Origin of the sequence: Flavobacterium pectinovorum (assembly GCF_022802975.1) — a bacterium.
GTDB classification, from domain to species: domain Bacteria; phylum Bacteroidota; class Bacteroidia; order Flavobacteriales; family Flavobacteriaceae; genus Flavobacterium; species Flavobacterium pectinovorum_B.
On the sequence record NZ_JAFEVZ010000015.1, the window covers coordinates 57672 to 112648 of the forward strand.

The window sequence follows — 54977 nt, forward strand, 5'->3', positions numbered from 1 at the left end:
TGACAATCAATCGTAATACTGTCTGCTCCTTCCCAGCCTTTTACAAAATGTTTGTATTTATCTGAAACAGCTGCAAAACCACCAAAAGCAGCATCAATATGCCACCAGAAATTGTATTTTTCTTTTAGTTTTGAAATAGCTTCAAAATCATCAAAATCGGCAGTATTAACGGTTGCTGCACTTGAAATTAAGATGAATGGCTGTCCTTTTAAACTTTTGATATTTCTTTCTAAATCTTCAATATCAATTGCTTCACGATTTCCTTCAATGGTTTTAATCGCAGTATAATTCTGGCTTCCGATACCCAGCATTGATAATGCTTTTATCGAAGAAGAATGTGGCGTAGCGGAGAAAATATTTATGGTTTCTGAAATTCCGTTTTTAGCAAAATCTTTCCCGGATTGTTTCCCAAACCATTGTCTGGCAACTCCAAGACTGGTAAAATTTGACATTGTGGCACCTGTTACAAATCCTCCCAAAAATGATTTTGGAAGTTCTAATAATTGTAAAAGCAGATTAATTGTTTCAAATTCGATTAAGGCCGAATTCCCACCCTGTGCTGTAACAGCCTGTGTATTTTGATCATAAATTGAAGCCAGCCAGTCACCTGCAATTGAAGCCGGGGTTGAACCTCCTGTTACAAATCCCCAGTATCTTGGTCCCGGAGAAGCTACCATTAGAGGCGCCAGCCTATTATTAAATTCTTCTAAAGCTGCCAAAGACCCCAAACCCGACTGGTTTAATTCACGGTTGGCATCAATTGTTTCTTTTTTGGAAGTGGGAACATTTTCAAGATCATTCAAAAACCCAATTGCCTGCTGTTTTGCTTTTTCAAGTATATTTTCAAAATCGTTTAAATCATGTTGTAAAGCTGAATTCATTATATCTTAATTAAAAAAAATGAAGAATTAAAGTATTAAGTAACAAAATAGAAGGAATTATTAACACAATTAAAATTGGATAAAATTTTACTTCTCTAAAACAAAAGTGGTAAAAGCCCTATCGACAAGTTCGCCTGTTTTGCTTTTTACTTTTTCTGTCTGTGTTTCGGTATAAATAATTTTAAAAGCGGTTTTCTTAATTAATTCCTGCGCTTTTTCTGTACTGTAAAGCTCAAATTCAAATTGTGTAAACGGAAGCGTTTTCATAAAACTTTCCTCTGCAAATGTCAGACAGAAATTTCCGTTTGGTTTTAAAACTCTGTAGATTTCTGAAAGTAATTCTTCAGGCTTCTGCCAAAAATAAATGGTATTTACTGTGAAAATTTTATCGAAAGATGCTGCTTCGAACGGAATAGTATTTCCATCATAAACCGAAAAGAAAGCTTGTTTTTGAGAAACAAAATTTCGGTTGATCTGGCGTGCTTCCCGAAACATTAACTCAGACATTTCGAGTCCGTAGTATTTTAGGTTTTCTGCCTGTTCGAAAATAAATGCTGCGTGTCCGGCATTTCCGTGACCTAATTCAAGAATAGCATTTCCTGCTGAAATATTGAGATTGTGAACTGAATGGCGGGTCATGTTGATGTTGGTTTCATGCATCATGTTGGCCATTTCGATTCCTTTTTCTCCTGTTGGATGTTTTAATTGGGAGGCGATGGCTTGTAATTCTTCTTGTTTCATGATCGTTAAAGTTAAATTCCAATATTTAAAATCCAAATTCCATATTTCCAATCATCTTCCACATTCTTGTCATTTCGACGAAGGAGAAATCTCCACAAGTAACTCCGTTCCTAACATCCGATCTTTGTCGAGCTTCTGGCGGAGATTTCTCCTTCGTCGAAATGACAAACGCGCATTATATTAGTCAAAAAACTAAAAAACCTGACTGGCAATCTGACGAATATTCTCAGATTTACCCATTGAATAATAGTGCAAAAACGGAACTCCGGCTGCTTTTAATTCTTTTGACTGCTGAATCGCCCACTCGACTCCGACTTGTTTGATTTCAGCGTTGTTTTTGCATTTATCAACTTCATGGATCAAATCTTCCGGTAAATCGATACGGAAAATCTGTGGTAAAATTTGCATGTGTTTTTGAACGGCAATTGGCTTAATTCCCGGAATAATTGGCACTGTAATACCCATTTCCCTTGCTTTTTCTACGAAAGCAAAATATTTAGCATTGTCAAAAAACATTTGTGTTACCACATAATCGGCTCCGGCATCAACTTTTTCTTTTAGTCTTCGTAAATCAGACTGCAAAGAAGGCGACTCAAGATGTTTCTCCGGATAGCCGGCAACACCGATACAAAAATCGGCTCTGTTGTCGATATCCATCACTTCGTGAAGATATTTACCACAATTTAAATCATTGATTTGTCTAACCAGATCAACAGCGTAATGATTACCGCCATCTTTAGGAACGAAAGACTGCTCATGTTTCATCGCGTCACCACGAAGCGCCATAACGTTGTTGATTCCCAAATATTGACAATCAACCAACATATATTCGGTTTCTTCCTGTGTGAATCCACCGCAAAGCAGGTGAGGGACAGTATCCACATTGTATTTATGTTTTATAGAAGCACAGATTCCAAGCGTTCCAGGACGCATACGTGTTAGTTTTTTATCCAAAAGTCCGTTTCCTTTGTCGATATAAATAAACTCTTCGCGAGAAGTTGTTACATCAATAAACGGCGGTTTAAACTCCATCAACGGATCGATATTGTCGTATAATTCCTGAATGCTTTTCCCCTTTTGAGGCGGAATAATTTCAAATGAGAATAATGTTTTTCCTTTGGCGTTTTCTATATGTTCTGTTACTTTCATTATTTGTTTTTTGTTTCAAGTTTTAGGTTTCAGGTTTCAAGTTGCTGCAGAGAACTTGAAACCTGAAACCTGAAACCAAAATAACTTTTATTAATCTGCTATATTAGGATTTAACCATTTCATTGCGTAATCGAGCGGTACATTTCGGCGTTTGGCGTAGTCTGTTACCTGATCTTCTTTTATTTTTCCTAGTCCGAAATATTTACTTTTCGGGTTTCCAAAATAGTATCCTGAAACCGAAGAAGCCGGCCACATCGCCATGCTTTCTGTTAAGGTTACTCCAATCTGTTTTTCAACATCTAAAAGTTTCCAGATCGTTGGTTTCTCCAAATGATCCGGACAAGCTGGATAACCTGGCGCAGGACGGATTCCTTTGTAACTTTCTTTAATCAATTCTTCGTTGGTTAAAGATTCTTCCGAATCATAACCCCAGAAATCTTTACGCACTCTCTCATGAAGATATTCGGCGAAAGCCTCTGCAAAACGATCCGCAAGTGCTTTAACCATAATCGAATTATAATCGTCTAAATTCTTCTCGTATTCTGCAGCCCATTCGTCTACCCCAAAACCGGTTGTTACACAGAAAGCGCCCATATAATCCTCAATACCGCTTTCTTTTGGCGCAATAAAATCGGCTAAAGCAATATTTGGAGCGCCTTTTGTTTTTTGACCCTGCACACGTAAAGTCAAAAACTTCTCTAATACTTTTCCGTTTTCATCACGTAATTCGATATCGTCGTCATCCACCTGATTACAAGGAAAAATTCCGAAAATACCTTTTGCTTTTAGTTTTTTCTCCTCCAAAATTACTTTCAGCATCGCCTGAGCATCTGCAAAAACAGAAGTCGCTTGTTCACCCACAACCTCATCCGTTAAAATCGCCGGATATTTTCCGTGCAATTCCCAAGTTTGAAAAAACGGTGTCCAGTCGATATACGGAACCAAAACGTCCAATTCTACTTCGACAATTTGTGCGCCAATTTTTTTAGGTTTGGTCGGAGTATATTCGCTCCAATCCAATTGTAATTTATTTTTACGGGCCTCTTCAATCGTCAGGAAGTTTTTATCTCTGGAACGATTTAAGAACGTTTCTCTAAAAGCATCATATTCTGCACGAATATCTGCTGCATATATTTTTCGGTTATGATCTAACAGATTTCCGGCAACCGTTACGGCTCTCGAAGCATCGTTTACGTGAATGACGGTTTCTCTGTACTGAGGCGCAATTTTCACGGCTGTATGCGCGCGTGAAGTTGTTGCTCCCCCAATCATAATCGGGATTTTAATGTTTTGTTTGTCTAGTTCTTTAGCCAAATAAACCATTTCGTCAAGCGAAGGTGTGATCAGTCCGCTTAAGCCGATAATGTCTACTTCGTGTTCGATAGCTGCTGCGATGATTTTTTCGGGAGGAACCATTACACCCAAATCTACAATCTCATAATTATTACAAGCCAAAACTACCGAAACGATGTTTTTTCCAATATCGTGAACGTCGCCTTTTACAGTTGCCATCAGGATTTTTCCGTTTCCTTGTTTATCTCCGGCTTGTTTGCTCGCTTCGATAAACGGCAATAAATACGCCACCGCTTTTTTCATTACACGAGCCGATTTTACAACCTGAGGCAGGAACATTTTTCCGCTTCCGAATAAATCCCCAACCACATTCATTCCTGTCATCAAATTGATTTCGATAACTTCAATAGGTTTTGTTGCAGCCAAACGCGCTTCTTCTACGTCTTCTTCGATAAAAGCGTCAATTCCTTTTACCAACGAATGCGTAATACGTTCCTGAACGGTTCCAAAACGCCATTCCTGAACCGCTTTTTCATCGCTTTTTACTTCTCCTTTTACATTTTCAGCAAAATCCAAAAGTCGTTCTGTAGCATCGTCGCGTCTGTTTAATATTACGTCTTCAACGTGTTCTAATAAGTCTTTCGGAATATCATCGTAAATCGTCAACATCTCCGGGTTTACGATCCCCATCGTCATTCCGTCCTTAATTGCATGGTATAAAAACACCGAGTGCATCGCTTCACGAACCGTATCATTTCCTCTAAATGAGAATGAAACGTTACTTACACCACCACTGATATGTGCATGGGGCAAGTTTTCACGAACCCATTTTGTTCCTCTAAAAAAGTCAATGGCATTCAGGCGGTGTTCCTCCATTCCTGTTGCCACCGGAAAAATGTTCAAATCGAAAATAATATCCTGTGGAGGAAAACCAACTTTGTTGACCAAAATATCATACGAACGCTGGCAAATTTCCACACGACGCTCGTAATTATCCGCCTGACCTACTTCGTCAAAAGCCATAATAATGGCCGCAGCTCCGTAGCGTTTGATTAATTTAGCGTGATGAATAAAAGCTTCTTCCCCTTCTTTTAACGAAATCGAGTTGACAACACTTTTTCCTTGTACTACTTTCAGACCTGCTTCGATAATTTCCCATTTTGAACTGTCGATCATAATCGGCACTCTCGAAATGTCGGGTTCTGCAGCAATCAAATTCAGGAATTTTGTCATTGCCTGAACACCATCAAGCATTCCTTCATCCATATTAATATCGATGATCTGTGCTCCTCCTTCTACTTGTTGTCTTGCAATATCAAGCGCCTCGTCATATTTCTCTTCCTTGATTAAGCGAAGGAATTTTCTCGAACCTGTTACATTTGTACGTTCTCCGATGTTTACAAAAACACTTTCCGGCGTAATAATCAAAGGTTCTAATCCTGCTAATAAAAGGTCTCTTCTTTTTTCTGTCATTTTCTTTTTAAGTTTCTACCCCGATAGCTATCGGGGCTAAGATGCTTAGATTCTGAGTTTTTTATTCTATTTTTTTCCTGCAAGGTTTGAAACTTGTAGGTATTTATGTTTATTATTTTGGGCGTGTCCCAAGGGCCGGGCTATGCGTTACAAGTCCTCGACCAATTTCGTTATCACTACATTGGTCTGTGGGCTTTTCACTTCTATCCCTCACGCAATCTCGGTTTCATAATAAATTTATGTTTTCCCTAGACTTATTCTTTCTTATTCTAACAATTTATCCAATTGATTTTGAAGCGTTTTTTTATCCGGCAGATACAATTGATATTTACTCAACAAAACTTTATTTGTAATGCTATCTGTTGCATATTCAACCAAAATATGATTTTTATGAGCTCCTAAAACAATTCCAATCGGTTCATTATCTCCTTCTGTTGCTTCTTCCTTTTTGAAATAATTCAGATACAAATTCATCTGACCAATATCCTGATGATCAATTTCGCCTCTTTTCAAATCAACCAAAACGAAACATTTTAATATTCGGTGGTAAAAAAGCAAATCCTTTGCCCATTTCCATGATGAATTGCTATAAATTCGAAATAATTTTCTCCTCCAATTCATTTTCAAAATATTGATATTGCTCCGGAATATTCAAAAAATCCAATACAAAAGGATCTTTAATCAAATCTTCTGGATTCTCTACAATATGTCCTTCTTTGGCTAATTTTAAAACGCCTTCTTTGTCTTTACTCAAAGCCAGTCTTTCGAACAAAGAACTTTTCATTTGACGTTTTAGCTCCCGAACACTCCAACGTTCATGCTGGCATTGTTTAGCATAAAAACTAATTTCTAAGTCCGAGTTAGCTTTTAAAATTTCAAAATAATGACTCCAAGTCAATAAGTGAGACAGTGTCTCACTTATTGGAAACGATAGATAAAACTTACGCATGTATAAAAGATTAGATCGACTGAACCCTTTTCCATGAGCTTGTGCCAAATCCTTTGAAAGCCTTTCAAACAATTGACTCCCATACTCCGCCTTTTCACTTCCTTTTTGTTCGAACTCTACAATATGCTGCCCAATGTACCAATACGTTTGCACCAAAATAGTATTTACCGATTGCGCCGCCTGCTGCCTACCTTGCTGCAACAAACTGCCAATTTTATCGATAAGTTCGCTATATGGATGCTTTTCTAAGTTCATATTTGCTATTCTGTGTTTTGCAAAGTTTTATTATTTTTAAACTTTTACACTTCTATTTTGGGCGTGTCCCAAGGGCCGGGCTATCCGTTACAAGTCCTCGACCAATTTCGTTAGCACTGCATTGGTCTGCGGGCTTTTCACTTCTATCCCTCACGCGAATCCGGTTTCATAAGATTATTCAATCTATTCATAGACCTTCTCATCTAAATATTTTCTACGAGCCGTAATCTCTTCTTGTTCATATTCTACATTTGGGTAGAACGATTTTATTTTATATTTAGCTAGAACTGATTTCGAAACATTTCTAATTAAATCATATTTTGTGATAAATTGCTCATTTTCATCTTCTTTATCAGAACCTATATTTTTCAATTCCCAATCTCTTCCTAAAATTGAGATACTATTTAAAAAAAACAATTCTTGCTCATGGTTTGATAATTGTGTTCTTAATAATTTAGAATAGTTCCACTTTTCAAGATAACTTAATTTGTTTTGTCCATTTATATACTTCACTATCATAAATAAGTGTCGATAGTAATGCCCTAAATTACTTTGATGACCATTATAAAACTTATCAAATTTTTCATTATTTGGAAAATTAAAATTTTCAAAATCTAACATAATTTTTTTCCAATTTTCTATCGCATCTTCATTGTTTCGATATTCAACCGGTTTATTAGACAGATAATTTAGCAACTGAATTAAATAATCATCATTATAATTTCCACTTAATAGTGATTTTATATTTTTTCTGCCAGTTACTCCAACTCCATAGAAAAAAATAACATATGATAGTTCTAAAACTATCCAAGATGAAATTTTTATACCCTCTTTATATTTTACAAGTTTTTTTCGGTAATCTAAATTTGTTATACTTTCAACTTTATATTGCTTCGATTCATTAAACTGTATAATTTCCTTTTTTAATGTATTATAATTATTTATCAAATGAGAAAAAACTCGTTTCCCTTCAAAAAGATTTCCACTTTTTCTTCCAATAAACTTTAAATCGCTGACATTTAAATTATAACTATCAAGCATTTTATATAATCGAGATTCGAAAACTTGTATCTCAAATTGCTTTTGAATTAATTTATTTGCCTTTACTTGCTCTCGTAATGCCTTATATACTAAAATAGAGCCGAAAAACCCCAAAGCAGTGCCAAGAGTTCCACTTATGGTTGTTGCAATATCTTGGGATGATTTATTTATTAAAACATACTTAAAAAAATACAAGAAAAAAAATGAAAATAAAGTACAGGTAATGAATGAATTAAACAAAAACTGTTTTCCATTTCTAAGTAATTTAAATTTCTTTCTTTTATCTACTTTCATTATTCAAAAACTGGTGCCACACGTGGCTTATAATCCTTCGCAACCTCAGCCATTAATCGAATATGATCCGGAGTTGTTCCGCAACAACCGCCGATGATATTAATCAAATTATCCTCTAAATATTCTTTAATGAATGCCTGAGTCTGTTCTGGTGTTTCATCATATTGTCCGAATGCGTTTGGCAATCCTGCGTTTGGATGTGCCGAAACATTAAAGCTTGTGTTATGCGCTAATGTTTTTAAATACGGTTTCAGCAAATCGGCTCCTAATGCGCAATTGAAACCAACACTCAATAACGGAATATGTGAAACTGAAATCAGAAATGCTTCAACCGTTTGTCCGGAAAGCGTTCTTCCTGAAGCATCGGTAATCGTTCCTGAAACCATGATCGGAATATCCAGATTACGTTCGTCTTTTACTTCTTCGATGGCAAAAAGTGCTGCTTTTGCGTTTAGTGTGTCGAAAATCGTTTCTACCAAAAGTAAATCGCAGCCTCCGTCCATTAAAGCTTCTACCTGTTGTTTGTATGCAATCCGTAAATCATCAAAAGTTACGGCTCTGTAACCCGGATCGTTTACGTCTGGTGACATACTTGCGGTACGGTTCGTCGGTCCGATTGAACCGGCTACAAAACGTGGTTTTTCAGGATTTTTAGCTGTGAATTCATCCGCAACTTGTCTTGCAATTTTTGCCGATTCGTAGTTTAATTCGTAAACCAGATCTTCCATGAAATAATCGGCCATACCGATTGTAGTTCCGGAAAAAGTATTGGTTTCTACGATATCCGCGCCTGCTTCGTAATACGCAGCGTGTACATCACGAATTGCCTTTGGCTGTGTTAGGGATAATAAATCGTTGTTTCCTTTTAACGGATGCGGGAAATCTTTGAAACGCTGGCCACGAAAATCTTCTTCTGAGAAGTTGTAGCGTTGTAACATGGTTCCCATTGCTCCGTCAAGGATTAGGATATTTTTTTTAATCGCTTCCTGAATTGTTATTGACATATCTTTTTCTTTTAGGCACTAAGACGCTAAGGTTCTAAGATGCTAAGTTTTTATTTATTATTAATTCCAAAAGTTCACTATTGCCGGCTCATTAGCCCCGATGGAAGCAAATATCCTTTTATTCTGGGGTTCAGAATAAAAGATATTTGTGTACAGCGGGAACTGTTGACGGCAAAAATGCGCCAATGATTCGCTCGAAATACTGAATCTGTTTCAGTAATATTGTAGTTGTCAGGAAAAGTTTAAGAAATACTTTATGTATTTGTGTTATCTATCTTAAATACTGTGTTTGTAGTGTTTAAGTAGAATGTAGCACCTTCTTTATGGCAAAGGGTTGCTAAGGTTTCATTGGGTCTTTCCCTCCGCCTTTCGTGATAACTTTCAATAAAATTAGGAACGGCGCAAAGGTACAAAATAGCCTTTCGACTTGCAAGTTTTTTTTTAGATTCTAAAACACTAAGGTTCTGAGGTTTTAAGCTTATATTTTCCGAAATAAAAAAGCTCAAACCATCTAATAGTTTGAGCTTTTGATTTTAAATTCTTAGTCTATAAGGCCTAAAGTCTCAGGCTTATTAATGTCATCAAAATGGGTAGTTTAAAAACTTCTGTCCCATTTTAGAAATGTATCCATGACTTCCTGATGATCTGTTAATTCATTATCTGTCATTTTCATTTCACTGCTAATTTTTGAATTTTCTTCCAGTAGTTGTTCGTCATTGTTCATAATAGATAATTTGTTTAATACTTTCTTAAAGTTAGTATTTTATATTTGTTATTCAAAATTTATTTTTAGATTACAAAGTTAATAAGCTTCTTATGGACAAAGATTAAGTTAACATCAACAAAAAGCCCAAACTAAAAAAGTTTGGGCTTTACTATCTAAAATCTTAGAAACTTAGTTGCTCAGCAACTTAGAAACTCAGACTAAACTATCGCTTTCACAACTGCTTTTGGAGCTTCTTTACGAGTTCCGTCGAAACCATCAACACCAGAAACTGTCGTATATTTTAATACGTATTTTTTACCTGGATTGATGATTGCGTATGCTGCCTGACACATTAAAGTCGCTTCGTGGAAACCACAAAGGATTAGCTTTAATTTTCCAGGGTATGTATTTACGTCTCCAATAGCGAAAATTCCCGGAATATTAGTCTGGTAATCTAATGCATTGTTTACTTTAATTGCATTTTTCTCGATTTCTAATCCCCAGTCAGCAATTGGTCCTAATTTTGGCGTTAACCCGAAAAGTGGAATAAAGAAATCTGTTTCGATTTTACGGTGTGCTCCGTTTTCTTCGATATCCAAAGATTCTACGTGCTCAGCACCGTTTATTCCAATTACCTCAGCTGGCGTGATCAATTTGATTTTTCCGGCTGATTTTAGTTCCTGTACTTTTTCTACAGAATCCAAAGCGCCTCTAAATTCGTTTCTACGGTGAATCAAAGTTACTTCTGAAGCTACATTGGCAAGGAAAATACTCCAGTCTAATGCTGAATCTCCTCCTCCTGCAATCACTACTCTTTTATCTCTGAATTTTTCAGGATTTTTGATGAAGTATTTTACACCTTTATCTTCATAAAATTCGATATCTTCAATAAGAGGTTTTCTTGGTTCAAAACTTCCTAAACCTCCTGCAATGGCAATTACAGGTGCGTGGAATTTCTTTCCTTTATTTGACGTTACGATAAAACTTCCGTCTTCTTGCTTTTCGATAGTTTCTGCACGCTCACCTAAAGTGAAACCTGGCTCAAACTGCTTAATCTGCTCCATTAAACCATCCACTAAATCTCCTGCCAAAACTTCCGGAAAACCAGGAATATCATAAATAGGCTTTTTTGGATACAACTCCGAAAGCTGTCCGCCCGGTTGTGGCAAAGCATCCAAAATATGGCATTTTAATTTTAATAATCCTGCCTCGAATACGGCAAATAAACCTGTTGGTCCTGCTCCAATTATAAGTATATCTGTTTTAATCATTATGGTGTTGTTTATAATCATTCTTAATAATACAAAGAAACGAATAATTTATTCTAATTTCAATGATTTTTATCATTCATTTCTTTGCGAAATTTTTTACTCTTTATTTTTTAATGAAGCCGTAATTTCGTTCATTCTTTGTACATCGGGTTGAAACCCGACGCTATAATATGATTCGTTCCTCCGGAACTTTTTTGTTATTCTTTATTCTTCAAAGAAGCTGTTATTTCATTCATCTTCTTTACTTTATCTTCAAAATCGCCTTTCAAAGTTTTTCTGTATTCATTGAGATTTTCGACCATTTTGTTGATGTCCTCCGGAATCACTTCTTCAAAAAACTCACGAAGCCTTTTGGCTGTTGTTGGTGATTTTCCGTTGGTCGAAATGGCAATTTTTACATTTCCTTTTGTTACGATTCCGCCCAGATAATAATCACATAAATCAGGCGTATCAGCAATATTGCAAATCAAATAACGCTTTCTGGACAAATCGTAAACCCTTTTATTCACCGCTAAATCATCCGTGCAGGCAATTACCATGTGGCGTTTTTTGAGCATTTTCTTCTTGAACTTTGCTTCCGTCAGTTTAATTGAAGGATGCTTTTCTGCTAAAACTTTAATTTCTAAATGAAAGTCAGGTGCAACCACTTCAACATTGGCATTTGGACTCGACTTTAATAAAAAAGAAAGCTTTTCCAATCCAACATTTCCTCCGCCTACAATCAGCACATTTAGATTGTGAAGTTTTAAGAATACCGGATATAATTCGTTTTGTTCCATTTTAATTTTTTGTTTCGCCGAAAATACTAAAATCTGACGTTACAATTTTTATTTTATCATCGGGAAATATCCGACGTAACACCATTTTTCGTTCTTTTCATCGGGTTAAAACCCGACGCTACAATATGTTTCACTCCTACGGAACTTATCTCGAGATTTCTTTTGAAAGAAATTCTTCGTAAAATCCTTTCAACTTATTGCTTTCGCTTTCATCGGATTAAAATCCGACGCTACAATATGTTTCACTCCTACGGAGTTTTTTATTTTATCTAACGCTTTCTTCTGAAAAAAACTCTTCATAAAATCCTTTCAACTTATTGCTTTCACGGACTACTTCTCCGAGTACAATAATTGCCGGTGAGCTTAATTTTTTCTGCTTTACAATTTCCAAAATCGAATCTACTGTTCCAACACCCACTTTTTCTTCTGCTCTTGTTCCATTTTGAATAATCGCTACGGGCAAATTACCTTTGTTTCCCTGCTGAAACAATTCAACAATTTGAGGCAATTTGTGCATTCCCATCAAAATCACAACTGTTGCTGATGATTGTGCTGCCAAAGCTACATCTGCTGACAATCTCCTGTCTGAAGTTGTTCCTGTAATGGCCCAAAAGCTTTCTGAAACTCCTCTCTTTGTAATCGAAATTCCCTTACTTGCCGGAACAGCTACTACAGAAGAAATTCCCGGAATTACAACTGTCTCGATTCCGAAACTTTCTGCGAATTCTATTTCTTCACTTCCTCTTCCAAAAATAAACGGATCTCCACCTTTTAACCTGACTACGTTTCCATACGTCAGTGCATTATCCACAATCAACTGATTGATCTGATCCTGCGAATAAACATGGTCTCCAATTCTTTTTCCAACAAAAATTCTGATCGCATTTTTAGGAGCGTGGCCTAAAATTTCATCATTTGCCAAGGCATCATACAAAACCACATTCGCTTCAGCCAGTGCTTTTACACCTTTCAGCGTAAGCAATTCCGGATCGCCGGGACCTGCACCGACTAAAGTTACTTTTGGTTTGATATTAAGCATTCGCTAATTCTTGTGCTCTGTATTTTTCAATAGTATCAAAAAACTGAATTCCTTCCTGAATGTATTGTTTTGCAAAAGCTTCTGAAGGAGCAACAGTATTTATTTGATATACCAATTCTCTAAATGTTGTTGCTAATTGAATTTTTCCACTTTCAACAAAAACTTTATCAAACAAATCAATAATTCCAGCATGATTGTTTGTTTTTTCATTTTCAGAAAGCAGCAATGCTTTAGCACCATTTACAAATCCTGCGTAAGCATGATAAATAGCATCTGACCATTTATTTTCGTCAAATGATTCCTGAGCAAAAGTCAGTTTATCTTTTGCTTCCAATAATAAGGTAGCCACTAAATCAATTACAACTCCGGCACATTCTCCAACTCCAACCGCTTTTACGTAGTTATCTGCGTTACCCCAGTCAATAAAATCAGCTTCAGTTAAATTGGTTACATCTGCAAAAGGTTTTAAAATTTCATAGAAATATTTTTCTCCTTTGGCATCATAATAATTTAGGAATTTCTGTCCGCTTCCATTCGCATCAAAATCATTTAAAATAGTTCTTAATGCATCTGGTCCTCTACGGCTTGGAATTTTGATTACTTTATCAGCAAAACGTCCTTCACCGTTTCCTAAACGTCCGCCTCCTAATAAAACCTGTAAAGCCGGAGCTACCAGTTTTCCTGAATTGATAGACATTCCCTGAAATCCAATAGCAGACATATTGTGCTGACCACAAGCATTCATACAACCAGAAATTTTAATTTCAATTTCGCTGTTATTGCTGTATTGTGGATATTCTGCTTTAATCACTTTTTCTAATTCTTCTGCAATTCCGGTACTGCTCGCAATCCCCAAATTACAAGTATCAGTACCCGGGCACGCAGTGATATCACCTATAGTATTGTAACCTAAAGCCACCATATCTAATTTTGCTAATTCCTGATAAAAGAATGGTAAATTTTCTTCTTTTATATGACGAATTACAATATTTTGACGCAATGAAAAACGCAATTCATTCGCTCCATAATTTTTAATCAGGTCAGCTAATAATCTGGCTTTATCGGTATAAAAATCTCCTAATAAAATTTTGATTCCGATAGCATAATAACCTGCCTGTTTTTGAGCGATTACGTTTGATGCTTTCCATGCTTCATAAGCAGCAGTATCATCAATAGCTACCTGTGGAACTTCCAATAAAGGTTCCGGAATTGGTCCGTCAAAAGCAGTGGTGTCAATTTCGTATGTTTCAAAAGCGATTGCTTTTTTCTCTTTTTCAACTAAATCAAGAAAAACATCTTTTCCGATTTCTTTGATTAAGAATTTCATACGTGCTTTCATTCTTTTTGCACGTTCACCGTATCTGTCGAAAATACGAATGATTCCTTCTGCTGTTGGGATAATTTCATTAACCGGAATAAACTCAGAAAGCAATTCGGCATGCGCTGGCTGAGATCCTAAACCTCCTCCAAAAACTACTTTGAATCCTTTTTGTCCGTCTTTAATTTTTGGAATAAATCCTAAATCGTGTAAATAACTCAAGGCAGTATCTTCATCTGAAGAAGAGAACGAAATTTTGAATTTACGTCCCATTTCCTGACAGATTGGGTTTCTTAATAAGTACTGGAACATTCCGTGTGCATAAGGTGTTACATCAAACGGTTCGTTTACGTCTACACCGGCTAATTCACTTCCTGTAATATTTCTAACTGTGTTTCCACAAGCTTCTCTTAATGTAATATCGTCTTTAGCTAAATTAGCCCAAAGTTCAGGCGTTCTGTCTAAACTTACGTAGTGAATCTGAATATCCTGACGTGTTGTAATGTGCAAACGTCCTGTAGAATATTCATCAGAAACTTTCGTAATACGCACTAATTGCTCGCTCGTTACTTTACCGTAAGGCAATTTGATACGAATCATTTGAACGCCTTCCTGACGCTGACCGTAAATTCCACGTGCTAAACGAAGGCTACGAAAACGCTCATCATCAATTTTTCCTCCTCGGAATAAATGAATCTTTTTTTCTAAATCGATAATCTCTTTCTGAACTACCGGATTTTCTATTTCTGTTCTAAAACTTTCCATTTTATTTTTGGCTTTAGGCTTTAAGCTGTACGCTTTAGGCTTTTTTAACTTTGTATTTTTTGCTTAAAGCCTATTGCTTAAAGCTTACAGCAGCGAAACTATCTAATGAATCCTACTCCTGCTGTTGTGTTGGTTACGGCATCAATTAAAATAAAAGCACCGTTTGATTTATTTTCGTTATAAGAGTCAAAATACAACGCTTTGCTTAATTTGATACTTACTTCTCCAATTTCATTAATTGCTAATTGTGAAGCCGGAGTAGTTCCTGAATAATCAGTCGCAATTGTATTTGTAACACTTTCAATTTTCGCTAAAACTCTATTCGTATTGTGCTGTACAAAATACTTCGCTCCAGCAACTAATTTTTTGCTGTCCATCCAGCATACAGTAGTCACAATGTCTTTTTCAATTTTTGGAAGCTCTGATGATTTTACAATCATATCGCCTCTTGTTACATTGATATCATTTTCTAATTCGATTGTAATAGAAGAACCTGCAACAGCTTCATCAAATTGTTTATCAAAAAAGTGAATATTTGTAACCTTTGATTCTGTTAATGATGGAAGAACTGTAACGGCATCACCTATTTTAATAGAATTTCCGTATAATTTTCCGGCATATCCTCTAAAATCATGGTATTCCTCTGTTTTAGGACGAATTACAGTCTGAACCGGAAAACGTGCTTTTCCACTTTCAAAAACATCAGAAGAATGTAATCCTTCCAAATGTTCTAAAATAGTCTGTCCCTGATACCAAGGCATTCCATCTAATTTATCCACAACATTATCTCCTGTCAAAGCACTTAACGGAATATAACTTACGTTTTGCTCTTTGAAAGTACTTTTCGCATTTAATGCCTGAAAATCGGCTTTGATTTTATTGAAAACTTCTTCTGAGTAATCAACCAAATCCATTTTGTTGATGGCAACGATTACCTCTTTTACTCTCAATAAATTATTGATAAAAAAGTGACGGTATGTTTGCTCTATAACTCCTTTTCTGGCATCAATCAAAATGATAGAAACCTGAGAAGTTGAAGCTCCTGTAACCATGTTTCTTGTATATTCTACGTGGCCCGGAGTATCGGCAATAATGTAACTTTTCTTTGCAGTCGAAAAATAAATATGAGCAACGTCAATAGTGATTCCCTGTTCTCTTTCGGCTACCAATCCGTCTGTTGCCAATGAAAAATCCAGATAATCGTATCCTTTTTGTTTACTGCTTTTTTCGATTGCTTCAATTTTATCTGTAGTCAATGATTTTGTATCGTACAATAATCTTCCGATTAAAGTACTTTTCCCGTCATCTACACTTCCTGCTGTTGCTATTTTTAAAACGTCCATTCTGTAATATTTTGTTTCAGGTTTAAAGTTTCAGGTTTTATGCTCTCTCGAAACTTATAAATCTGTATGTTTTTGTTTTCTTGATTTTTGTTGTTGATATCTTACAATCAATTTCTAACATCTAACTTTTAACTTCTTACCAAAAATTAAAAGTATCCTTGTTGTTTTCTTTTCTCCATTGCAGCTTCAGAACGTTTGTCATCTATTCTGGCTCCTCTTTCAGAAATGGTAGATTCTCTGATTTCTCCCACAACTTCCTGAATTGTTGCTGCATAAGATTCAACTGCTGCTGTACAGCTCATATCCCCAACGGTTCTGAAGCGAACAATTCGCTCTTCGATTTGTTCGTCTTCTTCCTGATACACAAAAGGAGAATGTGACCAGATTAAACCGTCTCTCAAAAAAACTTTTCTTTTATGTGAAAAATAGATGGATGGAATTTCGATGTGCTCTTTTTCGATATAACTCCAAACATCTAATTCTGTCCAGTTCGAAATTGGGAAAACACGAACGTTTTGTCCATTTTCTATTTTTCCGTTCAAAATATCAAATAATTCAGGTCTTTGATTTTTTTCGTCCCATTGTCCGAAATCGTCACGAACTGAGAAAATACGTTCTTTAGCTCTTGCTTTTTCTTCATCACGACGTGCTCCTCCAATACAAGCATCAAATTTGAACTCTTCAATTGCATCTAAAAGTGTTGTAGTTTGCAAGCTGTTACGGCTTGAATATTTTCCTGTTTCTTCAACCACTTTTCCTTCATCAATAGCATCCTGAACATTACGAACGATTAATTCCAAACCTAATTCTTCCACCAATTTATCTCTGAAAGCAATTGTTTCAGGAAAATTATGTCCCGTATCAACATGCAATAGAGGAAACGGAATTTTTGCAGGAAAAAATGCTTTTTGTGCCAAACGTACTAATGTTATAGAATCTTTCCCGCCTGAAAAAAGTAAAACCGGTTTGTCAAACTGAGAAACAACTTCTCTAAAGATGTATATCGCTTCACTTTCTAAAGCATTTGTTTTTAATACTGAACTCATTTTTGATATTTTATTTGATATTTTATTTGTGAAAACTTTAGTTTCAAGTTTTTTCGCCTGATCTAAATCTCCACTCTTTATTCTATAATCTATATTCTATTCTCTGCAGAAGTCTTGCCTCTTACTTCTTTCTCTTACTCTTTCTTAGCGCTATGCAAACCACATTCTTTATGACTGGATTCCCAATACCATCTTCCGGCTCTGATGTCTTCTCCGGGAAAAATGGCTCTGGTACAAGGCGCACAACCGATACTTACAAAGCCTTTTTTGTGTAAGGCGTTTTGAGGTACATTATTTTTCCGTAAATAATCTTCAACTTCCTGCAAAGACCATTTTAATAAAGGATTGAATTTGACAATGTCAAAACCTCCATCATATTCGAACAAACTCAAATCTTGTCTGTTCTCGGATTGTTCTGCTCTTAAACCTGTAATCCAGACTGCATTTCCTGCCAAAGCTTTTCGCAACGGAACTACTTTTCGAATAAAACAGCACTCTTTTCTGTTTTCAACCGAATCGTAGAAGCTATTTGGTCCTTTTTCTTTCAGTAAATTTTCAACCGATGCAGTTTCAGGAAAGAAAACCTCAATAGGTTTCTTATATTTTTTTAATGTTTTATGAAAAACATCGTACGTTTCCTGAAACAATCTTCCGGTATCTAATGTAAAAATGGTAATATCCAAATTGCTTTTGGCAATGTAATCTGTAATCACTTGATCTTCCTGACCGAAGGAAGTTGAAAAAATTACTTTTCCCGGATATTCTTCAGCCAGAAAAGCAAAAGTTTCTTCAATTGAAAAATCTTTCGTTTTATCTAACAGTGATGGTATAATTGTCGCACTCATATTTTTCTTTCCTTACTAAAATATTTATTACAATAATTTAGATAATGTTTTTAAACTCAATAAAATAATTAAAATTCCTACTGCAATCATCATTGGCTTTCTTCTAATTTTATTAACCAGATAAGCTGCTAATGGTGCCGAAATAACGCCTCCTAAAATTAACCCGATGATTACCTGCCAGCCGTGAATACCTCCAAAAAGCATAAACGTTATCCCGCTTGCAAATGAAATCGCAAATTCTGCAGCATTTACAGAACCAATTGTATATCTCGGATTTCTTCCTCTTCCTAATAATGTTGAAGTCACAATAGGTCCCCAGCCTCCACCGCCAACAGAATCCATGAAACCTCCAAAAACAGCTAAAGCACTCAATTTTGTAGTTTTCTTTTTTACGATGCTCTTTTTTAATGCTTTCTTAATAATAACAACTGCCAAAACGATCATATAAACTGCAATAAATGGTTTAATCAAATCGCCGTCAATTACATCAGATAACAAATAAGCCCCCGTAATCGATCCTAATACTCCCGGAATCAATAAATGTTTTACGAGTTTTTTATTGATATTTCCAAACTTATGATGCGATATTGCGGATGCTCCCGTTGTAAACATCTCTGCCACGTGAACTCCTGTACTGCTAACTACCGGAGGAACTCCGTAAGCCAGTAGAAATGAAGTTGAAGTTGCCCCATAACCCATTCCCAAAGTACCATCTACTAATTGTGCAAAAACACCAATTCCGAAAAAAATCAAAAACTCCTGATTAAATCCTCCAACAAATCCATCCCAGGAAAACTCGGCATGGTGATTATAAATCAGCGTACTTAACAAACCTATTAATAAAACAACAGGTATCCCTATCCATAATTTTTCTTTTATTGACGCATAAAAGGTAACATCAACACTATTTATTTTTAATTCTTTCTCCATAATTACTGGGCTTCCTTACCTAAAATCCATTACCCCATCGGCTTAGTAGATTGAAAGGCAAAATTACTACTTATTTCTAAATATCAAAACAATTCTTCAACTTTTTACACTTCTAAACTTCTTAAAATCAAATTTTAAGGATATTTTAAAAGACTAATAAATAAATTCAACAAATCTAAAATCATATTTCGCTGTTTTTAAGACACATATCCTTAAAATTATTCTATGTTCCAAAGATACAATTTTAAAGCCTACCATTTCCATAGGATAATTGTAAAATTGTTTTTATTTTTGCGCCAAACTTTTTTTTATGGATTTTCAAATAGGTTTGGTAATTGCAGGTTTAGCCGTTGGCTTTATAGTTGGACTCACAGGTGTTGGCGGTGGTTCATTAATGACACCCATTTTATTGTATTTTGGTATTCCGCCAACAAAAGCTGTAGGTACCGATTTACTCTATGCCGCTTTTACCAAAATGGGCGGTGTTTTTGTACATCATAAAAAAAACAATGTAAACTGGTCTATAACAGGCTGGTTAACATTAGGAAGTGTTCCTGCGGCAATGCTAACTTTATGGATATTAAATAGTATTAAAACCGATATAGAAACCGTGAATCAGGTCATTAAGCAAAGTTTAGGCTGGGCATTACTTTTCACCTCTGTAGCTATTATATTTAAACAAAAAATACTAAAATTTTCTCAAAAGCACGCCGGAGATAAATTTCACAGTGAAAGCACAACTCAAAATATGCTAACCATAGGAATTGGTATTTTATTAGGCGCAACAGTAACTTTAACTTCTATTGGTGCCGGTGCATTGGGAACCGTTACTTTATTCTTTCTTTATCCTTTATTACCAACGCCTCGTTTAGTGGGAACTGAAATTGCACATGCTGTTCCATTAACATTAGTTGCCGGGGTTGGACATGCCTCAATGGGAAATCTGGATCTTATATTATTGGGACAGTTATTATTAGGATCTCTTCCGGGAATTTTTATAGGAAGTATGCTGAGTGGAAAAGTTCCGGATCAATTACTTAGAAATGCAATCGCAGTAATGCTTTTTTTAGCCGGATATAAATTGATTTTTTAGACAAAATATAACCCTAAAAAAATGACCATTTCAAATTTAGAAATGGTCATTTTTTTTTATTTATAACTTGAATAGTCTTTAATTAAAAAGCTATATCTGCCAAAGAATTACTTTCAAGTATTTTAAGCGTATTATCACGAACCTCAGTCATTAAACGTCTTGCTGCACAGGTTGCTTCATCATCACAATCATCGCATTTTTCATAGAAATTATGACTGGCACAAGGCAACAGTGCTATTGGTCCTTCAAGAATACGATATACTTTGGCCATGCTGATATCTTTAGGCTCTTTAATCAGATAATAACCTCCTCCTTTACCTTTTTTGGCTCCCAGAAAACCTGAGTTTCTAAGCAGCAATAAAATACTCTCCAGAAATTTAATCGAAATGTGTTCACTTTTGGCAATTTCAGCAATTTGTACGGGCTCATTATTTTCACGTCGGGCCAAATAGGTTAAAGCTTTAATTCCGTATTTTGTTTTCTTTGAAAGCATTTTTAAATTTTAGATTGTAAATTTAGTTCAGAAGCCATCAATGAGTTAAACAATCAGCTTCTTATTATTCCGCAGCAAAAATAAGCTTTTTGAACGAGATTACTAACAGTAAGAAAAGTTAATTCTACTAAATTAGTATAGTTTTATAAATCTTCTTCCTAAACTTAAATTGAATTTATTGTCAGTTTTTAATTCCCGATGTTAACAAAAATATACTTTTTGAACAAAAACCTACAAAAAATTATTACACATAACCAAAGCGTTCTGTTTTTGCAAATAAAATTGATGCCCTTGGATTTCAAAACACAATCTTGTTAATGAAACTGCAATTAAATGAGAAACTTTTAATCCGTTTAAAGTAGCTTTTCAGGCAATTGTTCCTCCAATGCTGAAACCTAAAACAGTGGTTTCCTTTTTTTCAAGTTTCAATAAATTCTCGACTGCCTTTTCAATTCCTCCATTTAAAAATTGATTATGAATATTCAATTCACTTACACTTTCTGAACTGATATCTGCCAAAGCACAAACATCATAATACTGAACATCAAATTTAGATTGCAATATTTCAGTATATAATTTTTCCCAATCGGAATTTTTCCCTCCAAACAAATCTGACAAAATGAGTAATCTTAGTTTCATTGTACAGAAAAGTTCTTTTTTATTACTCTTGCTCTGGAATCCCAATTAACTTAAATTCATAAAACATTTTCTTTTCTTCTGCTAATGCTTTTTTATCCACTACATAAGTATCTGACAAAGAATCATGCCAACCTCTTGAACCTCCTAAAAAAGTAAAAGCATCAAATGGTATACAACGGCAAAAGCTTCTTTTTATAATTGTTTTAAAACTTGGTTTTTCTCCATTTTCATCAACAACAATGGTTCCTGTTACTAATTTTCCTAAAGATATTCCAAAAAAACCTTCAACTAAAATATAATAAACTACCGTCAACATTATCCCAATGATAATCCATTCTATTTGTCCTAAATTATAAATCCAGAATCCAAATGCTGTAATTCCAAATGATTCTAAAACATCAGCAATTAATACCAAAAAAAGCCCGAATACATAACCGAAACCATAATTAAAAGCATAATCTATCAAATAATTCACAAAGCGTTTTCCGCTGGAAGCTAACAATATTTCATCAAGAATATAAGTCGAATCGTTCATGTAAAAATTAGTTTTAAATTAAAAATTTTGGCTATGTCCTAAAACAAAAATATACTTTTTCCCTTAAACAATTATAAAAAAATAACGATTTTTAACAGTAATAAATTTACAGTCAAAAATCGTTATTGATATTATTTTTAGATTTTTCGAAATCTAAATTATTTTAAGAAAGCGCCTGCTCTAAATCAGCAATTACATCTTTTACAGTTTCCAAACCTACAGAAACACGTACCAAACCTTCAGTGATTCCAACCGCTAATTTTTCTTCAACAGACAGTTTACTATGTGTTGTTGATGCCGGATGTGTTACAATCGTTTTAACATCGCCAATATTGGCTGAAAGTGAACACAATTTAATTTTATCCAAAAATTTGCGTCCTGCTTCAATTCCGCCTTTAATTTCGAATGCAATGATGTTACCACCTAAAAGCATTTGCTTTTTAGCAATTTCATACTTTGGATGTGATTTTAAGAAAGGATATTTCACACTATTTACATTTGGGTGACTTTCTAAAAACTCGGCAACTTTCAAAGCATTTTCGCAATGTCTGTCCACACGAACTGCCAAAGTCTCTAAACTTTTTGATAATACCCATGCATTAAATGGAGACATTGCAGGCCCGGTATTTCTTGAAAACAAGTATATTTTGCGAATTAATTCTGCCTCACCAACTGCAACTCCACCCAATACACGTCCTTGCCCATCCATTAATTTTGTAGCCGAATGAATAACAATATGTGCACCGTATTTAATTGGCTGTTGAATATATGGTGTTGCAAAACAGTTGTCAATGATTAAAATCAAATTGTGTTTCTTCGCAATCTGACCTAACAATTCTAAATCAACTACATCTACACCCGGATTTGTAGGTGTTTCTGCGTATAGAATTTTAGTGTTTGGTTTGATAAAACTCTCAATGGTTTCCGGCTGATTAATATCAAAATATGTGGTTTCAATATTCCATTTTGGAAAATATGTCATAAACAATGCATGAGTAGACCCAAAAACACTTCCGGCAGAAACAATATGGTCACCTGATTCCAGTAATGCAGCCAAAGTAGAATATATTGCAGCCATTCCGGTTGCAAAAGCATATCCGGTCTCAGCTCCTTCCATTGCACAAACTTTATCCACAAACTCTGTAGTGTTTGGATTACTGAAACGGGAGTAAATATTACGTACTTTTTCTTCTGTAAAAGAAGCCCTCATATCCTCTGCATCTTCAAATACAAAACTTGATGATAAATATAAAGGAGTGGAATGTTCCTGAAATTGTGACTTTTCTAAATGCGTTCTGATGGCTTGTGTTTCAAAACCAAATTCTTGTTCGTTCATTTTATTTGTTTTTCATGTTTCAGGTTTTAAGTTTCAAGTTTTTTTGCAATCGGCAATAACCAGGACTTAAAACTCAAACTGTTTAGAATTGTTATTCAATATCACTTTGAAATTATCTAATTCTCTAATTGACTAATTTTCTAATTATTTTATTTTTCTAATTCTACTCCATTCAAAATTACTTTATAATGAATAGTCGCAGTTGGCTCTACAGTTTTAGAAACTGAACAGTATTTTTCGAAAGACAATTGTGCTGCTTTTGCTGCTTTATCTTCTTTAATATTTCCTTCCAAATAAAAAACTACATAAATATCTTTAAATGGCTTTGCTTCGCCTACCTGTACGCGCTCGCCTTCAACCTCAGCTTTAAAAGAAGTAATTTCCTGACGCTGTTTTTTTAGAATCGAAATCATATCAATTCCACTGCAGCCTGCTACTCCCATCAAAACCAATTCCATTGGGCTTGGTCCCATGTCATTGCCTCCAAAATCAGGACGCGCATCAACATTTACAATATGTCCACGTTCATTTTTTAATTCAAAGTGGAAATTTTCGTTTACTCTGTTTAAGCTTACTTTCATTTTTTCTGTTTTTTATTTTTTTGTTATTCACAATCTTGTCATTTCGACGAAGGAGAAATCACACTTGTGAATCGACAAAGATTGGTGATTTTCTTTACAGAGTTTCTAGTGTGATTTCTCCCTTCGGTCGAAATGACAAACTAAATTATCCTTTGTCGGATAATCGCAAAATATCTCCAAAAACACCTCTCGCAGTTACCGCTGAACCTGCTCCGGCTCCCTGAATTACGATTGGTCGGTCTCCATAAGATTCTGTGTAAATTTCGAAGAAAGAATCAGAACCTTTTAATCCGCCAAGAGCTGTATCTGATGGCACTGAAACTAATTTAACTTCAAGATTTCCTTTGTCATTCTGCAAATCTCCTGACAATTCACCAATATATCTCAACACGTGATTTGGTTTTTGATCTGCTTTTATTTTGTCGTAAATCGGATCGAACTCTTTTAACTTGGTTAAGAAATCGGCAACATTTCCTTCACGTAAATGCTCCGGAATTAAATTCTGAATGGAGATTTCTTCAAATTCATTCTGCAAATCTAATTCTCTTGCTAAAATCAATAATTTTCTTCCCACATCATTCCCGCATAAATCCTCTCTCGGATCTGGTTCCGTATAACCATTATCAATTGCCTCTTGTAAAATTTCACTGAAAGGAACATTTTTTGCAGAGAAATTATTGAACAAATAACTTAAGGTTCCAGAGAAAACTCCTTTTATTTTAGTAATGTTTTCGCCAGAAAGATGCAGTAATTTTATCGTATCAATTAATGGCAAACCTGCACCAACATTGGTTTCGTACAAGTAATTCTTTTGATTTTCAGCCAGAACTTTTCTTAGTTCTTTATAAAAACCATAGCTCAGCGTGTTGGCAACTTTGTTCGAAGAAATCAAATCAAAACTGCTTTCTGCAAGTTTTATATAGTTCTCAACGAAAGCAGCGCTTGCTGTATTGTCAATCGCAATTAAATTTTCTAAATGGTATTTGTCTGCGTAGTCAATAATATCCTGAATCGTGTAATCAAGTCCTTTGCTCTGAATTTCATTTTTCCAGTCAGAAGTTACACCGTTTTTGTTTAAAATCAGTTTTTTAGAATTAGCAATTGCAAAAACATTCAGCTTAATATCTTTACGTTTTTCGATAGCATCAGCCGATTCTAAAATTTGGTTAATCAAAGTTCCTCCCACTAATCCGTGTCCAAAAACAGCGATATTGATTTTTTTAGAAACTCCAAAAATTTCTCCGTGAATTACGTTTAACGCTTTGTTCAGCTCCGATTTTTTAACCACCAAACTCACGTTTTTACCCGTAACCGTATTGTTGAATAATATCGGAACAATTTTATTTTTAATTAATGCTGTGTATGGTTTATGAAAAGTACTCAAATCCTGACCAATGATTGAAATAACCGAAACATTATCTGTAACCGTAATTTGATTTACATCTTTCGAATAAAAATCATTTTCGAATTCTTTCTCCAATTCTACCATTGCTGTTGTCGCCTTATCAGTAGCAACCACAAGCCCAATTCCTCTTTCTGAAGAACCCTGCGAAATAATACTTACACTGATATTGTGATCACCCATTACCTTAAAAATTCTGGCGTCAACTCCAGATTTCCCAAGTAATCCACGGCCTTCAAGATTCAAAAGTGAAACGTTTTCAAGAACCGAAAGTGTTTTGATTCCTTCTTTTGCAGCATCTGAAGTGATTAAAGTACCACGATTTTCATGGTTGAATGTATTTAAAATTCGAAGTGGAATATTTTTTTCCAACAAAGGAATAATAGTTTTGGCATGCAAAATTGTTGCTCCAAAATTAGCTAATTCATTTGCTTCGTTAAAAGATAAATATTCAATTTTTTTAGCATCCGCAACTAAATCCGGATTTGCTGTGTAAATTCCGTCAACGTGAGTAAAGTTTTGTAATTCTTCTGCATTTAAATAATTAGCAATTAAAGAAGCAGTATAATTACTACCGTTTCTTCCTAAAGTCGTTGTGTCATTATTGTTATTTGAACCGATAAAACCCGTTACCACATTAACAGTTGAACCATTATGTTCTTTAAAATAATTGACAACGTTTTTCTTAGAAAGCTGTTCCAAAGGCTGAGCATCACCAAATTTAGAATCCGTTTTCAGCAAATCTCTAGTATCGGTAAAATTAGCCGGAATCCCTTTTTCAATTAAAATGGCAGTCAATAATTTCGCCGAAAGCAATTCGCCTTTAGACAAAATCTGATCTTTAATTTTATTGCTGTAATCCCCAATAAGGCTTACTCCTTCGTAAAGCTTATCCAGAATAGTAAATTCTTCAGATAAATCAACCTGAGGATAATCTGAGATTTGGTACGTTTTAAAATTTTCTAATAATCGTTTGTAATCACCGTTTTTAGCGGCAATTTTTAAAATATATTCTAATTCATCTGTAGCATTTCCTCTTGCAGAAACAACTACGGCAATTTTTTCGCCCTGATTTACTTTCTCGGCAATGATCGAAACCACTTTGTTAAGTCCTTCTCCGTTTGATAATGATTTACCTCCAAATTTTAATATTTTCATTTTATCTTTTTATTATTTCTGCTAAAAAATAGCAGCTAGTAAATTATCTAATTGTTTGTACTCGATTAAAAAAGCGTCATGTCCGTGTACCGAATTTATTTCGCTGTAAAAAACATTGTCTTTGAACTTTTTTAACTCCTGAAACGTTTCCCGATTTTCTTTTGGTGTAAAAAACAAATCCGAATCGATTCCGATAATATGGATATCTGCTTTTGTTTTTGACATTAAAGTTTGAAAATCTTCCCCGTTTCTGGTAATATCTATTGTTTTGAGCAACTGGTTCATCAATTTATAAGAAGCCAATTGATATCTCTTTTGTAATTTATCTCCGTGGTGTGCCAGCCAGCTTTCTATATTAAAAATTAAAAGATCCTGATTAATGGTTCTTTGAAATTTTTCCTTGAATGATTCCGGCGAACGGTAACATAACATGGCATGAATTCGGGCATCTTCAATTGGTTTTGACGAATTGTTCAGGATTTGTTCCTGTAAAAAACAATTGGCAATCATCCAGTCTGTCGATTTCCAGTCAGTCGCAATCGGAATTAAATGTTTGGTGATGTTTGGCTCTAATGCCAGCATTTCCCAGGCAATCCCTCCGCCTACCGAACCACCTATAATAGCATAAAGCTGTTCGATTTTTAAAATTTCTATTCCTTTTAAAAAAATACGGGCAATATCCCTTGCCGTGAAATCCTTATAGTTTTCGATACTAAAAGAATCGTTTCCATTACCGGGAACATTAAAGGCTAATACGGAATATTTATTGGTGTCGATTGTTTTTCCTTCACCAATCAAATCATTCCACCAGCCGTTTTCACCGGTAACCTGTGCATTTCCTGTTAAGGCATGATTGACCAAAACAATTGGCGCAGTATGAAGAGACAAACCAAAAAGTGCAAAACTTAAGGGTAATGAATTATATAAAGCACCACTTTCGGTAGTGAAATTTTGTAATATGATAGGGTTTGGTAAACTTTCCAATTTCAAATCTTTTATTTTTTTGATTTGTATATGGAAATATTAGAAAGAAAGTCTAGAGTGAAACTAGAAAAACTCTTTTTGTTATCTTTCCACGTTGGGCGTGGTAGAATGCAGCACCTTCTTCGCTTTACCGAAGGGTTGCTAAGGATTCATCGGGTCTAATCCCTCGTCCTTTCTTTATAACATTTCAATACGTTTCTGAACTTAACGGTGCAAATTAACTACTATTTTCTTAAACAAACAAATTTATCTGAAGAGAATCTTTTATTTATTAATTATATCACAAACAAAAACTATTGTACGCAAAAAATTACCGAACAAAAATGCCCAGTAAAATTAAGCAGGTAATTACCTATTTGAAAAACTTTTTAGTTTAGATAAAAAGCGTTTCATTTTCTTTAGAATACATTAAAAATAATAAAGAGTCAGGATTTTTCTTTTCTGTTTTATTATCCGTTTCAGTGATTCCAAATCTTGGATGAGTCAATTCATTTTTCGGAGGCGGATTTCTTTTTGCCCTTATATTTTTTAATGTAGTGAATGTTTTTGCTAAGTAATTTAAAGTGCTCATAATATTCAGTGTTAGTTTGTTATTTGTTTTTCTTTATTATTGTTTTATTATTTTGTCAAGTCGCCTGACGAAATAAAAAAACCCTTTTGGATTTAGATACCAAAAGGGTCAAGTCATTTTTAACTTATTATACTTTTGGAATCAACAGACGCATACGCCAATAGATGCGACATTGAACATCTTGTTCATCTGAAGGGACTTATTCATCTGTGATTTATTTGTTATTTTTAAAAATTCTGACATTTCTTGTATAAATTTAAAAAGCCTCCCAAAATATTTCGGGAGGCTTTGCTATAATGATATTGTTCTTACAATTTTAAGCAATAGACCACCCAACGGTTTCTTTCGAAAGGACGCAAAACATTTGATTTTGATTAAACATAATTAGTAGCTTTTGGGTTTAACAAATATGCAACCTTTTTTTTGATTTACCAAATATAGTCTCCTAAAATCAATATAAAAAACGATAAAAAATACAATTTGACGTTAAAAAACATCTTACAAAAATTACAACGTTTGAAAAATAAATAAAATCTTACAATAATAAATAAAAACTTAATTTCTCACTCACTTTTAAATCATTATTTCAAAGAACTTATTTCAAAAAACATTTCCCTTCATATTGGATTAGAAGTTTAATCCAAAAAAAATTACCTTTAGCAAAGTTCACTTTACCAAAGGCAATTTTTCAAACAAAAAAACAAAAAACTTTAATTTTTATTAAAGACCGTATTATGTGATTTCGCAACACTTGCAAAAACTGTTTTCAGATCATTAATTAAATCTTCAATATCTTCAATTCCAACTGAAAGGCGAATCAGATCTTTAGAAACTCCTGTTTCTAATTGTTCATCATCTGTCAATTGCTGATGCGTTGTACTTGCGGGATGAATGATAAGCGATTTGGTATCGCCAATATTAGCCAAAAGCGAGAACAGCCTGGTTTCGTCGACAACCTGTTTAGCGGCTTCATAACCACCCTGCAAACCAAAAGTAATCACTCCGCTTTGCCCTTCTGGTAAATATTCCTGAGCTAAATCATAATATTTATTGGATTTCAAGCCTGGATAATTTACCCAAACTACCTGATCTTGTTTTTCAAGCCATTCGGCAAGAACCAAAGCATTTTCACTGTGTTTTTTAATTCGGATTGGTAGCGTCTCCAGTCCCTGAATGATCTGAAAAGCATTAAAAGGACTCAAAGCTGAACCAAAGTCACGTAAACCCTCAATTCTTGCTTTTGCAATAAAGGCAGCATTTCCAAGAGCTTCGTGATATACTAATCCATGATATCCGGCAGAAGGCTCAGTAAATTCAGGAAATTTACCGTTAGCCCAGTCAAAAGTTCCGGCATCAATAATTACACCTCCCAATGAAGTCCCGTTTCCTGAAATATATTTTGTTAATGAATGAATCACAATATTAGCACCGTACTCAATTGGCTTTAATAAATAAGGAGTAGCGACCGTATTGTCTACAATAAAGGGAACCTTGAAATTTTTAGCTTCCTCCGAAATTGCTTTCAGATCTAAAACATCTAATTTCGGATTTCCTAAAGATTCTACGAAGAAAGCTCTGGTATTTTCTTTTGCCGCTTTTGTAAAGTTTTCTGCATTTGACGGATCAACAAAAGTGGTTGTAATTCCTAAACGAGGCAAAGTCACTTTTAAAAGATTGTATGTTCCTCCATACAAACTATTTGAAGCGACGATATGATCATCTGCTTTTAACAAAGTTAATAATGCAGTAGCTATAGCCGATGCTCCGGAAGCTGTAACAACAGCTGCAATTCCGCCTTCAAGCGCTGCCAGTCGTTGTTCTAAAATATCATTTGTTGGGTTGTTTAATCTTGTGTAAATAAATCCGGATTCGGCCAAACCAAATAAATTGGCTGCGTGATCTGCGTTGTTAAAAACATACGATGATGTCTGGTAAATAGGAACTGCTCTTGTTCCTGCATTTTTAGTTACGTCGTGTCCTGCGTGTAGTGCGTTTGTTGCAAATTTTGGTGTGCTCATGATTTCTTAGTTTTTAAATATTATTAATATTGAAATTGATTTTTAAAATTGTTTCGTTTAAATGAAAAGGTTTTCATTTTCTGCAGAATACATATAGGCAAGCAATGAGTTTTTTTCATCAGCATATAATTTACCTTTTTGCAAACTGAGATTAGATTTTTGATTTTGAATTAATGCAAAAAATGTTTTTGGATTAATTGCTTTTAATATTTTATATATGGTTTTCATGATTTTTAATTTTAAATAATGGAAATAAAAAAAGCCCTTTCGGATGGCTACCAAAAGGGCTTATAGTAAGGAACTATAACAAAGATTTTATCTTTCAATTTTGGCAGCAGCAATTTGAGATACACATCGGCATCTTACAACACATCATCATTTTACTTACTACTGAATTATTCATTTTTTTGTTTTTTTATCATATCATAAATACAAGTTCATTTTAGCCTCTCTTTAAAAGCATTACTTATATTTTATATATCTCTTGTATGATTAAATTTTATTCTTTCAATTTTCAAAAAAAAACCTCCGCAAATCGCAGAGGTCTTATTGTTATTTTAGCTTTAGATACTAAACAATATTTTGCTCTGCGGAAGTTTCCGACATCATACAGCACATATTTTTAATAACTAAATTCATTTTTCTTATTGTTTTGTCTGGCAAATTTGAGGACTTTTTTTGGAACTACCAAACAAAAAGTAAATTAATTTCTATTATCCTATCAAAATAGTATATTATGTTAAATTTATGTTTATAAAAATAAAAAAACCAGAACTTTAATTTGCAAATCAAAATGGTTTTGTACTTTTGCACCCGAATACAGAGGAAAAATTTGAACTGATTGCAACCTCTTCATAATGAAATGGTTCGTTATGAATACTGAAAAATTGATTTCAGTAGTAAAAAATGCTAAAGCAGAAACTCTCCTTTAGCCTTTTTCAGCAATTATTTTCCTCGCTTAATTTTAATTTAATACATTATTATGGCTTATTTATTTACGTCAGAATCTGTTAGTGAAGGGCATCCAGACAAAGTTGCAGATCAAATTTCGGATGCATTAATTGATAACTTCTTAGCATTTGATGCTGACTCAAAAGTAGCATGTGAAACTTTAGTTACAACAGGTCAGGTAATTTTGGCCGGAGAAGTAAAATCGAATACCTATCTTGATGTGCAGCAAATCGCCCGTGAAGTAATCCGTAAAATTGGATATACAAAAAGCGAATATATGTTTGAGGCAAATTCTTGTGGAATTTTATCAGCAATTCACGAACAATCTGCTGATATCAATCAGGGTGTTGACAGAGCTAAGCCAGAAGAGCAAGGTGCCGGAGACCAGGGAATGATGTTTGGTTACGCTACAAACGAAACTGAAAACTTCATGCCATTAGCACTTGATTTATCTCATAAATTATTACAGGAGTTAGCTATTTTAAGACGTGAAAATAATGAGATTACTTATTTACGTCCGGATGCTAAATCTCAGGTAACTTTAGAATACAGCGACGATAATAAACCAACTCGTATTGATGCAATTGTTATCTCTACTCAACATGATGATTTTGATGAAGAAGCTGCAATGCTGGCTAAAATCAAAAAAGATATTATCGAAATTTTGATTCCGAGAATTATCGCTAAAAACCCGGAGCACGCTCATTTATTCAATGATAAAATCAACTACCATATTAACCCAACTGGAAAATTCGTTATTGGAGGACCTCACGGAGATACTGGTTTAACAGGAAGAAAAATCATTGTGGATACTTACGGTGGAAAAGGTGCTCACGGTGGTGGTGCATTCTCAGGAAAAGATCCAAGTAAAGTGGACAGAAGTGCTGCTTATGCAACGCGTCATATCGCTAAAAACTTAGTGGCTGCAGGTGTTGCTGACGAAATCTTAGTTCAGGTTTCTTATGCAATTGGAGTTGCTGAACCAATGGGAATTTTCATTGAAACTTACGGAACTTCTAAAGTAAACTTAACTAACGGTGAAATCGCTAAAAAAGTAGAAGCTATCTTTGATATGCGTCCTTACTTTATCGAACAACGTTTAAAATTAAGAAACCCAATCTACAGCGAAACTGCTGCTTACGGACACATGGGACGTAAACCGGAAACTGTAACCAAAACTTTCTCTGCTCCCGGCGGAAACGAAAAAACAGTTACTGTTGAATTGTTTACATGGGAAAAACTTGATTTTGTTGACCAGGTAAAAACTGCATTTGGATTGTAAAATCAGATTAGTTTTATAATCTTAAAATATCAAACCCCGATTTCTAAATTTTTAGATTTCGGGGTTTTGTTTTTTATTTCAGAATCCGTTAAAATGCAAAATTTCTGTTAACCCGTTTTTAGCCCTGATGGGAACGGCATCCTTTTTCTGGCTCCTTTAGCCAGGAAAAGATATAGTGGACAGCAGGATTAGCTACTCATTAAACTACAAATTATATTTCATCGAAAAAATAATGTAACGTGGCTGAACGGTATATTGCGAAACTCTTGTTGAAAACTGCGAAAAGTTGTCGTCATTGAGGTATTTAGTATTCAGCAGATTGGTTGCAGCAATTTTATACTCCATTTTGCTGTTTTTCTTTTGGTAAATTAAACTGGCACTCAAAAAATCATATTCGTTATCGACCGATTTATCAGTGTTGTAATAATGATAGAATTCGTATTCTGAAACAAATGAAAAACTGTCTAAGAAATAATAATCTAATCTTGCAAACGGTTTATCTGTATAAAAAGTCGAGCCGCTATATTTATTGATTAGCATATTATAACCAAATTCAATATTAGGCAGGTTTTTATAATTTGTTGAGGCTTTTACGGTATAACTTTGGGTAAAACTCTCTGTGGTCGTTGGTTCTTCATTTCGAATATTATTAAATTTTGACCAATTTAAACTTGCATTCACAGAAGCTTTATAATTCTTTAAAAACGAACGCCCGTAACTTCCCATTCCGGAAAGGGTTTCATCGGCCAAATTGGAATTATAAGGTACCGATGACTGGTTGATTCCTTCAAAATCGGCTTTGGTTTTAATGGCATCTACTTTTCTGGTATAGGTCGCATTGGCAAAAATGTTCTCAAAATTGAACATGTTGTATTTGAAATATCGCAATGAGTGCACTTGTGAAGTCGCATTTTCCAGTGTACGGTCTCCTCTAAACAAACTACTGTAATCTGACAAAACATAGCCGGCAGCCAATTGATTAATATCTGTAAAATCATTCGTCAAAGAAAAATTATAGGTTAGCGTTTCAGATTTTTTGATTTGGTAAAGCGCAAAGAAATCCGGTAATACTTTGGTAAAATTCTGCGAATAATCTGTTCCTGATTGTGTGTTTGTCATTTTATAGGAATGCAGGCTAACTCCGGGCGTCAATGTAAATTTTCCGGCTAAAATCTTGTAATGAAACCCTAGGAAAGTATCATTAAAATTATAATTTACATCATTATTATTTGAAGGATCATTCAGGTCATTTTTATCTCCGTTATCCAGCATTTGAAAAATATATGAATTGAAATTTTGGTACGAATATGTATTTCCTAATGTTATATTGATGTTGCTTTTTGGCGTTACCATATAATAGTAATCCAGCTTGGCATCTATTTTATTGGTTTTTACAAATCGGTCCTGATTCAGGTCATTTCTTTGCTGACCTGAAGTGTAACCCAATAAATCAAAAGGCTGCGTGCGTAGATTAGCATTATAAAAAGGATTTTCATCCTGATATAAATGCTGCATTTCAAAGGCAAAGATGTTTTTGTCACTTTGGGTATAGTACAAACTTAAATTCTGATTAATCGAGGTTGGGTCTTGTTTTTTATTGGTAAAGATTGTCTCAATTGTGGTAACATTCTTCTCAACGGCTTCACGCAACAAATCTGTATTCTCTTCTTGTTTTGTCAGCTTGGTCAGAATATCATAATCGAATTGAAATTTATCATTTGGTTTATAAGTAGAACTGAGTTTAAAAAGTCCCAAATTATTTTTTTGATGTGTTTGTTCCTCTCTTTTTTGCTGATCTCCGGAATCTAAAATTGTAGTTTGGGATTTAGTTTCAAGATCTGTTTTTGAAGCCGAAAGAATTCCAAAACCGCTAATATTCCATTCTTTTGTAACCGAATAGGCAAAATTGGTTGCACCAAATTTCGTTTCAATTTCCTTGGCACGGTTATTCCTTAAAAGCGAAATTCCGATATCATTCGAAGAAACATTAAAATTGCTTCCACCCTTTTTCATCATATTTCTAAATCCGCCTGTGAATTTGAAATAATCCTGCGCCGTAATTGGCAATTCTCCAATATTATTAAAATTCGTGATTAGATTTATACTGTATTTCGGACTGTAATAAAAGAGTTTCGGATTGATAACATAGCGACTGTCCAGCTCAGCAACACCTATTCCGGCTGTTACATCACCAAACCAGAAGTTCTTTTTTCCTTCTTTCAGTTTAATGTTCATTGCTACATTATCCTGATCGTTTTCCAGACCTTTTAAAGCTCCGATTTCATTATAATTTCGCAAAACCTGAATTTTATCAATTGCATCAGCTGGAATATTTTTGACTCCTAATTTGGTGTCTCCGTCAAAAAAGTCTTTGCCTTCAACCATTAATTTGCTGACTTTCTTCCCTTCTACTTCGATTTCCCCGTCGGCATTTACCTCAACTCCGGGTAATTTTTTCAGAACGTCTTCCAGCTTTCTTTCTGTTCCGGATTTGAATGAATCGGCATTATAAACAATGGTATCTCCTTTTATAGAAACCGGCATTTCACGAACAATTTCAACACCTTCGAGCTCAATTCCAACATCATCCATCACAACATTTTGAACTATATTCTCTGTTTTAGTCGTAATCTGAATTTCTTTGGATTTCATTCCGAGATAACTGATTTTTATAACGTAAGAAGTATTTGGCTTCAAAGTCAGTTGAAACTTACCTTTATCATTGGTAATCCCATAAGAATCCATTGCTTTTGTGACCGCATTAACCGCCATGATATTAGCCATTTCCAACGGATTTTTTTGTCCGTCCTGAATAAAACCATCAAAACGAACACTTTGTGAAAAGGCAACAGATGTCAATAAAAACACTACGAAACAAAATATTTTGTTCATTGTAAAAGGTTGTAATTTGGTTTTTGCAAATTGGATTTTATACTTATTTATCTTCCCATTGGAGGCGGTCCTCCGGCTCTGCCGCGATTCATTTCTCTAAATTCTTTCATCTTTTTTACCACTGTTTCGTCATAGTCTTTCTGAGAAATTTCTTTTCCTTTTGTTGGTGCTTTTATATCTGCTTTTTCTTTAGCATTCAAAACAATTTTTGAGCATAAAATAGTAGTTGTTCCGTCGTTAAGTTCTAAAATTAAACCCGGCAGGCCCCAATAATTTTCAGGCCCCTGATTAATTGGAATTTCAGGCGAATACCAGGCCGTTACAACTATTTCCTTTGGAATTTCAAAATTGTCTTCGAAGTTGGTTTTCTTCTCGGCAGTTTCTTTTTTATCGTCTTCGTTTTTAGGTCTGAAATTTCTGAAATCGGTTTTACTGGCTTCTTTTACAGCGGTCGCTTTATAACAAGTGTAACCTCCAATTTTTTTGGTTTCCTGTTCTAATTTCCAGTTTAATTTTGGCAGCGAATCTTTAACCAAAAATTCTTTCCCCATAAATTCCTTATCAACTGTATAGGTTTTACTTTTTACATCTTTATAAAAAGTGCCGCCGCCGCCCATCATAGAACTCATCATCATTCTCATTCCGCCACCTTGCTGACCGGGAGTTTCCAGTTTTTCTTCTTCTTTATAAATTGACGCAGTTTTATCAAAATTCAGAATAAATGTTTTTTCTAACATTTTCTTCATTCTTTCTTCCATATTTTTTTGCATTTCGGGGGTAATATCTCGATTTCCTCCTCGCATGCCTTCAAATTTAGGTGTTTGCGTTTTTGACTCATAAACTGCTATTCCCTGAAAATCTTTCTGTGCCTGTACCTGACTAAAAGCAAGTACTAAAAGCAAATAATATGATATTTTTTTCATTGATTCTTTTAAAAAATTAAGTAAATCCGATAAAACTTACATTCAAATGTATTATTAATTTTAAACTCCTGAAAGTTAAATATATCAATACCCACAAGGTATAGACAAAATAGCTTATTGCTTAGACTATTAAAATCCTGAAAAGTTTAAAAGTCAAATTCAACTAAAAATCTATTTTTGACAGTTTCATTCTATAGTTTTTTTGTAATTTGGCTTCAGAAACCAATTCAAATGAGCAAAACAGCACGCAAAATTTTATTTCTTCTTTTTATTGCCTGTTTTTTCTCAACAGTATTTGCACAAAACCAAAAGAAAACCTCAACTTCAGTTTCACATTTCACTATTGACGCGGATGAATTTTTAGGTTATGATTCTTTTGGATATTCTTATCAGATAAAAAACAATGTCTTTAGCAAAATAAAAGAAACGGAAGTTTTTGAATATAAAAATGTCTCATTAGGAAAAATCACTAAAACTGATATTCTGAATCCACTCAAAATAGTATTGTTTTATGAAGATTTTAATAGTGCTGTTTTGCTTGACAACCAATTGAATAAAATTACGGAGATTAATTTTTCTCAAAACAATATTCCTATTGTTGTGACTGGGATTGGCATGTCAACACAAAATCAATTGTGGGTTTATAATTCCCTGAATCAGCAAATTGGTCTTTTTGATTATTTAAAAAACGAATACAAAACGGTTTCTACGCCTTTGACGGAAAACATCAAATTTTATCAGACTGATTTTAATACTTTTTACTGGATTGACAGCAAAAACAGTTGGTTCTCCTGTGATATATTCGGAAAAACAACAGACTTGGGAAAAGTTCCAGATTTTGATAAAATCCAGATTTTAAACCCTAAACAATATATTTACAGCAAGACCAATTTGCTTTATTTTAAAAACATTGAAAAGAACGGATCTGAAACAGTTTCTGAAATTGAAGTCCCGGAAAAATCATTAAATAATTTCTATTACAAAGACCAAATTTTATCTATTTTTACACCTAAAGAAATTACCAATTATAAAATCGTAACACCGTAATGCACATAGCAATAGCAGGAAATATAGGCGCTGGAAAAACAACGTTAACCAAATTACTGGCCAAACATTTTAAATGGGAACCCCATTATGAAGATGTTGTTGATAATCCGTATCTGGATGATTTTTATCATCAGATGGAACGCTGGTCATTTAATTTACAGATTTATTTCTTAAACAGCAGATTCCGTCAGGTACAGCAAATTCGCGAAAGCGGAAAAAAAATCATTCAGGACAGAACGATTTATGAGGATGCTTATATTTTTGCTCCCAATTTATATTCGATGGGATTGATGACAAACCGTGATTTTGAAAATTACACTTCCTTATTTGAATTAATGGAATCATTGGTAAAAGCGCCGGATTTATTAATTTATTTAAGAAGCTCTATTCCAAATTTAGTGGGACAGATTCACAAACGCGGACGCGAATACGAAAACTCTATTTCTATTGATTATTTAAGCCGACTGAACGAAAGATACGAAGCCTGGGTTCAGACTTACACCAAAGGAAAATTATTAATTATTGATGTTGATAATATTAATTTTGTTGATAATCCTGAAGATTTAGGAAATATCATTAATAGAATTGATGCCGAATTAAATGGGTTGTTTTAGACACTGCTCTTATAGATAAAAAAATGCCTCATTGTAAATTACAATGAGGCATTTTTTGTTACTGATTTCTAAACGAATACCTAACAGGTTTTGAAAAACTGTTAGGATTTTAAATTATTTCGCAGCTTCAATTTTAGCTTTTACCTCAGCTTCAGTTCCTTCATAAACTTCTGTAGTTGTTTTGCCGTTTTCGGTTTTCGTTACAGTTCCTACCGTCACACCGTTTGTGGTAGACAAATTAACTTCAACTCTTTTTTTATCGTATTTGCTTGTATCAAAACAATCTGTTTTTTGATGAACGTATTTTTCTTTTACATCAAAATGCGCCAGACATTCAGCTGTTTCTTCTGCAGAACATCCTTTTTCTTTGCACATTTTGATACACTCTTCTTTTGTCATCCCTGACATATCTCCGCATTTAGAAACACCGGCATGCATTTCTGTTTTCGCACAACAAGAAGCTTTTGCGGCAATATCTGATGGCGCATGTCCATCACCTAAGATTGGAGCAATAACCAAACCAATCAAACAAGTCAGTTTAATTAAAATATTCATTGATGGTCCCGAAGTATCCTTAAACGGATCTCCAACAGTATCTCCAGTTACCGCTGCTTTATGAGCATCAGAACCTTTATAAGTCATTTCACCATTGATTAAAACTCCAGCTTCAAAAGATTTTTTAGCATTGTCCCATGCTCCACCGGCATTGTTTTGGAAAACTGCCCAAAGCACTCCCGAAACCGTAACTCCTGCCATATAGCCACCTAACATTTCCGCAATTAACTGATTGTTATCAGCATAAACTAATTTCCCTAAAAGCACAATTGCAATCGGAAAACCAATCGTTAGAATTCCTGGAAGCATCATTTCACGTAAAGCAGCTTTTGTTGAAATTTCGACACATTTGCCGTATTCAGGTTTTCCGGTTCCTTCCATAATTCCCGGAATTTCCTTGAATTGACGACGAACTTCGTACACCATATCCATTGCAGCTTTTCCAACAGAATTCATTGCTAATGCAGAGAAAACTACCGGAATCATTCCACCAACAAATAACATGGCTAAAACCGGTGCTTTAAAAATATTGATTCCGTCAATTCCTGTAAAGGTTACATAAGCCGCAAATAAGGCTAATGAAGTTAAAGCTGCAGAAGCAATTGCAAAACCTTTTCCGGTTGCAGCAGTTGTGTTTCCAACAGAATCTAAAATATCGGTTCTGGTACGAACTTCTTTTGGTAATTCGCTCATTTCGGCAATTCCTCCGGCGTTGTCTGAAATTGGTCCAAAAGCATCAATTGCCAATTGCATAGCTGTTGTTGCCATCATTGCAGAAGCTGCCAAAGCTACTCCGTAAAACCCTGCTAAAGCATAAGAAATCCAAATTGCTGCTGCGAAAAGTAAAACCGTTGGAAAAGTAGAAATCATTCCGGTTGCCAAACCTGCAATTACATTAGTTCCGGCTCCGGTAGATGATTTTTGAACAATCGCCAAGACTGGTTTTGTCCCTAATCCTGTATAATATTCGGTAACAGATGAAATTGCTCCTCCAACAACTAACCCGACTAAAGTAGCATAGAAAACACGCATGGAAGAAATGTCTTTAGAACCTTCTCCGAAGAAAGTCATCTGCATAATTTCAGGAAGCATGTGCTGAACCAGAAAAAAACAAGCAATGGCAGTTAAAACAATCGAAACCCAGTTTCCTATATTTAATGCTTTCTGTACTTGCGCTTCTTTGGCATTATCATCTGATATTTTTACCAAAGTAGTTCCTATAATCGAAAATAAAATTCCAAAACCGGCAATCGCCATTGGAAGTAAAATAGGTCCAATTCCGCCAAAAGCATCATTGATACTTCCGCCCATATCTTTTATCACATAATTCCCCAAAACCATTGCTGCCAAAACAGTGGCAACATAAGATCCAAACAAATCGGCTCCCATACCTGCAACATCACCCACATTATCTCCTACGTTATCTGCAATTGTTGCCGGATTACGAGGATCATCTTCCGGAATTCCGGCTTCTACTTTACCTACTAAATCAGCACCAACATCTGCCGCTTTGGTGTAAATTCCACCTCCTACTCTGGCAAACAAAGCGATTGATTCAGCACCAAGAGAAAATCCGGCTAAAGTTTCTAAAACAACCGTCATTGTTTCAGTGTCTTTCCAAACTCCGCCAGAAAATAAATTAAAGAAAATGATAAAAAAAGCTGTCAAACCTAAAACTGCCAAACCTGCAACTCCAAGTCCCATTACAGTTCCGCCTCCAAAAGAAACTTTCAAAGCCTGAGGTAAACTTGTACGAGCTGCCTGCGTAGTCCTAACGTTTGTTTTGGTTGCTATTTTCATCCCTATATTACCTGCATAAGCTGAAAATAAGGCTCCGAAAATAAATGCAATTACAATTAATAAATGTGTTTTTACCCCCGGAATAAAGGTAATTCCTGCTAAAGCGATACTTGCAATAATTACAAAAATGGTTAATAGTTTATATTCGGCTTTTAAGAAGGCTAAAGCACCTTCGTAAATGTAATCTGAGATTTCTTTCATCTTACCATCGCCGGCATCTTGTTTTAAAACCCAACTCCTTTTTATTCCCATGAAAAGTAATCCAATAATTGCCATCACAATTGGCAAATAAATCATAAATGCATTCATAATATTTTAATGGTTTTGGTTAATAGTCAACAAACTAACAAAACGAATTTAAACAAAAAAGCAATACTCTTAACGGAGTATTGCTTTTTTTACAAATTATGATGCCTGAAATTATTTAATACTAAATAATCCTTCTGGTTTGTTTTCAATTTGATTAAAACGCTCTGTACATTCTTTAATAATTGCGAATGCTTCGTTTACATCTCCCCATCCTTCTACATCTACTTTTTTGTTTTCAAGATCTTTGTAAACCTGGAAGAAATGCTCAATTTCTTTCAATAAGTGTCCGTTGATATCAGAAAGGTCGTTTAATGAATTCCAGATTGGATCAGAAACCGGTACACAGATAATTTTTTCATCAGGTCCTTTGTCATCAGCCATGTGGAAAACGCCAATTGGTTTTACTTCTATTACACATCCGGGAAAAGTTGGTTCGTTAATCAAAACCAATACATCAAGAGGGTCACCGTCAAGAGCTAAAGTTTCAGGGATAAATCCGTAATCTGCAGGGTACATCATCGAAGAGAATAACATTCTGTCGAAACGCATTCTTTTAATTTCAAAATCGTACTCATATTTATTTCTGCTTCCTCTTGGTATTTCGATCAATACATCGAAAGTTGTTAGTTTGTCTGCGGTCATTTTCTTTTTTTATTATATCTATAATTTCGGTTGCAAAAGTAACCAAACTATCCTTTTTTACAATAAAAAACTTGATTAATCTATATACTTTTTCTTTTAGGTAACAGATAGTTAATATGCAATTTTAGATTTATCATGATTCCGTTGAAAAACAAGATATAAAAAGCATCTAACAAATATTTCAATTCACAAAATACATCCTAAGAAATATTTATTTGAATTACTTATTAAAAATCCTTTCTTCAAGTAATTTTTTCTTCCCTTCTACAATTCTATATTTTTTCAACCATAAACCTTTATCATTATACTCATATTCATAATTTTCAGTTTCATAAATAGTTAATCCGTCTAAACCTGTATATGGAAGCTCTTTTTTAGGTTCAAAATTTCTTTTTACTTCAATCACATTACCATATTTATCATACTGATATACATTTGTTTCAACTTTTAATATTTGTGAAGACTCGTCTTTTTGAGCATATTTTAACTCTATTTTCTCTTCTTTAATCAAATTCCCTTTATTGTCAAACTCTCTATTTTCTTTACTATAGCCATAATAAACTGGTTTATAATCTCCATTATATCTGCTAATTAATTTTGCGTTTGAATTTTTATCAAAATCTGAATATACTTCAATTCCTGTAGCATCATCTGTTAATTTGGTTACTGAAAATTTAATAATATCTCGTAATTCCACTAACCTGTTTTTATCGTCATACTTTAAAAACTTCTCGCTTAAAGTATCCATTTTTTGATCATTAAATGTATTCTTAAAAATCAAAACCTTGTAAACAAGATTATTCTTTTTATCATAGGTATTTTTTTGAATCGATCTAAATTCATCATCTTTATAATTTTCTTCTTCCTGCACAAGACCTCTTTTTAAAATATATTTAATTGACCAATTAGCATTGGTATTATAGGATTTCAAGATGTATGAACTGTATTTTTTTAACGCGTCTGTCTCAATTTTGGAGGTTTGAGAAAAGGCAAAATTAAATGTTACTATCAAAAAAAGTATTAATCTTAATTTCATCGGTTTAGAATTGGTTAGTTGTGTAAATATAACAAAAGCACGTATTATATTACAAAAAAGCTAAATAAGTTAACCCCTGAATTTCAAACCCAATAAAATATTCAAAATAGAATTTCAAAAAGAAGCATTAATATGTAATTTTCCTATTTCTCTTATTTAAGTAAAAATGCCAAAGCAGGTAGGTCGCATAAGAACGATACGGACTCCATTGTTCTGTATGAATTTCCATCTCCAGTTTGTCATGAATATTCAGTAATTCTTTGATGGTATTAACGACTGCAATATCGCCCAAAGGAATCAAATCCTGCTCCTGTAAACAAAACATCAAATAAATATCAATTGTCCAGTTTCCTATTCCTTTTAATTTGATAAGTTCTTCCCGAACTTCTTTTGCCGATTTTAAAGCCAGACTTTCGATATCTAATTCTTTATTTAAAACCGCTTCCGCTAAAATTTTAATGTATTTTGTTTTCTGACGGCTTATTCCTAAATTTTTAAACTCTTCATCCGGCAAAACAGCCATAGATTCAGGGTTGCAAGTTGTATACGCTTTTATTTTTAAGAAGGTGGCTTTCGCCGAATCTATAGAAACCTGTTGTTCGAGAATCAATAAAACCAACGTTTCAAAACCCTTCGGACGCTTTGGGATTGTTGGCAATCCATATTTTTCGATTATTTCCCGAAATATTGGGTTTTTATTGATTAGAAAATCGATGGCTTCTTGCATAAATTTTTAAGTGTTTGTCAAAATTAAATAAAAATCTCGGCAAAGACGCTAAGCCGCAAAGTTTTAGTTCCCGCAGATCTAGCAGATATATTAAAAATATTAAATCTGCCTCATCAGCAAAATCTGCGGGAGAAAAAATATTTACGCATAAAAAAGTCGCAAAGAATTTAACCTTTGCTACTTTGTAACTTTAAACCTTTACTGCTAATTAGAAATAGAACCCGAAAGATCCTTTTACAGCAAATTTAGCAGCATCAGGCATGTTTAAATAATTCCCTCTCCAGGAGAAATCAATTCTGAAAACTTTAAAGATATTTCCAATTCCGGCATTGTATTCCCAATACACATTCTCTGGAGCATTATACGGAAGCCCGGAAGCATTTATAGCGCGGTTTTCATCAGAAATTGTTCCATGAACGGCTCTGACACCTACAAATTCTCTCCAATTTAGTTTTCGCATGAATGGTATGCGGGCAAACAATCTTCCTCCAAAATCATGGTTCCATTGCAAAGTGGTATATTGATCCGTAACGAATTCGTAGAAATTCAGGTTACTAAACGTATTTTCAATTGTAAAATAAGTCTGGTTTCCCGGAATTACACTCATTAAACCCAACGGAATTGTACCGAATGTTTTTCCGGTTTCCAAAATAATATTGGATCTTCCCAAAGGCCCAATAATAATAGGCTGTTTGTAAAATAACTGTATTTTTTCGTAAGCAAAATCACTGTCAAGCACTCCTTTTAGACCATAACTAAAATTAACAAAGAAATGACTGAAAGGACTATCTACTAAGTTTCTCTCTACTCCATAACCAATTGTTTTACGATTAGGCATAAACTCAAACTGAATATTTGCTTCAGACTGTTTTACATCACTTTTAGCAACTCCAACAGGATTTACTACTGACGGCAAAGTGGTGTAATAATCTAAACTAAAAGTATTTGATGCCGATTCTAATGTTCTGTATGAAAAACCTGCAGAAACTATAAAGTTTTTCATAGGCTCCATTTCAACCGAAACATTACTCAAATTAATATTGGTCAGTTTTCCGTTGCTCCCGGTCGTAAATAAAGCCGAAGAAGCAAAACTTCTGCCTAAAACATCGTTTGTGGTTGTTAAACTGGCTCCAATCTGCTCAATATCACGTCTGTTCCCTCCAGAGATAATGACTCTTTTTTTCTTGTCAACCATCCATTTTCCGGAAACACCGTATTTGAACTTATTATCATCAAAACCATACGCTGTATAAGCTTGTACACGCCATGGATCGTTTGGTCCAAAATAAGTTCTTCCTCCTGCTCTTAATCTCAACCCTTCAACTTCATTATATCCAAAAGTAGAGAAAATAGGTCCAAAATCGAAATTCTTGAATTCGACATAACCACTTCCCAAAATGGAAACTAAACTATAAAGCTGCTTAAATTTCTTGACAGTCTGCAAAGTATCCAGCATTTTGTAAATTCCTTGTTCGTCTTTGTTTAATTTTTCAAAACGATTTTCTTCCCAAAATTCATCCGGTCGTTGATAAACAGCGTTGTCTATAAAATTAACCTCTTCTTTATAAAATTTCTCCGGTTTTTGAATATTGAATTTATGACCTCTGTAAAGCGTAGTTCTTTTTCCATAAACCCCTTTTGATTTTTCTTTTTTATTTAAAGCAAAATCTGACATCATATAATCACGTGTCAATAGAAAAACCGAATCATTTTCTACCTCAAATTCCTGTTCGATATAAATATCCTTTACCCAGTTGATATTGGCGCTTTTGGTTACGCCCATATTAATTTTCTTAATGGCAAAAGTCGAATCATTTACCCAAAAATCTCCTTTAAAAGTCAATTCGTTTTTACGCCTTGGATAAAAAACAATATTATAACACCACTTTTTATCAATAAAAGCACTGTCTTTCAACACATAATTATAAACATCAATTCCTGTTTTTGAAAGCGGGCTTGTAAAACTTTTATCAAAAAATTTAAGATGATTGTCGTAAATATTATAGTCTGAATAAAGGTCTTTTACAAAAGATAAAATCTGCTGATTCCCATTGAAACCGGACATTTTGTTTCCTGATAAATTTTCTTTTACTTTCTTCAGTTTGTTGTCCCCATAAACATCATAAACCGATTCGTTTATAAAAATTGGCAGGTATGTTTTTCCGGTAACATCAGAAGTATCCACATGATTGAATACAAACTCCATTCCTTTAAAGAGCTTGTTTTTCATAAAAGCACTATCAATCGTATTCATATCAAACTCGACTTTCTCGTACTTCTGCATCTGATACTGATTGAATTGATAAAGACCGTTTTTACGCTTTCTTTCCCAAATCTTTCTCAAAATATCTAATGCCGGATTGTTCTTTTTTGAAGTTTTACCAGTAAAAATTACAACTTCATTAAGTGCTTCAGGTTCACTTAAAACAATTTTGAAATTATAATTTACTGCTTTTTCCAAAGGAACTTCTTTATCTGAAAATCCAGCCGAAGTAACCAGTAAAGCGGTATAAGTATTTGGCGATTCTAAATAAAAACGTCCATCTTCATTAGAAACTATTCCTGTATTTGAACCTTTAAAAACAACATTCGCAAACGGAATAGGCAGATTAGATTTGTCCAAAACAATTCCACTCACTTTAGTTTGTGCGAAGACAATATCTGCAAAAGCAAATACAAAAAATAGGCTGAGTAAAATTATTTTTTTCATAACCGTCAAAAAAAAACTTCATCAATTAACTAGGAATGATGAAGTTTTATGAGTATTTTTTATGTGTATTATTTGTATAATACTTTCTTAACTGCTTTTACTACATCACCTGCATTTGGCAACCAGTCTTTTAATAAAACCGGAGAATAAGGTGCCGGAGCATCAGCAGTTGTAATACGCTGTATTGGCGCATCAAGGAAATCGAATGCTTGTTCCTGAACGATATAAGTAATTTCAGATGAAATACTGGCAAATGGCCAGGCCTCTTCTAAAATTACCAAACGATTTGTTTTTTTAACTGATTTTAAAATCGCTTCATTATCCATTGGGCGAACGGTTCTTAAATCGATAACTTCACATGAAATTCCTTCTTTAGCTAATTCATCAGCAGCAATTAAAGCTTCTTTAATGATTTTTCCGAAAGAAACGATAGTTACATCAGTACCTTCACGTTTGATATCAGCAACTCCTAATGGAATTGTATATTCTCCGTCCGGCACTTCGCCTTTGTCACCATACATTTGCTCAGATTCCATAAAAATCACAGGATCATTATCACGAATAGCTGATTTTAAAAGCCCTTTCGCATCATAAGGAGTAGATGGAACTACAACTTTAAGACCCGGAGTGTTAGCAAACCAGTTTTCTAAAGCCTGAGAGTGAGTTGCTCCTAATTGACCTGCAGAAGCAGTTGGTCCGCGAAAAACGATAGGCACATTAAACTGTCCTCCTGTCATTTGACGCATCTTCGCAGCGTTATTTATAATTTGATCAATACCAACTAAACAAAAGTTGAAAGTCATATATTCTACAATTGGTCGGTTACCGTTCATTGCAGAACCTACTGCAATTCCTGTAAACCCAAGCTCAGCAATTGGAGTATCGATTACTCTTTTTTCGCCAAACTCAGCAAGCATTCCTTTTGAAGCTTTGTATGCTCCGTTGTATTCTGCAACCTCTTCGCCCATTAAATATATGGATTCATCGCGACGCATTTCTTCGCTCATCGCTTCGCAAATGGCCTCTCTAAATTGTATTGTTCTCATAGTTGTATATTATGTTCTTTTTTCTGAAAAGCAAAAATAAATATTTTAAATAACTTAAAAGCATAAATTGAGTTTAAAATAACAGGAACTTCTCCTTCTTCTTTCACTTTTAACTTTTTAAAGTTTATTGTGATATTTACTAAATAATGATACTATCCATTTTCTTGGTTAAAATATATTTCACAAAAACCCGATTTTCTTATTTTATTCTAAAAACATGTGAAAATATTTTTTCAACCCCAACCTCAAAAAACCACTTTAAGTATCTATTAACAAACACAATACCACTCTTAAATAAAATCATGCTATTGAAGATACTGTGTATATCAATGAAAATTGTTTAAAATTTCATTTAAAAAAAACTTAAAAACGAATAATTTTCGAAATCGTAATAGTTTTTAAAAATATTATGCATGCATAGTATAATTATTCCAAATTAAATTCTAAATTTGTAGAAGCATATTAATAAATTCAAAATATATACTTATGAAAATACTAGTTTGCATCAGCCATGTGCCTGATACTACTTCAAAAATTAACTTTACAAACGGCGATTCAGAATTTGATACAGCCGGCGTACAATATGTAATTAACCCTAACGACGAATTCGGTCTTACCCGTGCTATCTGGTTTCAGGAGCAGCAAGGTGCAAATGTAACAGTTGTAAATGTTGGCGGTCCTGATACCGAACCAACTTTGCGTAAAGCATTGGCAATTGGTGCAAATGAGGCAATTCGTGTAAACGCAAACCCAACAGATGGTTTTTTTGTTGCAAAACAATTAGCTGAAGTAATTAAAAATGGCGGATACGATCTTGTAATTGCAGGAAAAGAATCTCTTGATTATAATGGTGGAATGGTTCCGGGAATGATTGCAGGGATTACAGGCTCTAACTTTTTAAACTCTTGTACAGCTATTACTGTTGACGGAAATAATGTAAAAGCCGTTCGTGAAATCGATGGTGGAAAAGAAACCGTCAGCACTACACTTCCTTTGATCATTGGTGGCCAAAAAGGTCTTGTTGAAGAGAAAGATCTACGTATTCCTAACATGAGAGGAATTATGACAGCACGAACAAAAGCTTTAACTATTCTTGAACCAGTTGACGCCCCAGTAAATACAAAAGCGGTAAAATTTGAAAAACCGGCACCTAAATCAGCAGTAAAATTAGTTCCTGCAGATAATTTAGATGAGCTAATCAATTTATTACACAACGAAGCGAAAGTAATCTAGTAATCAGTATTTAGTAGCGGTTTTCTGTTAGCGAACTTGAAACCTGAAACTTTAAACTTCTAAACAAAAACATCATGTCAATATTAATATATGCAGAATCTGCAGAAGGAAAATTTAAAAAAGTAGCGTTCGAATTGGCTTCTTATGCTAAAAAAGTAGCAGAATCATTAGGAACAACTGTTACAGCTTTAACTGTAAATATCAGCGACGTTAGCGAATTAGCAAAATACGGAGTTGACAAAGTTCTTAAAGTAAATAATAATAAATTAGCAGGTTTTACTGCAAAGGCTTACGCAGATATTATCAAGCAAGCTGCTGAAAAAGAAGGGACAAAAGTAGTTTTACTTTCTTCAACAACAGACAGCATTTATCTTTCATCATTAGTCGCAGTAGCTTTAAATGCCGGTTTTGCATCTAACGTTGTTGGATTACCGGTTAACACTACTCCATTTCAGGTAAAAAGAAACGCTTTCTCAAATAAAGCTTTCAATATTACAGAAATCAATACAGATGTAAAAGTTCTTGGATTAGCCAAAAACTCTTACGGAATTTTTGAAAGTGCAGGATCTGCAACTGAAGAAGATTTTAGTCCTGCAATTGGAGAAAATGATTTTGGAATAAAAGTAGACTCTGTAGAAAAAGTAAGCGGAAAAGTATCTATTGCTGATGCTGATATAGTAGTTTCAGGTGGACGTGGATTAAAAGGCCCTGAAAACTGGGGATTAATTGAAGATTTAGCTACTGTATTAGGTGCTGCAACTGCATGTTCTAAACCAGTTTCTGATTTAGGATGGAGACCTCACAGTGAACACGTTGGACAAACAGGAAAACCGGTTGCAACTAACTTATACATTGCAGTAGGAATTTCCGGAGCAATCCAACATATTGCAGGTATCAACTCATCAAAAATAAAAGTAGTCATTAATAGTGATCCTGAAGCTCCTTTCTTTAAAGTAGCCGATTATGGAGTAGTTGGAGATGCATTCGAAATTGTACCACAATTAATTGAGAAACTAAAAGCCTTCAAGGCACAACATTCTTAATTTAAGAAATTCTCTATAAAAATATAGCTGCCTAAAAATAAGATAATCGTATCTTTGCTTTAGGTAGCTTTTTTGTTCCATATTTTTTGATTAAAATTGCACCTTTATTTTCCCAACCAAAAAAAGTATTAAAATGAGGCATTTAACTGCCTTTTTTAACCATAAATATGAGTCTAGTAAAATTATCCATAAAAGGAATATCATACAGTCAAACTCAAAATGGCGCTTATGCCTTAATTTTGAATGAAGTTGATGGTGAAAGAAAATTACCTATTGTTATTGGTGCTTTTGAAGCCCAATCAATTGCTATTGCCTTAGAAAAAGAGATTAAACCTCCTCGCCCATTAACACACGATTTGTTCAAAAACTTTGCAGAAAGATTTGATATCGTCGTAAAACAAGTAATTATACACAAATTAGTTGACGGTGTTTTTTACTCAAGCTTAATTTGTGAAAGAGATAAAATCGAAGAGATTATCGACGCCAGAACATCCGATGCAATAGCACTGGCATTGCGTTTTAGTGCTCCAATCTTTACTTATAAAAATATTTTAGATAAAGCCGGAATTTACTTAAAATCAAATACTGCTGAAACAGATCAGGGAGCTCAGGAAATTGATGACGTCCTTTCTAATCCGGAAACTTTTGGTCGCGAAGAAGAAACAAACCAATCTGGAGATCTTTACGCCAAACACAGTCTTCAGGAATTGAACGAACTTTTAGATCAGGCAGTTTCTCAGGAAGATTACGAAAAAGCTGCCAAAATTAGAGACGAAATATCGAAAAGATAAACAATATCGCTATAAGCAATATGCCTTAGGCTATATGCTTATAGCTTACTGCCAAACTAAAAAAATGGCAAATTCTATTTTTGATTTCAAACGTTTCTCTTTGAAATATCAAAAATTTATAATTTCCATTTCAGTTTCAAAACATTGAAAATGGTAATTCAACCACTTTTAAAGTACTTGTTAATAAAACTTCAATTGCAATAACCCCAGCTACAAATTTTGTTTGGTATATCTAAGACGGATTTAATTTCCTTCCTTATCCTTTCTAAAGAATTGTCATTCTTCAATATATTCAGTTTGATTTTGACAATTTAATAATTCTGTAGTCCACTTTCATTTTTTTCTCTACTCATATCTTTATAAAGAAAGCCTGATAATACTCACAAATTTTATTTGCTTTGGATATAATTGTAATCCTTAAAAAAAACTTTTTATTACTCCAGATTCAATCTTACTTATAATATTTTTTTACGATGTTATATCCTACTTTTTATTATTATTTTTAAAATAGCTTAGATAGAAAACAACAACAAAAAAGAAGATACTTTTTAATTAACTAAACCTCAAGTTATTAAAAAAAACAGTGTTCTTTCATTGAATTTTAAATACTTACAAACACTACTTCGTTGTAGTTCTGGTTTGAACAAATCCTTCATTGTTTAAACATAAATAAAAGACTACTTTTAAATTTCACAAGTTAAGATATCGTTATTTTTTAACAATAAACAAGAATTTATGAAAAAAAAAATACATTTAATTTTTCTTATTACTATTATATTAAGCAATAAATTAATTGCTGAAAATTTTAATGATTTAGCATTATTATCTAAAACTAATAAAGAAATACTTCTCCTAAAAAATTCGTCAAATAAGCAGATTTTAAATAAGTCTTTCTCTGAAAATTTAAATATTTTAGCTATTATTACTCCGCCTACAACAGTTGCTGGCAGCTCTTGTGGCCCTGGTGTAATTAATCTTTCGGCTACAGGCGCAAGTGGCAATATTATTGAATGGTTTTCAAGCCAAACAGGCGGAACAGTTTTATTTACTGGTAACAATTATAGTCCAACTGTTACAACTACAACTACGTTTTATGTATCTGCAAGATCAGGTTCAGAAACCAGTACGCGAGTTCCTGTAGTAGCCTCAGTTTATAATAATCCTCCACCAGTTTCTCTGTCATCAAATCCGGCAAATAACATCTCTAATCCTCTATGTTTGGGCACCTCAGTAACTTTTACAGCATCTGGCGGAGCTGATTTATTTGAATTTTCGGTAGATGGAATTGTCAAACAAGCGATGTCAAGCAGTCGAACTTATACAACAAATGCTTTGACTAATGGACAAATGGTAAGTGTTCGATCTCGATATGCCGTTACATTAGACGGAAATCTTACCGAAAATGCCTGGGGAACAGCCGCTCTGGAAAATAATACCCCATTAGTTTCATTATCCGGAAATGCAACAAATGGATACATAAATGCTCTAAAAATAAGTCCAACTGAAGATAAATTAGTTTTTGGAATTGCAGGTAAAGCTTTGAATTATAAAAGAATCATGGTTTTTTTGGATACAAAACCCGGAGGTTTTAATGTTTCTAATTATGGAGATGAAAACGGTTCTTCTCCACATGTTAGAGCTTTCAATTATTTTAATAACAACCCATCTACTTTCGACTCCTATTTTGCTGCTGATTATTGCATTGCCATTGCCACTGATGCTGGAGAGACAAACTATTATGCCGATGTAATGGAATTAAAAACGGGAAATTCTATCAAAACTTATTTAGGAACTGCAGCTACCGGTCTTCCTACTGCTGTCATGGGGATTAATAAAAATAATTCAGGGGTTTCCGATTATAATCTGGGTTTTGAAGTAGAGGTTTCAAAAGCTTTAGTTGGTTACACTACTGGTGATCTTAAATTTTTTGCTTTTACCATGCAAGATAACGACACTAACAACTACAATGTTACCAATTCGTTTTTGAGTCCGGCAACAAGAACAACTGATTATGGCAACCAAGCTATTGATTATAATTTAGAAGCACCAAATCCGGTTGTGGTAGCAGAAGCCGCATTGACTCCGTGCTATAGTACAGCAAATATAATTATGAATTTTGTGGCTAATCCAACAGTCGCTACCGTGGGAGCAAACCAAACAAGATGTTCTTTTGTTAGTGCAGTATTAGGAGGAAACACGCCCTTGGCAGGAACAGGTTTTTGGACTAAAAAATCAGGCCCGGGCACTGTTGTTTTTAGTGATAATTCTCTTGGCAATACCACCGCTACTGTTAGTATTTCTGGCACCTATGTTTTTACCTGGACTATTTCAAGCGGGCAATGTACTGTTTCCTCGGCAGATGTTACTGTCGTTTATAATATTACAGATCCTCCAACAGGCTTATCTAATCAAAATTTTTGTAAAATTACTACTCCAAAAATAAGTAGTTTAATTGCTAATGGAAATAATATTGAATGGTTTACAACAGCTATTGGTGGAACAGCAATTCCTACTAATACTGATTTAACAACAGGTTCATATTATGCTGAACAAACCGCTCCTGTCACTTTTTGTAAAAGTATTTCTCGTTTAAAAGTAGATGTTATTGTAGATGATCCATCAGGACCAATGGTAACTGCAACACAAACATTCTGTAATACTGCAAAAGTATCCGATCTAGTTGCAGTGGGTACTGCTGTAAAATGGTACGCAAATCCCAACGGTGGTTCTCCTTTAGCACCTAATACAAATTTAGTAAATGGAGAAACCTATTATGCCACTCAAACAATAACAGGAACCCTTTCTTGCGAAAGCTTTCAAAGAAATTCCTCTTTGGTTATAATAAATACTACTGCTGCTCCAACGGGTTCAGGTTTACAAATGGTTTGTAACGCCGGAACTATTGCCGATTTAACAGCCTCAGGAACAGGAGTTATTAAATGGTACGCCAATTCAACAGGAGGGAATGCACTTTTAAATTCTGAAACTTTAGTATCCGGAAGCACTTATTACGCTTCTCAAACAATAGGCACTTGTGAAAGTGTTGCAAGATATGCACTAACAGTCACTATAAACAATCCGGCAATTCCGGTAAGTGGAGGAAATCAATCTGTTTGTGCAACAAATCCTTTACAAACTTTAACCGCAACCACAACTACTACTACCGGAACTATTACTTGGTATGATGCCATGACAAATGGAAATATTGTTGCAAATCCAATTTTAAATTCAGTTGGTTCAATTACTTATTATGCTCAAAACAATATTGCTTCTTGCTCTAGCGTTTCAAGAACTGCAGTAACATTAGAAATAAAAAATTCTCCTTTTTTGAATATAACAGCAAAAACATGTTCACTTGATTTATTAACTTATACTATCAATTTTACTGCTGCAAGTGGCAGTGTAATTTCGAGATCGCCTGCTGTTGGTGTAGTAACAGGAAATTCGATAACAAATATACCGGCCGGAACCAATATCATTCTTACTGCCGATAAAGGGAATGGCTGTGTTGAAACATTTAACGTAACAGCACCCATCTGTTCTTGTGCAATTATAGATGGACCAATAAGCAACGGAGATAAATCTATTTGTGAAGGAGAAACCAATCTAACTTTATCTGCCACAGTCAATACTGGAGAAACAATTGATTGGTACAGCAATAATAGTGGCGGCGTCCCCTTGTCTACAAATAGTCTTACCTATACACCAACAGTAAATATGCCAGGTGTTTATACTTATTATGCCGAAGCTAGAAAAATAGCAGATAACTGTTTAAGTTCTAACAGAACAGCTGTATCACTGACCATTAATTCGCAATCAAAACCAAATGGTTCAGCTACTCAAGTATTTTGTGAATCCCAAAATGCAACTATTTCCAATTTAACAGCTATTGGAACTGGAATAAAATGGTACCAAGATGCAATTGGCGGATCCCCTCTTTCTAATACGGTCGCATTAGTTAATTCAGAAGATTATTATGCCTCTCAAACAGCAACGACCGGTTTGCTTTGTGAAAGTACCGAAAGATTAAAAGTTAGTGTTACTATTAATAAGCCAGCTGCCCCTACAACAACTGTTACTCATCCGGTTTTTTGTAATTCAGCAACCGTTGCCGATTTAATCGTCACGGGAACTAATGTGAAATGGTATGATTCTTTAGGAACTTTATTGACTCCGAGTACAGCCTTGACAAATGGAGTTTATTCTGCAACACAAACTATATCTGGCTGTGAAAGTGTATCCAAATTAGCTGTAACTGTTACAATAAACAAACCTTTAACAATAACTTTATCTGATATATCACCCGTTTTTTGCGAATCTGCGAATGCCACAGTTGCTTCTCTTACAGCTATCGTAACTTCTGGGGTAAACATAAAATGGTATTCATCCCCAACAGGAAATACGCCGTTACTTGATTCTAGTCCTTTAACAAATGCTGTGTATTATGGCTCTCAAACAATATCAGGTTGCGAAAGCATACCTAGAGTTGCAGCTAATGTCACTATAAATGCCCCTATAAGTCCTTCAGGCAATGGAATTCAATTGTTCTGTTCCAGTGAAGCCGCAACCGTTGGAGATTTAATAGTTTCTGGAAGTACTCCTATAGTATGGTATGATGCAATAGTTTCTGGCAATTCTTTACCTTTAATTACACCATTAGTCAATGGAAAAAAATATTATGCCACTCAAAATATTTCGGGCTGCGAAAGTGTAAATCGCCTCGAAGTTACGGCAGAAATTGTTAATCCGTTGACTCCAACCGCTGATTCCGTAACACCTCTTTTTTGCGAATCCCAAAATGCAACATTAAATTCAATTGTTTTAAAAGGAATCGTAAACAATTCTAATGTAGTATGGTATGATGCTCCAAGTGGAGGAAATGTTTTACCATCTAATACCTTAATTACAAGTGGAAGAAATTATTATGCAGCGCAACAATCTACAACTCCTTTATTTGGCTGTGAAAGTCTTAATCGACTAATGATAAGCCCTATTTTAGATAAACAACAACCTCCCGTTATTAACAACATTACCCAACCAACCTGTGCTATAAACACAGGAAGTGCTCTATTTAGCGGATTACCAACAGGGAACTGGACAATTATACCGTCAACAGGAAATCCTGTAACAGGTTCAGGTACTAGTTATTTATTTACTGGTTTAATTGCTAACACCGATTATACTTTCAAAATTACCAATTCCAATTCATGTACATCAGTAGCTTCATCAGGTATTGTAAAAATCAATCCGGTACCAACTGCTCCATCAATCCCAACAGCTTCAAGTGTTGTACAGCCTACTTGCGCCATTCCAACAGGAACAATTACCATTGCTCTTCAAACTGGAATAGAGTATAGCTTGAACGGAACAACTTATCAAATCTCAAATGTGTTTGCCGGACTTGCTCCAAATAACTATACATTATATGTTAGAAATACTCTGGA

Annotated in this window: 43 protein-coding genes and 2 riboswitches (1 of these 45 only partly in view); of the genes, 8 read left to right on the forward strand and 35 right to left on the reverse strand. The window is 34.4% G+C overall.

The genetic code is table 11. The annotated features are described in order from the left end of the window. The 17 genes from FLV_RS17785 to FLV_RS17860 form a co-directional block, all read right to left on the reverse strand. Positions 1 to 881 carry the 5' portion of a pyridoxal phosphate-dependent decarboxylase family protein gene (locus FLV_RS17785; protein WP_243235935.1) on the reverse strand. Its footprint begins 523 nt before the window's first position, so the window shows 881 of its 1404 coding nt (coding positions 1-881); it begins with the start codon at positions 879 to 881; the stop codon falls past the left edge of the window. 87 nt (positions 882 to 968) lie between these two features. Beyond that, complete coding sequence (locus FLV_RS17790; RefSeq protein ID WP_243235937.1) at positions 969 to 1622, reverse strand: class I SAM-dependent methyltransferase; 654 nt, start codon at positions 1620 to 1622, stop codon at positions 969 to 971. Between the two features lie 192 nt (positions 1623 to 1814). Continuing rightward, positions 1815 to 2771, reverse strand: coding sequence for a methylenetetrahydrofolate reductase [NAD(P)H] (metF, locus tag FLV_RS17795; protein WP_243235939.1), 957 nt, complete (start codon positions 2769 to 2771; stop codon positions 1815 to 1817). Between the two features lie 90 nt (positions 2772 to 2861). Continuing rightward, on the reverse strand, positions 2862 to 5537 hold the full coding sequence (gene metH / locus FLV_RS17800) for a methionine synthase (RefSeq protein WP_243235944.1): 2676 nt from the start codon (positions 5535 to 5537) through the stop codon (positions 2862 to 2864). A 264-nt stretch (positions 5538 to 5801) separates the two neighbouring features. Next, on the reverse strand, positions 5802 to 6158 hold the full coding sequence (locus tag FLV_RS17805) for a PDDEXK nuclease domain-containing protein (protein ID WP_243235946.1): 357 nt from the start codon (positions 6156 to 6158) through the stop codon (positions 5802 to 5804). Continuing rightward, on the reverse strand, positions 6124 to 6741 hold the full coding sequence (locus FLV_RS17810) for a DUF1016 N-terminal domain-containing protein (protein ID WP_243235948.1): 618 nt from the start codon (positions 6739 to 6741) through the stop codon (positions 6124 to 6126). Before FLV_RS17810 ends, FLV_RS17805 begins: the two co-directional genes overlap by 35 nt. Before the next feature lie 183 nt (positions 6742 to 6924). Next, positions 6925 to 8076: a putative phage abortive infection protein gene (locus FLV_RS17815; RefSeq protein ID WP_243235950.1), complete on the reverse strand. Its 1152-nt coding sequence runs from the start codon at positions 8074 to 8076 to the stop codon at positions 6925 to 6927. Then, entirely contained in the window at positions 8076 to 9080 is a 1005-nt protein-coding gene (locus FLV_RS17820) for a homocysteine S-methyltransferase family protein (protein ID WP_243235953.1), read from the reverse strand. The genes FLV_RS17815 and FLV_RS17820 overlap by 1 nt, the downstream gene beginning before the upstream one ends. 264 nt (positions 9081 to 9344) lie before the next feature. Beyond that, a riboswitch (SAM riboswitch) is annotated at positions 9345 to 9461 on the reverse strand. 214 nt (positions 9462 to 9675) lie between these two features. Further along, the gene (locus tag FLV_RS19975) at positions 9676 to 9804 is read right to left on the reverse strand and encodes a hypothetical protein (protein ID WP_262916471.1); all 129 of its coding nucleotides are present in this window, start codon (positions 9802 to 9804) and stop codon (positions 9676 to 9678) included. Positions 9805 to 10004: 200 nt separating this feature from the next. Next, positions 10005 to 11057 (reverse strand): NAD(P)/FAD-dependent oxidoreductase, encoded by a 1053-nt coding sequence (locus tag FLV_RS17825; RefSeq protein ID WP_243235955.1) that lies wholly within the window; start codon positions 11055 to 11057, stop codon positions 10005 to 10007. 197 nt (positions 11058 to 11254) lie between these two features. After that, positions 11255 to 11836, reverse strand: coding sequence for a bifunctional precorrin-2 dehydrogenase/sirohydrochlorin ferrochelatase (locus tag FLV_RS17830; RefSeq protein WP_243235957.1), 582 nt, complete (start codon positions 11834 to 11836; stop codon positions 11255 to 11257). Between the two features lie 265 nt (positions 11837 to 12101). Further along, on the reverse strand, positions 12102 to 12875 hold the full coding sequence (cobA, locus tag FLV_RS17835) for a uroporphyrinogen-III C-methyltransferase (protein ID WP_243235958.1): 774 nt from the start codon (positions 12873 to 12875) through the stop codon (positions 12102 to 12104). Then, entirely contained in the window at positions 12868 to 14958 is a 2091-nt protein-coding gene (locus FLV_RS17840) for a HEPN domain-containing protein (RefSeq protein ID WP_243235961.1), read from the reverse strand. Before FLV_RS17840 ends, cobA begins: the two co-directional genes overlap by 8 nt. Before the next feature lie 98 nt (positions 14959 to 15056). Continuing rightward, entirely contained in the window at positions 15057 to 16301 is a 1245-nt protein-coding gene (locus FLV_RS17845) for a sulfate adenylyltransferase subunit 1 (protein ID WP_243235966.1), read from the reverse strand. A gap of 146 nt (positions 16302 to 16447) precedes the next feature. Next, complete coding sequence (cysD, locus tag FLV_RS17850) at positions 16448 to 17347, reverse strand: sulfate adenylyltransferase subunit CysD (RefSeq protein ID WP_031454309.1); 900 nt, start codon at positions 17345 to 17347, stop codon at positions 16448 to 16450. 134 nt (positions 17348 to 17481) lie between these two features. Continuing rightward, positions 17482 to 18192 carry a phosphoadenylyl-sulfate reductase gene (locus FLV_RS17855; RefSeq protein ID WP_243235967.1) on the reverse strand — a complete coding sequence of 237 codons (711 nt, stop codon included), beginning with the start codon at positions 18190 to 18192 and terminating at the stop codon, positions 17482 to 17484. Positions 18193 to 18219: 27 nt separating this feature from the next. Beyond that, a complete protein-coding gene (locus FLV_RS17860) occupies positions 18220 to 19122 on the reverse strand; it encodes a sulfite exporter TauE/SafE family protein (RefSeq protein ID WP_243235970.1) in 903 nt (300 codons plus the stop codon). A gap of 310 nt (positions 19123 to 19432) precedes the next feature. Here FLV_RS17860 and FLV_RS17865 point away from each other — a divergent pair, with 310 nt between their 5' ends. Continuing rightward, positions 19433 to 20215 (forward strand): sulfite exporter TauE/SafE family protein, encoded by a 783-nt coding sequence (locus tag FLV_RS17865; protein ID WP_243235972.1) that lies wholly within the window; start codon positions 19433 to 19435, stop codon positions 20213 to 20215. Between the two features lie 82 nt (positions 20216 to 20297). Here FLV_RS17865 and FLV_RS17870 read toward each other — a convergent pair whose 3' ends face one another. From FLV_RS17870 to FLV_RS17915, 10 genes are all read right to left on the reverse strand, one after another. After that, entirely contained in the window at positions 20298 to 20708 is a 411-nt protein-coding gene (locus FLV_RS17870) for an RrF2 family transcriptional regulator (RefSeq protein ID WP_243235974.1), read from the reverse strand. Positions 20709 to 21074: 366 nt separating this feature from the next. Next, positions 21075 to 21347, reverse strand: a complete 273-nt coding sequence (locus FLV_RS17875; protein ID WP_243235976.1) for a hypothetical protein — start codon at positions 21345 to 21347, stop codon at positions 21075 to 21077. Positions 21348 to 21369: 22 nt separating this feature from the next. Then, entirely contained in the window at positions 21370 to 21882 is a 513-nt protein-coding gene (locus FLV_RS17880; protein WP_243235977.1) for an RDD family protein, read from the reverse strand. A 163-nt stretch (positions 21883 to 22045) separates the two neighbouring features. Beyond that, positions 22046 to 23218: a trans-sulfuration enzyme family protein gene (locus FLV_RS17885; protein ID WP_243235995.1), complete on the reverse strand. Its 1173-nt coding sequence runs from the start codon at positions 23216 to 23218 to the stop codon at positions 22046 to 22048. Positions 23219 to 23367: 149 nt separating this feature from the next. Further along, positions 23368 to 23799 (reverse strand): OsmC family protein, encoded by a 432-nt coding sequence (locus FLV_RS17890; RefSeq protein ID WP_243235997.1) that lies wholly within the window; start codon positions 23797 to 23799, stop codon positions 23368 to 23370. Between the two features lie 145 nt (positions 23800 to 23944). Further along, positions 23945 to 26359 carry a bifunctional aspartate kinase/homoserine dehydrogenase I gene (gene thrA, locus FLV_RS17895; protein ID WP_243236006.1) on the reverse strand — a complete coding sequence of 805 codons (2415 nt, stop codon included), beginning with the start codon at positions 26357 to 26359 and terminating at the stop codon, positions 23945 to 23947. 21 nt (positions 26360 to 26380) lie between these two features. Continuing rightward, a complete protein-coding gene (locus FLV_RS17900) occupies positions 26381 to 27349 on the reverse strand; it encodes an alpha/beta fold hydrolase (RefSeq protein WP_243236008.1) in 969 nt (322 codons plus the stop codon). A gap of 72 nt (positions 27350 to 27421) precedes the next feature. Then, a riboswitch (SAM riboswitch) is annotated at positions 27422 to 27529 on the reverse strand. 187 nt (positions 27530 to 27716) lie between these two features. Continuing rightward, complete coding sequence (locus FLV_RS17905) at positions 27717 to 27914, reverse strand: hypothetical protein (protein WP_243236010.1); 198 nt, start codon at positions 27912 to 27914, stop codon at positions 27717 to 27719. 710 nt (positions 27915 to 28624) lie between these two features. Continuing rightward, the gene (locus tag FLV_RS17910) at positions 28625 to 29932 is read right to left on the reverse strand and encodes an O-acetylhomoserine aminocarboxypropyltransferase/cysteine synthase family protein (protein ID WP_243236012.1); all 1308 of its coding nucleotides are present in this window, start codon (positions 29930 to 29932) and stop codon (positions 28625 to 28627) included. Between the two features lie 57 nt (positions 29933 to 29989). Next, the gene (locus tag FLV_RS17915; RefSeq protein WP_243236015.1) at positions 29990 to 30160 is read right to left on the reverse strand and encodes a hypothetical protein; all 171 of its coding nucleotides are present in this window, start codon (positions 30158 to 30160) and stop codon (positions 29990 to 29992) included. Positions 30161 to 30914: 754 nt separating this feature from the next. On the opposite strand from FLV_RS17915, the gene metK reads away from it, so the two are divergent. After that, positions 30915 to 32165 (forward strand): methionine adenosyltransferase, encoded by a 1251-nt coding sequence (gene metK / locus FLV_RS17920; RefSeq protein WP_243236019.1) that lies wholly within the window; start codon positions 30915 to 30917, stop codon positions 32163 to 32165. A gap of 204 nt (positions 32166 to 32369) precedes the next feature. Here metK and FLV_RS17925 read toward each other — a convergent pair whose 3' ends face one another. Together FLV_RS17925 and FLV_RS17930 are read right to left on the reverse strand one after the other, a co-directional pair. Then, positions 32370 to 35057 (reverse strand): carboxypeptidase-like regulatory domain-containing protein, encoded by a 2688-nt coding sequence (locus FLV_RS17925; RefSeq protein ID WP_243236020.1) that lies wholly within the window; start codon positions 35055 to 35057, stop codon positions 32370 to 32372. Positions 35058 to 35104: 47 nt separating this feature from the next. Beyond that, positions 35105 to 35980 (reverse strand): GLPGLI family protein, encoded by an 876-nt coding sequence (locus tag FLV_RS17930; protein WP_243236021.1) that lies wholly within the window; start codon positions 35978 to 35980, stop codon positions 35105 to 35107. A gap of 231 nt (positions 35981 to 36211) precedes the next feature. On the opposite strand from FLV_RS17930, the gene FLV_RS17935 reads away from it, so the two are divergent. Next, positions 36212 to 37027: a hypothetical protein gene (locus FLV_RS17935; RefSeq protein WP_243236022.1), complete on the forward strand. Its 816-nt coding sequence runs from the start codon at positions 36212 to 36214 to the stop codon at positions 37025 to 37027. Next, a complete protein-coding gene (locus tag FLV_RS17940) occupies positions 37027 to 37641 on the forward strand; it encodes a deoxynucleoside kinase (protein ID WP_243236027.1) in 615 nt (204 codons plus the stop codon). The genes FLV_RS17935 and FLV_RS17940 overlap by 1 nt, the downstream gene beginning before the upstream one ends. Before the next feature lie 114 nt (positions 37642 to 37755). Here the strand turns inward: FLV_RS17940 and FLV_RS17945 are convergent, their stop codons facing one another. The 6 genes from FLV_RS17945 to FLV_RS17970 all read right to left on the reverse strand — a co-directional run bounded on the left by FLV_RS17945 (position 37756) and on the right by FLV_RS17970 (position 46466). Next, positions 37756 to 40305, reverse strand: coding sequence for a sodium-translocating pyrophosphatase (locus tag FLV_RS17945; protein WP_243236028.1), 2550 nt, complete (start codon positions 40303 to 40305; stop codon positions 37756 to 37758). A 111-nt stretch (positions 40306 to 40416) separates the two neighbouring features. Further along, the gene (locus FLV_RS17950) at positions 40417 to 40947 is read right to left on the reverse strand and encodes an inorganic diphosphatase (protein WP_031454287.1); all 531 of its coding nucleotides are present in this window, start codon (positions 40945 to 40947) and stop codon (positions 40417 to 40419) included. A gap of 220 nt (positions 40948 to 41167) precedes the next feature. Beyond that, the gene (locus tag FLV_RS17955; RefSeq protein WP_243236030.1) at positions 41168 to 41983 is read right to left on the reverse strand and encodes a hypothetical protein; all 816 of its coding nucleotides are present in this window, start codon (positions 41981 to 41983) and stop codon (positions 41168 to 41170) included. Between the two features lie 127 nt (positions 41984 to 42110). Beyond that, positions 42111 to 42710, reverse strand: a complete 600-nt coding sequence (locus FLV_RS17960; protein ID WP_243236032.1) for a DNA-3-methyladenine glycosylase family protein — start codon at positions 42708 to 42710, stop codon at positions 42111 to 42113. A 208-nt stretch (positions 42711 to 42918) separates the two neighbouring features. Next, complete coding sequence (locus FLV_RS17965) at positions 42919 to 45420, reverse strand: DUF5686 family protein (RefSeq protein WP_243236038.1); 2502 nt, start codon at positions 45418 to 45420, stop codon at positions 42919 to 42921. A 68-nt stretch (positions 45421 to 45488) separates the two neighbouring features. Further along, entirely contained in the window at positions 45489 to 46466 is a 978-nt protein-coding gene (locus tag FLV_RS17970; protein WP_243236040.1) for a pyruvate dehydrogenase complex E1 component subunit beta, read from the reverse strand. Between the two features lie 486 nt (positions 46467 to 46952). On the opposite strand from FLV_RS17970, the gene FLV_RS17975 reads away from it, so the two are divergent. The 4 genes from FLV_RS17975 to FLV_RS17990 all read left to right on the forward strand — a co-directional run. Beyond that, the gene (locus tag FLV_RS17975) at positions 46953 to 47699 is read left to right on the forward strand and encodes an electron transfer flavoprotein subunit beta/FixA family protein (RefSeq protein ID WP_243236041.1); all 747 of its coding nucleotides are present in this window, start codon (positions 46953 to 46955) and stop codon (positions 47697 to 47699) included. A gap of 74 nt (positions 47700 to 47773) precedes the next feature. After that, complete coding sequence (locus FLV_RS17980; protein ID WP_243236043.1) at positions 47774 to 48742, forward strand: electron transfer flavoprotein subunit alpha/FixB family protein; 969 nt, start codon at positions 47774 to 47776, stop codon at positions 48740 to 48742. 167 nt (positions 48743 to 48909) lie between these two features. Further along, positions 48910 to 49533 carry a bifunctional nuclease family protein gene (locus FLV_RS17985; RefSeq protein WP_243236045.1) on the forward strand — a complete coding sequence of 208 codons (624 nt, stop codon included), beginning with the start codon at positions 48910 to 48912 and terminating at the stop codon, positions 49531 to 49533. Between the two features lie 735 nt (positions 49534 to 50268). Further along, a partial coding sequence (locus FLV_RS17990) for a hypothetical protein (RefSeq protein ID WP_243236048.1) occupies positions 50269 to 54977 on the forward strand: 4709 nt, incomplete at its 3' end.

What these genes read in the sequence shown, in the direction of transcription:
- FLV_RS17790 (WP_243235937.1), bottom strand. Translation starts at nt 1,622, where the DNA reads ATGAAACAAGAAGAATTACAAGCCATCGCCTCCCAATTAAAACATCCA.
- metF (WP_243235939.1), bottom strand. Translation starts at nt 2,771, where the DNA reads ATGAAAGTAACAGAACATATAGAAAACGCCAAAGGAAAAACATTATTC.
- metH (WP_243235944.1), bottom strand. Translation starts at nt 5,537, where the DNA reads ATGACAGAAAAAAGAAGAGACCTTTTATTAGCAGGATTAGAACCTTTG.
- FLV_RS17805 (WP_243235946.1), bottom strand. Translation starts at nt 6,158, where the DNA reads ATGAATTGGAGGAGAAAATTATTTCGAATTTATAGCAATTCATCATGG.
- FLV_RS17810 (WP_243235948.1), bottom strand. Translation starts at nt 6,741, where the DNA reads ATGAACTTAGAAAAGCATCCATATAGCGAACTTATCGATAAAATTGGC.
- FLV_RS17815 (WP_243235950.1), bottom strand. Translation starts at nt 8,076, where the DNA reads ATGAAAGTAGATAAAAGAAAGAAATTTAAATTACTTAGAAATGGAAAA.
- FLV_RS17820 (WP_243235953.1), bottom strand. Translation starts at nt 9,080, where the DNA reads ATGTCAATAACAATTCAGGAAGCGATTAAAAAAAATATCCTAATCCTT.
- FLV_RS19975 (WP_262916471.1), bottom strand. Translation starts at nt 9,804, where the DNA reads ATGAACAATGACGAACAACTACTGGAAGAAAATTCAAAAATTAGCAGT.
- FLV_RS17825 (WP_243235955.1), bottom strand. Translation starts at nt 11,057, where the DNA reads ATGATTAAAACAGATATACTTATAATTGGAGCAGGACCAACAGGTTTA.
- FLV_RS17830 (WP_243235957.1), bottom strand. Translation starts at nt 11,836, where the DNA reads ATGGAACAAAACGAATTATATCCGGTATTCTTAAAACTTCACAATCTA.
- cobA (WP_243235958.1), bottom strand. Translation starts at nt 12,875, where the DNA reads ATGCTTAATATCAAACCAAAAGTAACTTTAGTCGGTGCAGGTCCCGGC.
- FLV_RS17840 (WP_243235961.1), bottom strand. Translation starts at nt 14,958, where the DNA reads ATGGAAAGTTTTAGAACAGAAATAGAAAATCCGGTAGTTCAGAAAGAG.
- FLV_RS17845 (WP_243235966.1), bottom strand. Translation starts at nt 16,301, where the DNA reads ATGGACGTTTTAAAAATAGCAACAGCAGGAAGTGTAGATGACGGGAAA.
- cysD (WP_031454309.1), bottom strand. Translation starts at nt 17,347, where the DNA reads ATGAGTTCAGTATTAAAAACAAATGCTTTAGAAAGTGAAGCGATATAC.
- FLV_RS17855 (WP_243235967.1), bottom strand. Translation starts at nt 18,192, where the DNA reads ATGAGTGCGACAATTATACCATCACTGTTAGATAAAACGAAAGATTTT.
- FLV_RS17860 (WP_243235970.1), bottom strand. Translation starts at nt 19,122, where the DNA reads ATGGAGAAAGAATTAAAAATAAATAGTGTTGATGTTACCTTTTATGCG.
- FLV_RS17865 (WP_243235972.1), top strand. Translation starts at nt 19,433, where the DNA reads ATGGATTTTCAAATAGGTTTGGTAATTGCAGGTTTAGCCGTTGGCTTT.
- FLV_RS17870 (WP_243235974.1), bottom strand. Translation starts at nt 20,708, where the DNA reads ATGCTTTCAAAGAAAACAAAATACGGAATTAAAGCTTTAACCTATTTG.
- FLV_RS17875 (WP_243235976.1), bottom strand. Translation starts at nt 21,347, where the DNA reads ATGAAACTAAGATTACTCATTTTGTCAGATTTGTTTGGAGGGAAAAAT.
- FLV_RS17880 (WP_243235977.1), bottom strand. Translation starts at nt 21,882, where the DNA reads ATGAACGATTCGACTTATATTCTTGATGAAATATTGTTAGCTTCCAGC.
- FLV_RS17885 (WP_243235995.1), bottom strand. Translation starts at nt 23,218, where the DNA reads ATGAACGAACAAGAATTTGGTTTTGAAACACAAGCCATCAGAACGCAT.
- FLV_RS17890 (WP_243235997.1), bottom strand. Translation starts at nt 23,799, where the DNA reads ATGAAAGTAAGCTTAAACAGAGTAAACGAAAATTTCCACTTTGAATTA.
- thrA (WP_243236006.1), bottom strand. Translation starts at nt 26,359, where the DNA reads ATGAAAATATTAAAATTTGGAGGTAAATCATTATCAAACGGAGAAGGA.
- FLV_RS17905 (WP_243236010.1), bottom strand. Translation starts at nt 27,914, where the DNA reads ATGAGCACTTTAAATTACTTAGCAAAAACATTCACTACATTAAAAAAT.
- FLV_RS17910 (WP_243236012.1), bottom strand. Translation starts at nt 29,932, where the DNA reads ATGAGCACACCAAAATTTGCAACAAACGCACTACACGCAGGACACGAC.
- FLV_RS17915 (WP_243236015.1), bottom strand. Translation starts at nt 30,160, where the DNA reads ATGAAAACCATATATAAAATATTAAAAGCAATTAATCCAAAAACATTT.
- metK (WP_243236019.1), top strand. Translation starts at nt 30,915, where the DNA reads ATGGCTTATTTATTTACGTCAGAATCTGTTAGTGAAGGGCATCCAGAC.
- FLV_RS17925 (WP_243236020.1), bottom strand. Translation starts at nt 35,057, where the DNA reads ATGAACAAAATATTTTGTTTCGTAGTGTTTTTATTGACATCTGTTGCC.
- FLV_RS17930 (WP_243236021.1), bottom strand. Translation starts at nt 35,980, where the DNA reads ATGAAAAAAATATCATATTATTTGCTTTTAGTACTTGCTTTTAGTCAG.
- FLV_RS17935 (WP_243236022.1), top strand. Translation starts at nt 36,212, where the DNA reads ATGAGCAAAACAGCACGCAAAATTTTATTTCTTCTTTTTATTGCCTGT.
- FLV_RS17940 (WP_243236027.1), top strand. Translation starts at nt 37,027, where the DNA reads ATGCACATAGCAATAGCAGGAAATATAGGCGCTGGAAAAACAACGTTA.
- FLV_RS17945 (WP_243236028.1), bottom strand. Translation starts at nt 40,305, where the DNA reads ATGAATGCATTTATGATTTATTTGCCAATTGTGATGGCAATTATTGGA.
- FLV_RS17950 (WP_031454287.1), bottom strand. Translation starts at nt 40,947, where the DNA reads ATGACCGCAGACAAACTAACAACTTTCGATGTATTGATCGAAATACCA.
- FLV_RS17955 (WP_243236030.1), bottom strand. Translation starts at nt 41,983, where the DNA reads ATGAAATTAAGATTAATACTTTTTTTGATAGTAACATTTAATTTTGCC.
- FLV_RS17960 (WP_243236032.1), bottom strand. Translation starts at nt 42,710, where the DNA reads ATGCAAGAAGCCATCGATTTTCTAATCAATAAAAACCCAATATTTCGG.
- FLV_RS17965 (WP_243236038.1), bottom strand. Translation starts at nt 45,420, where the DNA reads ATGAAAAAAATAATTTTACTCAGCCTATTTTTTGTATTTGCTTTTGCA.
- FLV_RS17970 (WP_243236040.1), bottom strand. Translation starts at nt 46,466, where the DNA reads ATGAGAACAATACAATTTAGAGAGGCCATTTGCGAAGCGATGAGCGAA.
- FLV_RS17975 (WP_243236041.1), top strand. Translation starts at nt 46,953, where the DNA reads ATGAAAATACTAGTTTGCATCAGCCATGTGCCTGATACTACTTCAAAA.
- FLV_RS17980 (WP_243236043.1), top strand. Translation starts at nt 47,774, where the DNA reads ATGTCAATATTAATATATGCAGAATCTGCAGAAGGAAAATTTAAAAAA.
- FLV_RS17985 (WP_243236045.1), top strand. Translation starts at nt 48,910, where the DNA reads ATGAGTCTAGTAAAATTATCCATAAAAGGAATATCATACAGTCAAACT.